The following is a 57,671-nucleotide window of genomic DNA, read 5'->3' on the forward strand; positions in this document are numbered from 1 at the left end:
CTCCTTTGTTAGGGAATGGTCAAATATTGGTACCTGGAACCTATTCAATTCCGAGCGTGGCTTCCTTAGACAATGTTTTAAATCTAGACGCAAAAGGAAATTCTGATGCCGTTTTTATCTTTCAAATTAATGGTGCATTCGCAACAACTTCTAATTCTGAAGTAAAATTATTGAACGGTGCAAAAGCTTGTAATGTTTTTTGGAAAATAGAAGGATTGGTAAACATGGCAACCGGCACCATCATGAAAGGAACTGTTATTGCTAATAATGCTGCGATAATTATGAACACAGGGGTTTCGTTAGAAGGAAGAGCGCTTTCTACCACAGGATCCATTGATGTTGATGGTGTTTTATCCTTCACTCCTATTGGATGTGGAAGCCCAACTCTTTACGGACCTATTGCTCCCAATTTAAAATCAACTGAATGTTATGCCATCTTTTCTGCTGGAGGTTCTGTTTCAAACGCTGGTGTGACCACAGTTACTGGTGATGTAGGTACAAATGTAGGTTTAACAACTGGTTTTGATGCTTTATATGTTAAAGGAGCCATTCATCCAATTCCAGATACGTCTACAGCACAAACTGCCGCAGATTTAATTGGTGTTTATAATTATTTGAACCTACTTCCTTTTGATATCCAATTATTATATCCTGCACAATTTGGTAATGACCTTGTTCTAACACCACATACCTACTTGATGAATGCTGCAACTGTGTTAACAAATACGGTTTACTTAAATGCGCAAGGCAATGATCAAGCTGTTTTTGTTATCCAAATTAATGGTGCGCTTTCTACCAGCACTTACGCTAAGGTAATGTTGATTAACGGAGCTCAAGCTAAAAACGTCTATTGGAAAGTTGATGGTGCCGTATTAATTAGCGACTATTCAGAAATTAAAGGTACAATTGTGGCTAACAATGGCGCTGTTGATTTAACAAGTGGAACGGTTGTTAACGGTAGAGTTTTTACAACAACCGGTGCATTAAGTACCTCTTCAGTATCTGTAGTTATGCCTGTTGGATGTCCTGCTTTGGGAACAGACTCATTCAATGAGATTCAAAAAGTAACGGTTTATCCAAACCCTTTTCATTCTATCCTTACAATTGAGATTAAAGATGCGTTTGAAATGAACAATGCACAAATCATATTGTATGATGTATCTGGTAGACAAGTGAAAAAAGCTGCGGTTAACGAAAAAATAACCACTTTAGAAACGGGCGATCTTACTTCTGGTTTCTATTTGTATAAAATAATGAGCAATGATAAAATCATTCAATCTGGAAAATTGATGGCAAAATAACTGTCAATGTCTAGAGGTTAAAAAACCCATTCCGTCTAGAACGGAATGGGTTTTTTTAGAAAAATACTGCTCCTAATTTCCCTATACCCTTCCTTTTAAAGAACTAAATACCCAGGCATTTGCCAGAAAACCAATTCCCACTGCGGCAAAACCCCAACCTGAAACATCTCTATATCTAAAAGCTCCGAGTCCTATTAAAAGTAAACCCATTACTATCATTAGCAAAGTGGCCCATCCTAGAATGGTGTTTTTATTCATTCCCATATTTTGTGGTGTTTTATGTTTTATCCCGATTACGAAGTATCGGAACGGGAGTACAAATATCGTTAATTTTTAAGTAAAAATACAAACTAACTTTTCTAATCCTGATACAAAATAACTGCACTTCTTGCTGGAATAGTAATTAATTTTGATGTAATGGATTCAATTCCGTTTTCATTGATTTTTTCCCCGTTACAAATCAAAGTCCAAGTTCCTTCTAATTTTTGAGTTATTGGTTTCGAATCTCCATTAAAATACACGCTGATGTTTTTCCAAGAATCGCCATTGGCATGATTCCTTAAAGTGAATCCAACCAATAAAGGAGATTCTAAATCTAGAAACTCCAAATGCTCTTGTATCATTTTCTCAGTAGGCATCTTGAAAGCAGGATGATTTTTCCTCAATCGTATTAAATTTTTATAATAATCGAATAATGCCACGTTATCATGTTTCCAATTCCAATTGATTTTATTAATGCTATCGGGTGCGTTATACGAATTCTCCACACCATTTTTAGTCCGTTTCATTTCTTCGCCCATGTGCAAAAACGGAATGCTTTGAGCCGTAAAAACAATAGTATTTGCCAATCGATCCATTGCTAATAATTCTTGTTCCGAAGCAAGTGGATTTGCAATTTTGAGCTTATCATACAAGGTATTGTTATCATGACAAGAAACATAACCAATGACTTTAGTTGGTGCATCTGAATATGGAAATTGGCCATAATTTCGTTTTTTATCATACTTCATTTGTGTATGATTGGTTGAGGCTACAATCCCGAAATGAATGACTTCTTTCAAATTAGGATTGCCACTTACAAATCCTTTTTCGGTAACTTTAGACCAATGCCCTTTTGCTCCGTCCCTAATATCATCAGAGAAAACAGCTATTTGGTTTAATTGTTTAACATTGTTCTTTAAAGCTCTTTTTTCAATAGGTAACGGAGAATCGCCAGCAGTCCAACCTTCTCCATAAAGAAAAATAGTTGAATCTAATTGATGCAATTCTTTTGAAATTAAGTTCATGGTTTCTATATCATGAACCGCCATTAAATCGAAACGAAATCCATCTACATGGTATTCGGTTGCCCAATATTTAACGGATTCTAGCATAAATTGGCGCCCCATTATGCGGTCTGAGGCAAATTCGTTTCCACAAGCAGTGGCATCCGATCGTTTTCCATTGGGCCAAGTTCGGTAATAATAGCCAGGAACCAATTCATCAAAAATAGCGGTAGAACTCGTGTGATTGTAAACCACATCCATAATTAGACGAATGCCATTTTGATGAAGCGATTGCACCATTTGTTTGAATTCCTGAATTCGTACCAAACCATCATGAGCGTTTGTTGCATAAGAACCTTCTAGTGCATTGTAATTTTGAGGATCATATCCCCAATTGTATTGTTTTTGGTTTTCAATAGATTCGTCAACCGATTTGTAATCAAAAAAAGGAAGCAAATGAAAATGTGTAATTCCCATTTCTTTAAGATGATCTAAACCTGTCGATTCTCCAAAATCATTTGTAGTATTGGTCTCTGTCAAGCCTAAAAACTTTCCTTTATTTTTTATACCAGATGAATTGTCAATAGAAATGTCTCGCACATGGGCTTCATATAAAACAACGTCCGAAAAAGATTTCAATTCTGGTTTTACATCGCTATTCCATTGTGAAGGATTAGTTTGTTTTGCATCAAAAATCAACCCTCTATTGCCATTAACCCCTACCCCTTTGGCATAAGGATCTGGCATTTCCTTACTCCACTTTCCGTTGTTTTTAACCTGTAACGTATAATAGGTATTGTGATAATCCCCGTTCAGTATAGTTTGCCAAACTCCTGTTTTGGCATCGTATAAAAGATTCGTATTTGCAGTTGCATTACCACCATCGCCTTGTTGATAAAGATTGATTTTGGCTTCCTCCACATTTGGACTCCAAAGTTTTACAATCGTTTTTTCAGGAGTATAAGTCACTCCCAAATCCCCTCGTAAATAAACGGGATACTCCTCAAATGATTTGTATTTTAAGGAATTAGTTTTCGGTTGTTGCGCTAAAACAGCATGGGTTACTAGAAGAAAACTAATCATAACTATTTTTTTTAAAGCTAAATAAGACATTTTTACCCTATTAAATTACTAATCCCGTTACTTGAAATACTTTGACCTCAACTTGTTTCTTTAAAACACAATTTTCAAAAATACGCTATTTACTTCATTCTAAATATAGTTTGCTTTTTTTAACTACTTTTAAAGTATCGTATTTGAAATCAAGTTTTTTACATTCAATAATCGATGTTATGATAAAAAAGCCATTCTGTTAGAAAACAAGACCGCTATTACTTCAAAACAGCAACCACCAGTCTTAAAATCAGAAGCCTAAATATTTGGCGATGCATCCTGAAAGCTTCGAGGTTTGCCCTGAGAGAAATCTCTAATTATACAATAAGCGTGAAAAACTCTCGTATTTACTGGAAAGCGCTACTGATTTGGGCTACATTCAAGAATTATTAAGACACAATAGCAGTTAGACCACTGAAATATACACCCCCGTAAGCACAAAAAGTTTACAACAAATAAAAAGTCCTTTTGATGATTTGTAAGAAAAAATAAATACATTTGGTTTTAAGGAAAAGCGAAACAAATCTTCGCCTATCTACCTAAATTAGGGTGTGTATACGAAGGTTTGTTTCGAATGTATACAAGTTATCTACAACTTTTCATTCAACCCTCCCATTTGCACTTAAAGTATTGTATTCATTGACTTTATAAAAATTAACAATGCAATTTTAAGCAACAAAAAGCAACGAAATACTTGTTTTGTTGTACCCAATGTTGTACCTTCGTATCACGATGCACCCAATTGAAAACCCTTTATTTACAACACTTTCACTCGTTTGCATTACTTTACAAAAGTAGTATAACATTTCTAAATTCCTATTATTATGGCATCAGTAAAACTAATTTTAAGAACACATCAGGTAGACCAAACAGGACACAGCCCTTTGTATATCAGAATTATAAAAGATAGAAAAACGAAATTTATCACTGCCGGAGTGAAGCTAAAAGAGAATGAGTGGGATGAAGCAAAGCAGAAAGTAAAAAAGAACCATTCCAATAGTGCCAGAATGAATGCTGCATTATCTCAAAAGATTGCAGATGCCGAAGGTCAGGTTGCCGATATGGAACGTAAAATCAAAACGGTATCGGTTAAAAAACTAAAAGAAGCCATAAAGGGAAAAGAAGTGCCAAACTTTTTTGAATATGCCAGAAAGAGATTAGAGAAAATCAAAAGCACTGTTTCTTATTCCACTTACAGAGCATACAACTCCCAGGTTGATAAATTTGAAAAATATATGGGAACAAAGGATGTGTATTTTGATGAAATTACCGTAGCATTATTAAACGACTATAAATTTCATTTAGGAGATACTTTAGGCAACGGAGATACAACGCAACGCCTTTCCATAATTGTGCTCGGAACCATATTCAGGGATGCAATTCGTGAAGAAGTAATTCCTGAAACTATGTTTCCTTTTAGCAAAATAACCCTCAAAATCAGCTCTTCTAAAAGATTATTTCTTAATAAAGTACAGATTGATGCTTTAACCAATTTAAAACTAACTGAGGGCAAAAAAGCGATGATGTGGAGAGATTTATTCCTTTTCTCTATTTATGCCGGAGGATTGCGTTTTAGTGATGTTATCGAAATGCAATATTCTAATTACAATGAAGCTGAACATAAAATCAACAAACACATTCGTAAAACTGGAAGAGTACACCAGTTCAAAATTGGAAAAGTAGCTATCGATATTTTAGAAAAATACAAAAAAGTAAATGCCAATCACGATGATTTTATCTTTCCTATTATTATGGATAAAGAAGGCTATTTGAACAGCGAAGCAAAACGTTATTTTCAAACAGCAGCTTTCAATAAATTGGCAAACTGGCATCTTAAAAAAATGGGGCTAAAAATAAAATTACCTTTCGACCTTTCTTTTCATTTATCAAGACACAGCTTTGCAACAAATGCTTTAAATAATGGAATGAGAATTGAGCACGTTTCTAAATTAATGGACCACCGAGACATCAGTACAACTCAAGTATATGCTAAAATTATCAGTGAAGAATTGGATAAAGCGGTTGATAATTATATTTTTTAAAACACAACGAGGGAAGAAATTACCCTCGTTTTTTTTTCGAAGGTAAATTTTATTGTTTTTTACTCTCGTATTCAAAAACACCAGTAAAATAAGGAAATATCAAAGTTGTTAATAACTCATTTGAAATACTTTAACAAGGATTTTTTTTAATTTATAATTTTACAAAAGAGAAATCAAGTAATTTTTAGAGCATTCTAGACGAGTGATAAATGAGCCCTTGTTGAAAACACTAGGACTTCCAAAAAGCGACCAATTTAAAACCGCTTTTAATTACCTTTCAATACTAAATGAATACCAAAAAAAACATACTAAAATTTGAATTCAAAGGATCAAAATATGCAAACAGCTCCGTTTGTAGAATTATTGGCAGTGCCTTCGGCTCTAGCCAAAAATCCTTTATTTGATATAATTGTTGAAAACAAAATCACTATTCAAAACTATTGCAATGCTTTAATTGCAAAAATTTTAGAGCTGCGTCAGTCACAATTTCCTGCATTTATAGATTATCAATTCAACCAGGTGAAGAACCCGGAAATATGGATATGCAAACTCGAAAAATTATTAGCCAATAACGAAGCCTTTTTCAGCTCCAAAACAGCAATGAGTAGATACAATAAATTGTATTTTTTAATCGAGAAAAAACGAACAGAGCTGCAATCTTTGAGAGTAATTGATACCAAACTAAAAGCTACTAAAAGACAAATTAACGCAGATACTGACGATAGGTATTTTTCTTTTTTTGAAGCAAAAAGCTATATAAATTCATTAGATAATTTTAACGACAAGATTATTTATTTAATGGATGAAATCTTTGAATATAACCAAGCGGATATCGTTTCTCTTAATAATAAGTTGCAACCTTATGACAAACAATGCAATCAATTAATTGAGCAATTACAAATAATGCGTAAAGTTAAAAACGATTTTGAAAAAGAAAATCAAGAAAAAAAAGCTACTGAAAACAGTTCAAATATTCCATTTCAAAAAATCAAATTAAATGGTCCAACTAACATAATTACTAATGCTTTTAAACAAATGATGGTTGATGTGAAACCAAATGGCAAACCTTATATTCAAGGAAAAATCAAAGATATTAGTCAAATTATATGCCTAATATTTGATGATGAAAAAGGCGAACCGCTTTCACAAGCCACTGTTCAAACCTATCTTTCACCAAATCGCACCGACAAAGACCCCAACAATGACATCAAAGTTAGATTTTAGTCCGATTTTGTAAAAACACACTATTTGTAATACATAACATAATCAACACCTTACAAACTATTTAGTCTTATCGGACTAAAAAGTACTTATCGGACTTTTTTTTATTTCTTCCATTTGCACCATAACAATTTAAAACTTTTAAAAATGGATGCAATTATCTTCACAAAAGACCAGTTCACAGATCTAATGAGCAAATTAGACACAATTCAAAGCCAAATCTCTATCAAGGCTGACCCTAAGAAAGAAACCTTTCTGGACAATCAAGAATTTCTATTATTGATGAAAATTTCAAAACGTACAGCGCAAACCTGGAGAGACGAAGGCAAAATTTCCTTTAGTCAAGTTGGAAACAAAATCTACTACAAACTTTCTGATGTTGAAAAACTCCTTACGGAGCATTACAACAAATCTTTCAAAGGAAGATAAAATGAAAGAGTGTAACGGAACTTGCGAGAGTTGTGATTGCAAGCCAATCACAAAAGGGAAACTTCTAATCTTGAAAATAAATTTTAAAACCTAAAAAATGGTAACAGTCTTTAAAAACTTCAACGAAGTTGTAGAACACAAAACAATTGCAACAATTTTAGAAGAAATCAAAACAGGAAAGTACAAACCAGGTATCATTTACCTGCGTAAATCACTTGCCGAAAACAAAACAGAAGCCTACAATAAAGCCAAAAAATCACTTCCAGCATTCACACCTTCGGGAAAGTTTGTTGGAGGTCGAAAATTGGAATTTCTAGCGAATTATTCAAGTTGTATCATTCTGGACATCGACAAATTAAGTGCAAATGATTTGCAAAATGCTAAGCATTTGGCCAATCAAAATGAGTTCACTTATGCCAGTTTCATTAGTCCATCAGGCAATGGATTAAAAATTCTAGTAAAAATTAATACAGATAAAGCCAATCACAAAGAAGCTTTTCTATTGGTTCAAGCACATTATGAAAGTATTCTAAAACTGGAAATTGACAAATCAGGCAAAGACTTAACCAGACTATGCTTTTATTCTTATGATGAAAACCTTTATTACAATGAAAACGCAAAAATATTTAGTGTTACAGAACAAGAAAAAGAACCTAAAGCTAACATCGAGAGGGAGTTTAAAAGAACAGAGCCAACAATTGTTATTAATAGCGATGCAATCTACAACCATTGCGTAAATTTTACTGAAAAAAAAGTGCAATTCGTGAATGGTAGTCGTAACGTATTCGTTCATCAACTAGCGTGTAACCTAAACCGTAAAGGTGTATTGCTCCAAGAAGCTCTAGGATATATTTTAACTGATTTTGGGTATGACGAAAAAGAAGTAACCCAAGCAGTAAATAGTGCTTATGGTAATAGTCACGAGTTTGGTAAAAATGAGAAATATGAAGCTCCTAAAAACCCAACACCAAAAACACAAAAACCAACAACTATTATAGAGGATGAAGACGACGAAGACAAACCAAAACCAACCCAAATTGACCGTTTAGAGTTGTTTTTATCAAACAAATATGTATTTCGGCACAATATGGTTTCTGGAAAATTAGAGTTCCAATATTTCGGTAAAAAGAAGTGGAATGTAATGAATGATTTTATTGAAAATTCAATGCTTCGAGAATGTTTAAAAGGTCGGATTAAAACAAACTTATCTTCATTACGAAACTTGCTTTATTCTGATTTTTGTGTGCTGTTCAATCCATTTGAAGATTACTTTTTCAATTTACCTTCTTATGATGAAAAGACCGATTATATTACTGAATTAGCCAACACTATCACAACCACAAAACAAGACCTTTGGCAGCAATGTTTCAAAAAATGGTTGGTTGCAATGGTTGGTTGTGTGTTGGATGATAAAGTAATCAATCACACGGTTATTGTCTTTAGCGGCAAACAAGGACTAGGAAAAACAACTTGGGTGGAGAAACTCGTTCCAAAACCTTTAAAAGAATATCTATTTTCTGGAACCATAAACCCAAACAACAAAGATACATTGGTGCAGCTTTCGGAATGTATGTTAATCAACTTGGACGAACTAGAAAACTTAAACCGTTCTGAAATTGGATCACTAAAAGAAATCATCACAAAAACCCAAATCAGAATGAGAAAAGCCTACGGACACAATAACGAAACAATGCCCAGACGGGCATCGTTTGCCGGAAGTGTTAATACAGCCCAATTCTTAAACGATAGTACAGGAAGCAGACGGTTTCTATGTTTTGAGTTGGAAGGCATAAAATACCAACACGATGTAGATATTAATCTTGCATTTTCACAAGCTTTATTTCTTTTCAAAAGTGGTTTTAGGCATTGGTTTGACCAGGAAGAAATAAAATTAATAACCGAGAATAATGAACAATATCAGCTACGAAGCCCAGAAGAAGAACTGCTTTTAACGTGGTTTGAACCTTGCGAAAGAGAAAAGGCTAACGCATTTCTAAACACTTCTCAAATAGCTTCCAAATTAGCTGAAAAGGCAAAAATAAATATTACTGACAGCACAATAAACAAACTTGGTAGAGCATTAAAAAAACATAATTTTCTAAAATTAAAAAAGAACGGAATATTTGTATATGCTTTAACTGAAAACAGTTGGGAAGAAGTTGATAATAGAAACAAAATAGCAGAGGATTAAACCAAAAATATAACCTCTAAAAGCAGCTCAAAAAAAAGAGTTTAAAAGTGGAAACGTACCGTTTCCACTTTTTTTGTTTAGTACTCATTAGTTTACTTCAAATTACTTTATTTTCATAGGGTAAGATTGGTATGTTTTTTTGAGCACAAACATTTTTTATTTTATTTTTTCTCCAACAATCGGGTAATATCAGTCTTTTTTGAAGTATTTTAGTAAAGTAGTCGTTCTAGTTTACACCCAAACAGCCATATAAATCTGTTTTAATTTAAATAAAAAAACGAAATATCTTTTATTCAAAAAAAAGGTACCAATCCTACCCTAATCTTATTTTCTTCCTTTTACATTCCGTTGCTTTTTCGTACTATTGTAAACGATTTCAAAATGTGATGAAAACATAGCACAAAGACAATCCAATTTACTGCACTTTCTCAATTGTGCCGACACTGTCGACACAATTCAAATACAGCTAAAAAAAGTTATAATTGTCTAGTAAAACAGAATGAAATAAATAAAATTTACACCAATAACAAAAATTACAATACCTAATAAATGGCAATCAAAAAATCAGAATTATATAGCTCTCTTTGGGAAAGTTGCAACCAGTTAAGATCTAAAGGCGGAATGGATGCTTCCCAATATAAAGACTATGTATTAACAATGCTTTTTGTAAAATATGTATCTGATAAATATGCAAACAAAACCAATAGCTTAATCGAAATACCACAAGGAGCAACTTTTGAAGATTTAGTAACCCTAAAGGGGAAAACCGATATAGGAGAACAAATAAATAAAAAAATATTAATACCACTTTTTGCTGCCAACGGATTAGAGGGTTCAATGGAATTAGTCGATTTTGATGATGATGATAAACTGGGAAGTGGAAAGGATAAAATTGAATTGCTTTCAGGTCTAATTGCAATTTTTGAAAACCCATCCCTAAATTTCAAAAACAACCGAGCTGAAGACGATGATATTCTTGGCGATGCCTACGAATTTTTGATGCGCCACTTCGCAACAGAAAGCGGAAAAAGCAAAGGACAATTTTATACACCATCGGAGGTATCTCGAATAATGGCTAAAATTATCGATGTACATAAAGCCGATAAACCTTCATTTACAGTATATGATCCAACTTGTGGTTCGGGTTCTTTATTGCTAAAAGTCGTGGACGAAGCACCAAACGGATTAACTATTTATGGTCAAGAAAAAGACAATGCAACCAAAGGTTTAGCAATTATGAATATGTGGCTTCACGGAAACCCAGAAGCCAATATTCAAAGTAAAAATACTATAACAACACCACAATTTAAAGAACAAGATAAATCATTAAGAAGATTTGATTTTGTAGTGGCAAATCCGCCATTTTCAGTAAAAAACTGGAATAGTGGTATTTCTGCAATGAACGACGAGTACAACCGTTTTCGTGGTTTTGGTATTCCACCAGAAAAGAATGGTGATTATGCTTTTTTACTACACATTATAGCATCTTTAAAAAGCACAGGTAAAGGAGCAATTATTTTGCCGCACGGTGTATTGTTTAGAGGAAATGCCGAAGCCGAAATTCGTAAAAATATCATAGAAAGAAAATACATAAAAGGCATTGTTGGCTTGCCTGCCAACTTGTTTTATGGTACCGGAATTCCTGCTTGTCTAATCGTGATTGACAAAGAAAATACCGACAGTCGAAAAGGTATTTTTATGATTGATGCTTCAAAAGGATATATCAAAGACGGCAACAAAAACCGTCTACGAGAGCAAGACATTCACAAAATTGTAGATGTGTTCAATTTCCAAAAAGAAACCGATAAGTTTGCAAGGTTCGTGACTTTTGAGGAAATAGAAAAAAACGAATATAATCTGAACATTCCAAGATACATAGATACACAGGAAACCGAAGATATTCAAGACCTTTTTGCACACTTAAATGGTGGTATTCCAAACCAAGATATTGCAGAGTTACAACCATTTTGGGATGTTTATCCTAATTTACAAAAAGCATTATTCAAAAAATATTCCGATAATTATTTGCAACTAACTATCGACCAATCCAAAATAAAAGAAACTATTTTTTCACACCCAGAATTCAAAGCATACAGCGAATTACTCGAAAAAACCTATGATATTTGGAAAAACAAAATCTATACTTCTTTAACGGGTATAACTACTGAAACTGCACCCAAAAAATTCATACACCAGCTTTCAGAAGCGTTGTTAAACGAATACAAAGGCAAAGCATTAGTAGACAATTATACCATTTATCAGCATCTTTTAGACTACTGGAACGAAACAATGAAAGATGATGTGTATATGGTGGTTGAAGACGGTTGGAATGCAAAAGTGCGTAGAATTATAGAAAAAAATGCCAAAGGAAAAGAAGTGGACAAAGGTTGGACTTGCGATTTAATCCCAAAAGATTTTGTTATTGACAGATACTTTACTAGAGAACAACTTGCAATTCAAATCAAACAAACCGAATTAGAACTAATACAAATTGAAGTCACGGAAATCACAGAAGAACATACTGGTGAAGAAGGATTGCTTGTTGATGCTACTAACGACAGTAATAAAATAACAAAAGCCACAGCAACCAAACTGCTCAAAGAAATCAAGAAAGATCCAACCGAAAAAGAAACCCTTGTCTTACTTGAAAAAGTGCTATTGCTTTTAGAAAAAGAAACCCTTTTGAAAAAAGAAGTAAAAGTATTGGAAATCAAATTAGACGAACAAACGCTATTGAAATACCATAAACTTACTGAAACAGAAGTAAAAACTTTGGTTGTTGATGACAAATGGCTAACGGCTATAAAAGCAAACATACAATCAGAAATAGATGCTATTTCACAACGTTTATCAGGCAGAGTAAAAGAACTGGCTGAACGCTATGAAAATACGTTAGACGAGCTAAACAAAAGCACGCAAGAGCAAGAACTGAAAGTAGCGGCACATTTACAAAAAATGGGATTGGTATGGAATTAAAAAACAAAACCCGGAAACTTGAATTGCTTCAGCGGAAACCGGGAATAATAATATTGAGGATGTTTAAGATAAAAACAAAAAACGGTACTTTATAAAAAAACAGAACCCGGAGGTTTGAATTGCTTCAGGGACAACCGGGAATAAGATGACGCAAATATACGACGCTTTTATATAAAAAACAAATATTTTTTAAAATGAGATATTCAGAGTTCGAAAAAGTAATCACTCCTGCACGATTAGGAAGATATAAAACCGCTTGTGGTGGAGATACTCGCAAGGCTATGACACTCTATAGAAAAAACCTAAAACTATCACAAGAAATGTTTACGGTATTAAGTTGTTTTGAAGTGGCATTACGCAATAAAATAGACATACATTATACCACAAATTTTGGTATCAATTGGTTACGCAATGCAGCAGCAGCGGGAGGTTTTTTTGACAACAAAAAAACAAGAGTAACTCAAAATCTAATTAATACTGCTGTTTCAGACCTTAATCATTCCTATACTCATTTTAAATTAATTGCGGAATTGGGCTTTGGGTTTTGGAGATATATGTTTTCTAGAAATCAATACAGGGTTGCAGGCAAAACATTATTAAGGGTTTTTCCTTCTCGTCCTAGTAGCGTTCCAGGAATTAGTTACAATAGCAATGACTTTTTTAATATTTTAGCAGACATCAACGACCTCCGAAACCGCATTGCACACCACGAACCTATATGTTTTCAACCTGGCGCATCTGTAAAAGACACAACCTATGCACGCCAACATTACAACCTTATTTTGCAATTGTTTCAGTGGATGCAAATTGACGAAGCAGCACTACTCTATGGCATAGACCATATAAACACCATTTGCAACGAAATTGACGCTTTATAAATATGGAACTAGTTCAAGAAAAATTTATTGAAACTGAAATTGGTTTAATTCCAAGTGATTGGGAAGTTATGAAATTAGGAAATATGACAAAACTAATGACAAATGGTTTTGTTGGAATTGCTAAAACTCATTACACAGAAAATAGAGACGGAGTTTTATATATACAAGGATATAATGTTGAGGAAAATTCATTTAAATTCAAGGGAATTAAAAAAGTCACATTAGAATTCCATTTGAATAATTCTAAATCTTGTCTTAAAAAAGATGATTTATTAACTGTTCAAACTGGAGATGTTGGATTAACTACAATAGTTCCAAAATATTTAGAAGGATCAAATTGCCACGCATTAATTATAACAAGATTTAAAAAAAATAGGTACAATGCTTTGTTTTATTGCTACTATCTTAACTCAAAAACTGGAAGAGGTAGATTAAAGGAAATAGAAACAGGCACAACAATGAAACATATTAATGTTGGCGAGTTAATCCATTTTGAAGTTCCAGTTCCAACTACAGTAGAACAAACTCTAATAGCATCAGCACTTTCAAACACCGATAGCTGGATAACTAATCTCGAAAACCTATTAACCAAAAAACGCCAAATAAAACAAGGTGCTTTACAAGAATTACTAAAACCAAAAAAAGGTTGGGAAGTGAAGAAGTTAGGGGATGTTGGAGAATGTATTATTGGTTTAACATATAGTCCAGATAATGTTACTAGTGAAGGTAAATTGGTTTTAAGATCATCAAATGTAAAAGATAATAAACTGGTTTTTAGTGATACCGTTTTTGTAAATGTAGAAGTGTCGGAAAAATTAATCACTCGAAAAGGCGATATTCTAATTTGCGTAAGAAATGGCAGTCGTAACCTAATAGGAAAATGTGCTTATATTGATGGTCGAGGTGTTGGCGAAACATTCGGAGCTTTTATGTCTGTTTTTCGTTCTAATTATAACGCCTATATTTTTCAAGTTTTTCAATCCAATATTATCAAAAAACAGATAGAAGAACATTTGGGAGCAACCATAAATCAAATCACAAATAAGAGTTTAAATTCCTTTCAAATTCCTTTTCCAACAATCAAAGAGCAAGAATATATTGTTGATATTTTGAGTGATATGGATGCAGAAATAGAACAGCTTGAAACGAAACTAGAAAAAGCAAAAAAAGTAAAGCAAGGAATGATGCAGGAGTTATTAACTGGTAAAACACGATTGGTATGAACGAAAATAAATTAGTTTTAAAATCGATAAACGATTTACTGGGAAGTAAGTTTTATATCCCATCCTACCAACGCGGTTACAGATGGAAAAACCAGCAAGTAGAAGATTTACTCAAAGACCTTTGGGAATTCAAAACCAATCCGCCAAAGCAAGACGATGGCAAAGAAAAACCGTTCTATTGTTTGCAACCTGTAGTAATAAAACCTACTGAAAATGACAATTGGGAAGTTATTGATGGGCAGCAACGATTAACAACTATTCTAATTATCCTAAACTATTTCAATCAAACAGAATTTAAAACGCCAAAGCAAGTATTCGATATTAAATTTGAAACTAGAACCGACAGCAAAGAGTTTTTAGACAACATTAATGATGAAGCACTAGCATCAAAAAATATAGATTATTTCCATATAAACAATGCTTACAAAGTAATTTCCAATTGGTTCGATGAAAAAGAAAAAACCAATTCCGCAGCCAAAAATGAATTTTATCCTGTTTTAGTAAACGATACTAAAATAATTTGGTACGAAGTCAATGATGGATCAGATACTATAGATATTTTTACGCGTATCAATATGGGTAAAATCCCATTGACAAATGCCGAACTTATCAAAGCTTTGTTCCTAAAAAACACCAATTTCAAGAAAGTAAGCCCTGATAAAATAAGACTTAAACAGTTGCAAATTGCATCCGAATGGGACAAGATTGAATACACTCTTCAAGAAAATTCATTTTGGTATTTTATTTCTAACAACTCCAGAAACTTTGCAACACGAATAGAATACATATTCGATTTAATGAAAGGCAAAAAGAAAGAAGATGAAGAGTATTTTACTTTTTATAAATTCTATGAAGATTTCGAAAAAAGCAAAGACACCAATGAAAACCCTGATATAGATGCAATTTGGCTAAAAATAAAAAAGTATTTCTTAACTTTTGAAGAATGGTATAAAGACCGTGAGCTATACCATCTTATTGGTTTTTTGCTAACGGTTAACACTGATATTATTTACTTGTTAGAGAAATCAGAAAACAAAACTAAAACCGAGTTTAAAGCATTTTTAATAGAGGAAATAAAAACTAAAGTACAATTTCAAATAGAGGAATTAGACTTTTATAAATCGAAAGCCAAAGCGAGAATAAAAACTATTCTATTACTTTTCAACATACAAACTATTGTGTTGAATGAGAATTCTAACATTCGTTTCCCATTTGATAGTTACAAAACAGAAAATTGGGATATAGAACACATACGTTCTCAAACTGATAGAAAAATTACGGGTAATGCTCGTAAAGATTGGTCCAAAGATATTCTAGAGTATTTTACCGGTAATAAGTATGTTGAAAATAAAAAAGTGGATTTAGATGTTCTTGAAGACGAAGAAAAAAAATTGTGTACCAGTTTACTGAAAACTATTACTTCAGATAAAATTATTGATGATGATTTTGATAAATTATACAGTACCATTATTGAAAAATTTAAGGAAGACAAAGAACCCGAAAAGATTAATTCAATTTCAAATTTAGCACTATTAGACGCTTCAACCAATAGAAGTTATGGGAATGCTGTATTTCCAGTTAAAAGAAAAATTATTATCGAAAATGATATGCAAGGAACCTTTGTGCCAATTTGTACAAAAAATGTATTTCTTAAATCCTATAGTAAAAAATTAGGCGAAATAATGTATTGGAAAAATGAAGATGCGAATGATTATTTAAAAGCTATAAAGCAAACATTATCTATTTATTTACCAACACAAAAAGTTAAAGATGGAAAACAATAATACTTTAGAAACTCAATCAGGCGAAAGGTTAACCTTTTTTCAGCTATTTGATGAAAAGGAGTATCACATTGAAATTCCTATTATCCAAAGAGATTACGCACAGGGAAGAAAAGCATCTTTTGAAGTGAGAGATTTGTTTCTCGATGCTTTGTACAATTATTTAGAAGAAAATAAAAAACACAGGGATTTAGATTTTGTATACGGTAGTCTTATAGATAATGACAATAAGAATGATATAAAATTCATTCCTTTAGATGGTCAGCAAAGGTTAACCACTTTATTCCTTTTACATTGGTATTTGGCTAATAAAGACGGTCAACTTGACTTATTTAAAGATAAACTTCAAAAGGGAAATAAATCAAAATTCACTTATGAAACAAGAACAAGTTCAAGAGAGTTTTGTGATGCTTTGTTGTTAAATGACATAGAATTAGAGGAACTTTTACCACCAGACAAAAACCAAAAAAATAGTCTATCAAAAACAATAAAAGACAGTTCGTGGTATTTTTTATCCTGGGGAAATGATCCAACAATAAAATCAATGTTGGTAATGCTTGATGCTATTCATAATAAATTCAATAATGCTGATAATTTCTTCGACAGGCTAATTAGTCCAGACAATCCCGTAATTACATTTCAATTCTTAAACTTAAAAGAATTTAAGCTTACAGATGATTTGTATATAAAGATGAATGCAAGAGGAAAGTCACTAACAGACTTCGAGAATTTCAAAGCTAAATTTGAGCAACATATAAAGGATTTAGAATTTAAAACGGCACCAAAATTCAAACTACTTTTCAATGACATAGAAAAAAAAGTTACTGTTCAAGAGTATTTTTCACATAAAATAGATACCGATTGGGCTAATCTATTTTGGAATTATAGAGACCCAATTAAAAATATATACGACGACCAATTAATGAACTTCATTAGAGCTTTTGCGATTAATCACTTAGCTGCTAAACCAAATGAGGATTTTGATTTAACAAATTTAAAATATTTACTAGACAGGCAAAATGACAACATTTCGTTCCAAAAATATATTGAATTAAAGTGCTTTGATGAAAAATTTATTCTTGAGCTGATTAAAATTCTTGACTATTTAAAAAACGAGGACAACACGATTAGACTGTATTTAAAAAGTTCACAATATTATGACGAAACAGATACATTCATCAATATTGTAAATAATTCTTTTAAGGATGCAGCATATTCATATCGTATAAAATTTTATGCATTTTGCCAGTACCTAAACAAATTTGAAACTACAGTTGGGCTGGAAGAATGGTTAAGAGTAATATCAAATTTAACAGAAAACACAGCTCCTTACAATAATGAAACGGAGTTTAGAAGGTCAATTAGAGCTGTTGAATATCTATTACAAATTGCAAATACGATAATAACAAATTTATCACTAGATACTTTAAAAGTAGATGGCTTTAATGAATACCAAGTTAAAGAAGAGGTAATAAAAGCAAAACTGATTTTGAAAGATGATAACTGGGCAAAATTAATCTACAATACAGAATATGAATTAAAATATTTTAGTTGTCAGCTTACGTTTATTTTATATTTTTCTGGAATTGAAGATGTAATTAGCAATATAAATAATTGGACTACCAAAGAAAATGATGAACTATTCAATTCATTTAAAAAATATGTAACCATAGCAAAAGGAGTATTTAGTAGTGGTGGATTAAGGAAATTTAATAACCACTTGTGGCAAAGAGCTTTATTGTCTAAAGGTAATTATTTAATTTCTGAAGGTTCAAATTCAAGTTTTCTAATAAATAACGACAGGGATATTAGTTGGAAAAGATTATTACTTGCAGATAAAGATGGCGGTAAACCAAAAAGAATATTTGTTAAGCAAGTTTTTGATGATATTGATTTTAATATTCTGGATGTTGAAAAAGGATTGAAAGCAATAGTTGCTAATTCATTAAAAACGGTTACAGGTTGGAGAAATAAGTTTATAAAAACACCAAGCTTATTTAATTTTTTAGGAGCAAAACAATACATAAGATATAAGTCAGATAATGAAATATATTTACTGGCAGGAGAAAGAATGAGTGGCAGTCATACCGAGCTTTTTACCTATAGTTATTTTCTCGAAAATTTAGAGAATAAATCTTTTCCACCATTCAATAAATGCGCGTATTATGCTATTAGCGGCGAAGCTGACGAACCTTGTATTTATTTAAAAGATTGGCTTTTTAAAAAATCAAACTATGAGTTAGATATAACTTATGACACTGTAAACAAGAAATACAATCTTTCGTTTTTTTACGTAAAAAGCAAAACATTCGATACAGAAATAGTAGAAATATTAAGTTCAAATGATTTTATAAAATCATCCGATTATGAAGCTTACGATTTGTTGTTGTCTGAAAAAGATTTACAAAAATCGCTGATAAAATTATGCAATGAGTTTCAACTTTTAAATGATAGTACTAATGAATAATATAGGCAAATCAGAACGAGAAAGTCAAAACCGAATTATTCAACTTTTCAAAAACGAGTTGAAATACACCTATTTAGGAAACTGGGAAGAACAAACACGAGCACAACCTGTTGAAGAAAAATTGTTGTTAGATTTTTTAATCAATACTCAAGGATATTCAACTATTGTGGCTAATAAAGCAGTTCAAGAGTTAGTAAAAGTAGCAACTAATATTTCTATTGGATTATATGATGCCAACAAAGAAGTCTATAAATTACTTCGTTATGGCGTTTCGGTTCGTGAAGAATTAGGAGAACAAAAGGAACGAGCTTGGTTTATCAATTGGAAAGAACCACAGAAAAATAATTTTGCAATAGCCGAAGAAGTAACTGTTTCAGGACAATACTCTAAAAGACCGGATATAGTAATTTATGTAAACGGAATTGCTTTAGGAATTATAGAACTTAAAAACAGTCGCAAAGGAGTAGAATGGGGTATTCGTCAGAACTTGGACAATCAAAAACCAATGTTCATACAAAAGTTCTTTACCACAATGCAGTATGTTTTAGCAGGAAACGACACACAAGGTTTGCGTTACGGAACTATTGAAACTACTGAAAAATATTATTTGCAGTGGAAAGAAGAAGCCGACAAGAAATTTGATTATGCAATAGACAAACATTTGTATTTAATGTGTCAAAAAGAGCGTTTCCTTGAATTGATACACGACTTTGTAGTGTTCGACAAAGGCACAAAAAAATTATGCCGTCCCAATCAATTTTTTGGTATCAAAGCCGCACACAATAACGTGCATACCAAACAAGGAGGTATTATTTGGCATACACAAGGAAGCGGAAAAAGTCTAACAATGGTGTGGCTTACAAAATGGATTAGAGAAAATATAGACAACAGCCGAATACTTATCATTACGGATCGTGAAGAACTTGACGACCAAATAGAAAAGCTTTTTTTAGGTGTTGAAGAGAATATTTATAGAACTAAAAGCGGTAAAGATTTAATTAGTAAACTAAACAATACAAGTCCTTGGTTAATGGCTAGTTTAGTGCACAAATTTGGTAGAAATTCTGAAGAAGGAGATTTTGAAGGCTACATCGAAGAATTAAAAAAGAGTTTAAGTTCTGATTTCAGAGCCAAAGGAAATATTTATGTTTTTGTAGATGAATGCCACAGAACACAATCCGGCAAACTACACGATGCAATGAAATTATTATTGCCAGATGCATTATTCATTGGTTTTACAGGAACACCATTACTCAAAAAGGATAAACAAAAAAGTATAGAAGTTTTTGGCCCATACATTGGTGAGCCGTATAAGTTTGATGAAGCTGTTGCCGATGGTGTGGTATTGGATTTATTATACGAGGCGCGTGATGTAGAACAATTTGTAACTGACCAACAAAGTATTGATGATTGGTTTGATGCAGAAACCAAAGGATTAACAGATAGTGCCAAGGTTGATCTAAAAAGAAAATGGGGAACAATGCAAAAAGTATTGGGTTCTAAATCCAGGTTAGAAAAGATAGTTTTTGATATTGTAAAAGATTTCAAAATAAAACCTAGATTATCTACAGGAGAAGGAAATGCAATGTTAGTTTCCAGCAGTGTTTACAATGCTTGCAAATATTATGAACTTTTTCAAAATGCAGGCTTCAAGGAATGTGCAATAATTACTTCTTATAATCCACATCACGGGGACACTAAAGGCGAAGAAACAGGCGAAAGTACTCCAACAGAAAAACTATTGAAATACGAGGTTTATCAAAGAATGTTAAATGGTAAAACCACAGAGGATTTTGAACAACTAGCAAAAACCCAGTTTATAAAAGAACCAGCTAAAATGAAATTGTTGATTGTTGTAGATAAGCTTTTAACAGGTTTTGATGCACCTTCGGCAACTTATCTCTACATTGATAAATCAATGCAAGACCACGGCTTATTTCAAGCTATTTGCCGTGTTAATCGTGTGGATAATGAAGACAAAGAATACGGGTATATTGTAGATTATAAAGATTTATTCAAAAGTTTGCAAAGGTCAATCACAGATTACACTTCTGGAGCTTTTGATGAATATGATTTAGATGATGTAAAAGGATTATTGTCAGACAGATATGAAGTAAGCAAAGACCGATTAGAAAGTGCTTTAGAAACAGTTATTGCTTTGTGCGAACCAGTACATCCGCAAGACGAACCTAGTTTCATTAGATACTTTTGTGGTAATACTGAAAATCCAGACGATATAAGAGAGACCGAAGAAAGAAGAGTTACTTTATATAAATCGGTAGTTGCATTAATTAGGGCTTATGCAAATATTGCTAATGAAATGCACAAAATTGGTTATACAGAACAAGAAGCAGAGAAAATAAAAAAACAAGTTCAGTTCTACTCTGACCTTAGAGAAACCATAAAACAAGCAAGTGGCGATTATGTAGATTTGAAAAGATTTGAACCAGGAATGCGTCAATTAATGGATATGTATTTAGATGCCAAAAGCAGCAAGAAAATATCCGATTTTGAAAACAAATCTCTGGTAGATTTGATAGTACACGTTAGTGAACCAACAGAACCTTATGGCAATAAAAGAAGTCAAGAAGCAGTTGCAGAAACCATTGAAAATAATGTTAGAAAGGTAATTATTGAGGAAAGTCAAACCAATCCAAAGTATTATGAAAAAATGTCAATATTATTGTATGAACTCATAAAACAAAGGAAGGAAGAAACAATTGCGTACCAAGAATATTTGGAAAAAATCAAACAATTAGCGGGAAATGTTTCTAATCCAATGGGAACAACAGAATATCCAACTACATTAAATTCTCCTGCAAAAAGAGCATTATTTGATAATTTAGATGAAGATGAAATACTGGCACTAGCTCTAGATAACGTAATTAAAAGTAACAAATTAGACGGTTGGAGAGACGGAGGATTAAAAGAAAAAAAACTGCGAATTGCAATCAATGAAATTATCAAAGACGATAATAGAACTGAAGAATTGATGCATATTGTAAAAGCTCAAAATGAATATTAGTATGGAAACTATTTCAATAGCTAATCTTACTATTGATATTGTTCGTAAGGACATAAAAAATATGCATTTGGCTGTATATCCTCCTAATGGCAGAATACGTTTGTCCGCACCTGAAAAAACGGATAGCGAAATGATGAGATTGTTTGCTATTTCAAAAATAGGATGGATAAAAAAACATATTAAAAATTTTAATGCACAACCACGAGAAACACCACGAGAATTTATTTCTGGTGAAAGCCATTATTTATTTGGTAAAAGATATTTATTGAATGTTGTAGAACACAAAGGATTTAATAAAGTAGAAATAAAAGGCACAAAGACAATCAACCTATTCATAAAACCAAACACTTCAAAAGAAGATAAAGGGCGAATTATGAGAGAATGGCATCGTAATCAGCTAAAAAAGCAAATCCCAGAACTTATTACAAAATGGGAAAGTGTAATTGGTGTCAAAGCAAACGATTGGGGTGTAAAACAAATGAGAACCAAATGGGGAACTTGTAACATAGATGAAAAGAGAATTTGGATTAATTTAGAACTATCAAAAAAACCAATCATTTGTTTAGAATACATTATCGTTCACGAATTAATCCATCTATTAGAAAGAAATCACAACGATAAATTTATTGCTTATATGAACCAATTTTTACCAAAATGGAGATTGTACAAAGAAGAATTAAACAATTTACCAGTATCTCATAACGATTGGGGATATTAATAGTAGTGTAATTTTATAAATAATTTATCAAATTCAAGAAACAATGATTTTATTATAGCCATTATCTCATTCATCTGCACAAAACTTTCGCTTAGTCCAAGTATTCCTAAACTCAAGTCTTTGTTTGCTTCATTTCGCTAATAACTATAGTAATTAAATTGCGTAATATATTTACAAAAACAATAATGTGACGAATGATTACTAAAATGAAACAAAGTTTACTTTGGGAATATTTTTTTACAAACGTTGACAAAATAATAAATGTTAAAGTATAGAAATCAAATATTAATAATGATATTTGATAATTGTGTTTAATTATAACAAATTAATAATTATTAACTTAAAGATAAAAAGATGCCGAAAATTAAATTAACTCAAGTTACAATTGATAAATATAAAAGTATTCAAAACCAACAAATTGTTGATATAGATAAAGATATAACTACCATAGTCGGGATGAATGAAGCAGGCAAAACTTCGTTTTTAACAGCAATTGCAAAAACAAACTATTTTACATCAGATAGTGATTTTGAATTTGATATTACTCAAGACTTTCCAAGAAATGAGCTTATTGATTTTCAACATAGTGAAGAAGATTGTAACATAATAAAATGTAAATATGAAATTTCAAATGAGTTTATAAACGAAATAGAAGCTGAATTCGGTAAAGATGTTTATGTAAATAAAGAGTTTAGCTATACTTGTCACTATAAAGCCAAATCGAATACTTTCGAAGGAATTTCAACTAATTTAAAAAAATATTTAGAATTAAAGGTTGACGGATATTCTTTGTCATTAGAAACAAAAAACTTAATTAGAAAAACCATTTCTTTAAAAGAGATTGAAAATATTGTAGGTTTAGCTGACGATGAAGATTTACTTGTATTTAAAAAAGATATTAAAAAAATAGTTGATGGTGCATACCCTACTTGGGAGAATGAACTCTCTGGTTATATAGCACAGAAATGGATAAAACCTAATATGCCTAAATTTTGGTATTTTGATGACTATTATCCTTTAAGTGGCAAAATAAACATAAATAAACTTATCAATCAACCGCCTACAAATGAAAGGGATAAAACTTCAAAGGCACTTTTTGAACTAGCTAGAATTAAACCAGAAGAAATATTAAATGCAACTGAACAGGAATATGAAAAATATATTGCACTATTAGAAGCTTCATCGAATAAGATAACAAACGAGATATTTAAATATTGGTCAACAAATCAAAATCTTGATATAGAATTCAGAATAGAAAATACAACTGTTAATGGTACACCAGAAAAAATTCTTGATATCAGGGTAAAAAGCCAACGCCATAAAATTACATTGCCGTTAGATAGGAGAAGTAAAGGGTTTAATTGGTTCTTTTCATTTATTATTTGGTTCAGTAAAATTCAGGCTGACAAAAATTCAGATTATATTTTACTACTAGACGAACCAGGTTTAAATCTTCACGCTTCAGCCCAAGCTGATTTACTTCGTTTCTTTGACGACCTTTCTAAAAAGTATCAAATTATTTATACAACACATTCACCATTTATGGTTGAGACAGAACATTTAAATAGAGTTAGAACTTGTTTTGAAACTGACGGAGGAACAGTTATTTCAGACACAATTCAAGAAAAAGATCCAAATACTTTATTTCCATTACAAGCAGCTTTAGGTTATGATATTGCACAAAACCTTTTTGTATCAAAGAACAATTTACTTGTTGAAGGACCTGCGGATTTAATATATTTAACTGTGCTTTCCACTATTCTTGAAACGGAAAAAAGAACTTGTTTGAAAGACAACATTACAATTGTTCCAGTTGGGGGATTAGACAAAGTTTCGACATTCATATCTCTGTTAAGAGGATCAAAACTAAATGTTGCTTGTCTTCTAGATACATTTACTGACCAAAAAGGAAAACAAAAAGTTGATGATTTAATTAGACATAAAATAATAAAGGAAAAGCATATTCGCTTTTTTAATGAGTTTGCAGATAATGGAAAGGCAACTGCTGATATAGAGGATTTATTTGATAAAAAGGAATATATAAAATTATTTAATTCTGCTTTCGAAAATGAGTATGCAGAAATTAAATTAACAGAACTTGATGCTAATTTAGACACAATTCTTAAACAAATTAATAAGATAATTGGTAAAGATAGATTTAATCATTATCGTCCAGCTAATAAACTAAATCAATTGGGAGTTGATAAAAAGTATTTTTCGCCGAAAACATTGGATAAATTTGAAAAAATGTTTTTAGAAATAAATAAGTTATTCTAAAATGATAATTTGATAAGATGCCTTCCTTTCTAATTTTAATATATGATTACTGATTTTATACTTATTTATAAAATCAGTAATCAATTTTTAAATTAAACTACCAAAAATTCGGTTGTAAAAGAACGTTTTACAATTCAAAGGGCACTCCTTTGCCAACGCTCCAAAAAAAATTACTGTCACAGTTTTTGAAACAAAAACACGTACGCTTCGCAACTTGTGCCAGTAATTTTTTTCCCCAAGCTGTGTTACATAATTGAGTATTATAGTTCATTGCAAAGCTTTTATATTGTTTTTTTGGTTTTTGCAATGAAGCTATAATATCATTTATGTAAAACAGCCGCCACACCCACCGCGCTTGCCAGTGGCTCCAGGACAACTTTTTTCATTGCTCCCTCGCTCCTGCCGGCAATAAAAAAAACCGTCCTTCGCCACTGTCTTCAAGAACCTTCACTATTTCATTGGAAATTTTACTGTTGTACTTACTTTCAAGAACGTTTACGGTAAATATTTTTAGCAACTTTGTGTTTAAAGCGGTAAGTATTTCCATTGCTTTTGTGAGTGCTACATTTCCAAAACAACCATATTCATAAATCATAATTTTCAATTCATAATTACGTTTTGGCACCCACAAAATCAAAAGAAGCCAGCAAGAGTATCGTTTTTTTATTTGCCAGAAAAACCAAAGTAATTGCTTCAGCGGAAAAGCCGATGCCATACCGTTCCTAATAATAAGTAGTACAAGCTTGAAGCATTATCTTTCTTTCAAGTCTATGGCATCGACTTTTCCACAAAAGCAATCAGAAACATCCCAGTCAGCAAATAAAAAAATGATACACTTGCTCTGAGCTGCTGCCAACGCACTACGAAAGTTTTTTCATTGTTTTTTGAAGATGCTTTATTTTTCCATAACCACACTCCGACTGAATACTAAAACCGGTTTACTGAACACTATTCAAGCATCCTCAAAAATCAAATAATAGAAGGAAGAGTATCAATTTTTCAGAGGGATAAAGCACACTCTCTTTTTTATCAAATTCAGCCATCCATCTACAAAAAATTGATACACTTCCAAGACGCTATATCTTCCAAATCAACTCCCACTCCATCAGATTCAATCCGATTAAACAAGAATATTTGATTTGGATATTCAAAATAAAAAATAAAAAAAAAGAGAGCAAAGGTAAGTTCCAGGTTTACAAAAAAGCAAGTTCAAGCCTTTCAGGTTTTTGAAAAAATCTCCACCCATAACGGTTCGCAACAACACTCATCTCCGACATCACGCCCACTCTCCCGCTGATGTATCGGGTAGTATTTTTTCAAAAAAACTTGCTTTTTTGAAACCTTACACTTGAAAGAACGGCTTTCTTTTTTTCTTTTTTTTCTTTTGAAAAATTTAATGGGCGGAGCGTAGCGAGGCGCATTGGTCTTTCAAATGAAATCCTGCGGAAAATTGAAAATCTAACCCATTTTTAAAGCCGAATGTTATGCTGAATTTTATCATTAAGACCCACCGAGTTGGAACAATTTACACAAAACCCCATTTATTTGTACTTAACAAGGGGATGAACAGCGGGAAGCCACAAAAAACGCCATTTACGAACAGTTTTGTTATCATTTTTCAAAACGAGGATGATTGCGAAAGCCTTTTTTTTATTGCTTATAGTTTATGGCAAACAAAATTCTGGCATCAGTTTTTAGTAGGTTCGGTTATTCCGTTTTTGCGCCTTCCAGATTTCAAAAAGGAATTCAATCCACAAGCCAGTTTGTTGATGGTGGAACACGAGCAGCACCAAAAAAATGTTGCAGCTCTCAAACTTCTGGAGAAAAAAGAAAAACAATACAAAGAGGATATGCTACTCATAAATGACCTCCGCAGAGCCATTTTATACCGCTATTGCAGAAAATAATACAATCCTGGTCCAACTGGACTAGGATTGTTTGCGCCTCATTCCCAAGCAAACCAACGCATAAAAGCAATATGATTGCCCCACTTAAATAAATCGAAGTAAAGCAAAGCAATTGCCTTTTATTAACTGCTAAAAATCAAAAAAGCCCCGTATTACGGAGCTTATGTTGCTATTTTGAAAAGTATTTATTTAACTGGTTCCGGCTCTTCTTCGGATTTTACAGCGGTTTGAGAAACCACCGAAATAATACTACCGCCCAGAACCAAGTAACCCGCTGCACTTACTAATCCAACAGGCAAGGCAACAGGAGAAGCGATGATTGTTCCGCCAACAGTTGCCAAAGCAATTCCAACAGTACGAAGAATTCTAAACCATTTTGGAGTTGGTGCCAAGGCTCTTTCCACGACATTCATATTTCTATTTTTCATAATCTTGATTTTTATAAATTGATAGTTCTAAATTGTGTACTCTTTTTTCGATGTATTCTACTTTCTGGTTGAGTAAATCATTACCACTTTTGAACTCGGTTTTGATGATTAAAGCCATTGTTTTAACTTCAATTAAGTCTTTTTCCATACTCTTGAAATCGGTGTGTAATTGCTTGATAAAATAAGCCACAACCGATAGTAACAAGGTGATAAGTGTTCCAAAAAGTGTAGCGATGATGTTGATATTTTCCATTTTTTGGGCTTTTTAGAATTGAAAATTATTTTCAATAGTTATTTTGTTGTTTTCAACTTTTGCTAGTGCTGCCAATTTTGGATAAACCATTTTGTAAGCTGCAACACTTTGAGTAACTTGAAAATTGCCATCAACAAACTGGAAACCAAAACCACAAAGCGGACACCCAGCAGTTTCTTTGATGGTGTTTCCGGTATGGATATACACAAAACTGAAGTTGGGTAAACCGGTAATCTCAATCATTCCTTCGTGCAGCTTTCCAAATGCTTTTTTGTAATCCACATTTTTAGCTCCCCAAGTGTTCAACTTCAAACTAAAATCACCTTTTGGAATGGCAGTTTGAGAAGCTATTTTCACTTCTCTAATTTTATCCTCCAACAAATAACATTGAAATATGCCATTAATGTACAACTGGCTCAATGTGCTTTCTTTGCCCTGTGCTACTCTTATTATTTTACTTTCCATTATTGTGATAGATTTGAGTTAAAATGAAAAATCCCTCGTTTGTGGCGAGGGATTTTTTGGATTTTTTTCTAAAAAGCATCCTCGATTTTCAAGCAGTTCCCACTGGAGAACAAGTAATAGTTCCCTCCAACTTGTTGGTAAAACTCAATTCCAATACACTGCAAAACCGTTGTGCTTATCGTTGGTAGCACTCCACCTGGTAAAGTGACAGTAATTGTAGTGGCAGGAAGTATATCAAACAAATCCAAGTAGTTACTATATTGAATATCGCTTACCTCATTCAATTCAGCATCCATAGGATCATAACTGTTTGTGGTTCCGTTGTATTCAAAATCACTCACAACTGAAAGGGAACAAATCAAACGGAAATGTGTTGCCCCAGATGGGGGATTAACCAAATTCGCTGGATTAAATGAATCAAGTACAAACTCACCACTTTCTCTGTCAACTGTATGAGTCAAGGTGTAAGGAGCGTTGAAAACCCCATTGAAAGAAACGTTTTTGTCAAACTCAAAGCCTTTCAAGTGACTACGTTGAGTAGAGATTTCTATTTTACGATACCCCCTAGCTTCGGATTGGTCTTCAAGGTTGATTTTCTTCATAATTGAAGTTAATCTTCCAGTTACTTGGCTGTCGGCCATTTGTTTCATTACTTGAGACAAACCAGTTCGAACAGATTTCCCGGCTTTGGCACAAGCGCCAAATTCGTTCATATTCTCACGAGTTCTCTCAAATTCAGGAGCAGTCAACACTTGGTCGCCAGTTGGTCCACCAATCATTCCAGCGAAGTAGCCTTCCTGTCCTTTAATTTTGAAGTGTCGGATATCTCCAAGAGTTCCAACATACTTAATAACACCTTTTTGTCTTGCCATTTTTTTAAGATTTAAAAAGTTAATAATTAGATTAAATTCATAAGACAAATTTCAATGATTATCTTTGATTATCAATAACTTAAATAACTGTAAATCAATGCAATACAACGCAAAAGCACCGTACATAGTGGAAACCCATTGGCAAATTGAAGAAGTCCTTGACGGCGATAGCATCATCATTAGCCATCGTTTCACTAATTTGAAAAAAGAAATCCGTCTTTATGGTTTGGATGCACCAGAAGTAAAGATTAACAGAAAGATGAAAGAGGACGAAGAGAAAAGCAGTTTACCTGCTCAATTATTACTCCAATTTGGTTTGCAATCCTTGCTCTACGTTTTGTCGGTTGCACCGCCAAAAACGGTTGTAACTATCATCACTGAACAGGAGAATTATTACGACTACTGGAACAGACAATTAGGATATGTAATTTTGCCTGGTGGATTATGCTTAAATGAATTACTTTTACAAAATGGGTATGCTAAAGCAACCCAACACTATTATTGTGGCAAGCTAGCAGAGTATCAAGCGATGAACCGCCAAGCGCAGCTTAATAATATTGGGATCTATAGTCAAGTAAAAGTATTCTGATTTGTTGTACTTATGTTGTACTATAGGGTTTTAAAAATTAGAGAGTATCAATAAATACAACTCCTTACAGGCGTTAAGAAGATATATACAAGTTAGCCGTCAGTTTGGCGGAACGAAAAAGAGAAATTTAAATAAAAAAATTATGGAAATAGAAAAAAAGAATTTATTTAAAAAAGCATTTGCAATTGCATTTTTTTTCTCAATAATTGGAGCCTTATTGAAAATTAATCACACGGAAAACTCATCTGTTTTTCTAATTATTGGAATAATTTCAACTTTAATCTATATTATTATTGGAATTTACGAAGTGAATAATTCAACAAGAATAAAAAGTTCTGAAAAAGTAATGTGGACAATCGGATTTATAACGTTTAGTTTTTTTGTTGGTGTATATTATTTTATGAGCGGAAGAAAAAACATAGTTTAGAAAAAACAACAGAACTTTGAAATTATAAGTTGTGAAAATTAAAATTTATGATAAATATATTTAGTGGAATATTTAGCGAAACGATGAATGTCAAAAACTTATTAGAAAACATAAATATCGAGGTATTTACGCAAAATGAGAATATGGCAAATATTGAACCTTGGGCTATAAGTTCTGGAGGATTTAATCCAGTAATATTAAAAGTGAAAGATGAAGATTTTGAGAAAGCAAAAAAATTAATTGAGGATTACCAAAGCGGAAATCTAAACATTGAAATTGAAGAAACTGATAATAAATAAAAAACCGAACGGCTAACAGCAGTTTGGCAATATGTCGGGTTTTTGGCTTAATTTGAAGTTGGTTTTGTACTTGCAAAGTCAGTGTTTAACCGAAAGTCTAGGCTTCCTTAATCCGCCACATCGCCAAGCTGCGGGACGTTATGCGACATGTTACTTGAAAATCGGAATAAACAACATGAAAAACTTACCATCTATAATTCTTATTATCTCGATTGTTTTGACATCGTGTGAAGATTCAATGCCTGTTATCAACAAAGAATATAAACTTCAATATGATAGAAATAGTGACATTTATTTGATTAAAATTAAGAATGAAGAGACACTTATACAAGGACATATCATGTTTTATGGTTACAACAAAAATTTCATCATTGCTCAACAAAAATTTCAACAAAATATTACAGAAGCAAATCTAGCAAATAACTATAATGATCGTCGAAAAGCTGTTTTTGAAAGTAATTTATCTGCATACTATATTTTTAAAATTGATACTGACAGTGTTTTTGGACCTTTTGATAAACAGGAATATTTAAGTGTACGAGAAAGGCTTAATATACCATCCATTTTAAAATTTAATCATTCCACTCTTTCACATTATACAAATGGACAACGTAAAGATGTTGGTTATAAAATCATGGATGAAGATGTGATTGACATTAAAAATTTGAAAGGTAACGAAAGTGTAAATTCTATTTTTAACGAATAGAAAAACACGATCGCATAACAGCCACTACAACGGATTTGGGCAATTGGCTTAATGGAAAGTTGGTTTTGTATTTGGAATGATTTGGCAAATCCGAAAATAGGACTTAATTTAGTCCCAAACCCGCTGTAGCGCGAAAACGATGAGCAAAATGCCCGAAGGCACTTTGCTCAATAGGCGGGCACTTCGCTCAACTAGCCGTTTAAAGAAAGTGAAACACCTTCGTGAAGCGCCCGTCTATTAGCGGTAATGTTACGAAAAACCACTAAAATTGTAGGATGTAACAAACAATCAACTAAACTGAATTTAATATTCACTAAAATGCTTGACAAATTAATAACTGAAATAAATACTATTGCGAGTTTTTCTAAAGAAGACACTAATCTTTTTATTGAATCATTGGAAGAAAATACTATTCTAAAAGGAGAACACTTTTTAAAAGAAGGCCAAATAAGCAACAGATTCGGATATTTATCGAGCGGATTAATGATGTATTATAAAATTATTGATGGTAATGAAATACCATCTGATTTTGCATTAGAACAGGATTGGGTAGTTTCCCTGAAAAGTTTCACAACAGGTGCTGCTTCAGATATGAATATAAAGGCACTAGAAGACACCCGTGTGTTTACTTTGTCAAGTTCAAAAATGGAAGTACTATTGACTATCCAACCCAAATTTATGGCGTTGAGAAGTTACTATACAGAACTTTCATTTATACGCATTTCAAGACAGACTTATAATTTGACTACGCTGGATGCCAAACAACGCTATTATAAGTTTATGACTGATTATCCCGAGTTAATCAAAAGAGTTCCTCAATACCATATTGCAGCCTATTTGGGAATTAAACCTCAATCGTTAAGTCGAATACGTAAGTGAAAAATCATTTATTAACAAATGTGAATGAATAGCACTTTTTACTGAGCGAATTTTGCACCATCATTTTAAAACAAATAAAATCATGAAAACAAAAATTAAAAACTCAGTAAAATTAGCGTTAATCATTATGTTAACTTTAAACATGCTTAATTTACAAGCGCAAGAATGGAAAACAGACAAAAAAATAAATGTGCTGTTTGGATTAACGCAACCTATAGTAGCTAGAGGCTTCAATATCGAAGGCAACTTGATCTACAATCGATTCATTTTTGATTACTCCCATGGTGTTTCTTTAGATTATTCCGGAAATACCGTAACAACCGACTTAAAAAGACAAGGTGTGGCAGTCCATATTCCTTGGACAACAGGATTCGGAATAGGCTATCGTGTAAAAGAATGGATAAATATTAGAGTAGAACCAAAATGGCATCGTTTTGAATATTATTATGAAGGCGAATCAAAAAATATTGGCAATCAAATCATTTCGTACAATACCATGAGTTTAGGTATCGGTGTATATGGCAACTATCAACCCTTTAAAAACAAATCATCATCTCTACGTGGTATTACGATTGCACCTAGTATTAGATTTTGGCCAACTATCGCTTCTTCTTTAGAAGGAAATAAATATAGTTACTACAATAAGAAAACGATGATGACGGAAGAAATCAAAACGCAAGACCCTGGTTTCAACGCAACACCATGGGTGTTTAACGTGAGTATCGGGTATTCTTTTGATATTAAAAAGAAAAAATAAGGATGGCGATTTAAGACAAAGTACTCATACAAAGAAAAAATAGAATTTAATTACAACTAATTTAAAATACTCCAAAATGGCAATAGAAATAAAAACAGAAATACTAATAAATGCACAACCAGAAAAAGTCTGGGCAATTCTTACTGACTTCAAAAGTTATCCGAATTGGAATCCGTTTATAAAATCAATTATAGGTGATGTAAAAGTTGGAAATAAAATAACTGTAAGAATTGAACCTCCAAATACAAAAGGAATGACATTTAAACCAAAAGTTTTGACCTTTGAAACTAATAAGGAGTTAAAATGGCTTGGAAATTTATTGTTTGCGGGCCTTTTTGATGGAGAACATAAATTTGAACTTATTGACAACAGAAATGGAATAACAACTTTTAAGCAAAGTGAAAAATTTGCAGGAATACTTGTTCCGCTTTTCAAAAAACAACTTGACAATAACACGAAAAAAGGATTTGAAGAAATGAACAGTAAATTGAAAGGATTGGTAGAACAAAAATAAACACTACCGCTAACAGCCGTCACGACTCATTGCTCGATTTCGTTAGCCGCAACATTTTCTTCACGAAAAAATTCTATCTTAGTGGAAAAAATCGCGGTTCGCTTATCCGCAACAAGACGTGGCGGCGAACCGTTAGAGGTAATTCTACAAATAACAGGAGAATTCAAGAACCTAACGCAGCATAGATAGAAATTATGGATAATGAGAAATTAAAAAAAGAAATAGGGGTCGGTGCGCTAAGTCTTGCCATAATAAACATGACTATTGGAACAGGGATTTTTGTAATTCCTGCAATTATAGCAGAAAATCTTGGAGCAGCTGCAATTGTGGCTTACTTAGTTTGTGGCGCTCTTATGTTTTTAATTGCGCTATGTTTTGCTGAAGTTGGGAGTAAAGTAACCACAAGCGGTGGAACTTATGCCTACATTGAAACCGCATTTGGTCCTTATGCTGGATTTATAGCCAATAACCTGTTTTTGTATGGGTCGTCAATACTATCTGATGCCGCTGTTGCAAATGGACTTGCAGATACTCTGAAATATTTTTTCCCTTCTCTTGGAACTGAACGCTACAGGATTTTATTTTTTATATTTCTATTTGGTATCCTTGCATTAATTAACATCCGAAGCGTTAAAAATGGTTTGAGGTTTATAGAACTGGCAACTTTTGTTAAACTAATTCCTTTACTTTTTCTAATTGTTGTCGGAACTCAATATATTGCATCAGAAAACTTAGAATGGACTATTATTCCAAATGTCAGTAACATTGGGTCCGCTTCTTTGCTTTTAATGTTTGCCTTTTTGGGAATAGAAGTTCCAATGAGTAATAGTGGCGAAATAAAGAATGCAAAGCGTACCATTCCGCTTGGTATATTTTTTGGCATTGCTGCGGTACTCATAATATATATAGCTATTCAAGTGGTATCTCAAGGTATTTTAGGTACTACACTTGCCACACATAAAGATGCTCCATTAGGAGCCGTTGCAGAAATTATTATGGGAAAATCGGGAATTATTTTAATGATAATAGCTATAGCTGTATCCATGATTGGTTGTTTAAGTGGTGCCATATTTTCAAACCCACGAGTACTTTATGCTGGAGCAAATGATGGTATAATGCCAAAACTATTTGGGAAAGTTCATACTAAATTTTATACCCCTCATATAGCTATTCTATTTTATGCAACTATGGGTTTATTGTTTGCGTCCTTAGGAGGATTTAAACAACTGGCTATTATTTCTGGAGCTGCTACTTTACTGATTTATCTTGGTGTGGTATTAGCAACTCTAAAATTAAGAAAAAGGAATTCGTTAACTTCTGAAAAAACGTTTCGCATACCTGGCGGTATTATAGTTCCGCTTCTTGCAATTGTTGTAATTCTGTGGCTTCTTTCCAATTTGTCAAAACAGGAATTTATAGGTATATCCATTTTCATTGTCCTATTTTCTCTAATTTACCTTGCAATAAAAGTGATTAAGAAAAACCATTAATTTATAAGTGGTATTTGGTTAGGTGCTAAGTTAAAAATGCAGTGCATTTAACAATCAATATCACGAACCGCTATTCGAGTAGACGGCTCCGACAGAAACTGACAGAGGGCGCCTCTCCCAACACCGAACAAAAGGTTACTCATGTGTTTTATTTGATATAGAAATTCGTGATAACGCTTTCGAAAAATTCTAAGCCAGCCATCATGATAAAATACTTTTGACAACCTAAAAGACAACTGTCAACAGTACTAAGTCAAGAAGAACACAAAGCTAAGAAAATGCAATTTTGAATTTTTTTAAAGACACAACTAATATGAACAATTAAATAAAGCAAACCGCAAACAATTGCCAAACGCAATCGCTAGAATTGAGTTTTAGGACGCTTTTTCTTCCTATATTTTTCTCCTATTAGAGAAAACTGGGTTCCTTAGCCTTGACTGCGTCTTTCAGAGGAACGCTATAGCCAATTTTACAGACTCACATTACAGACAGAAATGGAATTTAATCCTCCATTTGTTGATGAAATCCGAAGTGTACGCTGTTTTTATCACTTTATCAGCTTCAATTTATCATTTCAAAAGGGTGTATAATTAAATTTCTGTACATCTTTTATTTAACTTATGTACATCTTTTTATAAATTTCTATACATCTTTTATATGATTACTGTATATCTTTTTGTAAATTTGTAAGGTCGCTTTCCTTTTTATAAACGAACAAACAAAAAAGTATGTCAGTATCATTCAAATTAGTTCCCAAACAAAACAATTTAGTATCTCCGCCCGAAATAAAATATTATCCGTGTGCCGTTAGCAAAGGTGAGGCTGATTTAGACAGTCTGGCTGATGTTGTTTCTTCTCGTTCCTCTATGAGCAAAGCCGACTGTTATGGGGTGATGATAGGCTTAACTGAGGCCATAGGGGAAGCATTAGCTGATGGCAAAATTGTGAGAATTGATGCTTTAGGCACTTTTAAAATCACGATTCAGGGAACGGCTTCAGAAACCCAAACCGAACTGGGTAAAGCCACCATCAAGGGAACAAAGATTGTTTACAGCCCTTCTAAGAAAATGAAAAAACGGTTAGAAAACATTAATTTTAAGAGGTTGAGATAAATGTTAACTAAAAATTCCTAACAACATTTCTTTATACAAATCATGAAGCGGTAATGCATTTGCACCAACGCCTTTACTTTTGACATCAACATTGCGCAGGGACGCTACAATTTGACTTACTTTTTTCATTGGATAATTTTTAAGTGCTACGTCATAATCTTTTAAAAAGAAAGGATTTACGCCAAGAACTTTAGCTACATTATTAGGATTTTTATCTTTTAATCCGTGATACTTTAATAGCTGAACATAAAAACTAAAAACCAGTCCAACTACCATTACTATATTATTTTCTTTAGGGTTTTCAGCAAAATAGTTTACAATTTTATAACTTTTCAGTTGATTGCGTTCGCCAAGCGATTTTCTCAATTCAAAAACATTAAAGTCTTTACTAAAACCAATATTTTCCTCAATATGCATGGCTGTAATCATACTACCCTTAGGCAATATAATTTGTAACTTTTCTAATTCGTTATTTATTTTACTCAAATCGGTTCCTAAGAATTCTACCAACATCGCTGATGCCTTAGGTTCGATAGTGTAATTTTTACCTTGTAATACCCGTTTTATCCACTCGCCTACTTGGTTTTCATACAATTTTTTACTTTCGTATATCAAACCCGATTTAGCCAACTCCTTTGTTACTTTTTTACGTTTGTCTAGTGTTTTATATTTATAACAAATGACCAAAACCGTTGAAAGCATTGGATTTTCGGCATAACTTTCTAATTTGTCGATTGTTTTGGTTAAATCTTGTGCTTCTTTAATAATTACAACCTGACGTTCAGCCATCATAGGATATCGTTTTGCTGTAGAAATAATATCTTCTACAGTCACATCACGTCCGTACAAAACCGTTTGATTAAAACTTTTCTCCTCTTCGGTTAGTACATGCTCTTCAATATAATCAGACAACTTATCAATATAATAGGGTTCTTCTCCCATCAAAAAATAGATAGGTTTTATGTTTCCGGCCTTGATATCGTTTACAATTTTTACAACCTCATCCATAAAAATGTTGATTTGATTATTCGTTTATTCGAAATTTGGGATTTAAAATATTATTTTTGCGGCATGCAACCACTCAATTTTTCATCCTATAACTTTCGTTTCAAAAATAGTGAAAATAAAGTCGCTATCTTTGATGAAATCAGGAAAAAATTTATCATTCTCACACCAGAGGAATGGGTGCGTCAGCATGTTGTTCAGTTCTTGTTACAGGAAAAAAAATATCCAAAGTCACACATTAATGTCGAGAAACTACTTAAAATTAATGATGTAAAAAAGCGATACGATGTCGTGGTTTTTAATGCCGATGGTAGCATACGCATATTAATAGAATGTAAAGCACCCGAAATTAAAATTGCTCAAAATACTTTTGATCAAATAGCGAGATACAATCTAACTTTAAGGGCTGAATTTTTAATGGTAACCAACGGACATAATCATTACTTTTGCCAAATGGATTTTGATAATGAAAAGTATCATTTTATGAAGGAGCTTCCTCATTTCGAAACTAATACCACTAAATTGTAAATTTGAAAATAGCTGTCGTTATACTGAATTGGAACGGATCTAAACTATTAGAACGGTTTTTGCCATCACTATTAAAATATTCTCCTGAAGCGACAATTTATGTTGCCGATAATGCATCGACCGACAATTCTATTTCCGTTTTAAAAGCTAATTTTCCGACAGTACAAATTATAGAAAACAAAGAAAATTTCGGTTTTGCTGGCGGCTATAATGAGGCTTTAAAATACATCGAAGCCGATATTTACGCTTTAGTCAATTCGGATATTGAAGTGACTGAAAACTGGTTGCAACCAATACTGGAAACGTTTAGTAACGAACCTACAACAGCTATCATTCAGCCTAAAATTTTAGATTATAAAAACAAAGACTATTTTGAATATGCAGGCGCAGCTGGCGGATTTATTGATAAATATGGCTATCCCTTTTGCCGAGGTCGCATTTTTGAAACCCTAGAAAAAGATACCCAACAATACAATGACGATTGTGACATTTTTTGGGCATCTGGGGCGTGTTTTTTTATTAGAAGTTCCGTTTACAAATTACTAAAGGGTTTTGATGCCGATTTTTTTGCACATCAGGAAGAAATTGATTTGTGTTGGCGAGCTTATAATAAAGGCTATACCATTACATACAATTCCAAATCAGTAGTATATCATGTAGGTGGAGCTACTTTGCAAAAAGGGAACCCTAAAAAAACTTTTTTGAATTTTAGAAATTCCTTATTAATGCTTGTTAAAAATTTACCCAAATCCTCTTTATACAGCACCCTTTTCATACGAATGGTTTTAGACGGTATTGCCGCAATAAAATTTATCAGTCAAGGTAATTTTTCGCATGGGTTTGCAGTTTTAAAAGCGCACTATTCTTTTTATTGTCTTTTTTCTGAAAACTATAAAAAAAGAGATGTTGTTCAAAAACAAACATACTATAAAACAAAAAGTATCGTTTTTACCTATTATGTTAAAAGTGGCACTGTTTTTGAAAAACTATTTTAACATTTCTTTAAATCCTATTAGAATTGGTAGAAATTTATTTTAACAGTAACTTTGCACAATAATTAAAACCCTTTTTATGAAAAGAATCATTTTAGCTCTATCATTAGTTGCCTTGCTAACAACTTCATGTGGAACAAAAAAGAAAATTGCAGCCTTAGAGAGCAAAAACAAAGAGATTCAGGATTTGTTGAATTCTTGTACTGTAAAATTAAATACGTGTTTGACGGAGAAAGAATCCATGTCAAGCCAAATGGAGTTTTTAAAGAAAAACAATTCCGATTTGATTAACAACATGGGGAACATGACCACTCTATCTACTAAAGGTGCTCAAAACATTGAGAAAGCTTTAGAAACCATTAAAGAAAAAGACTTGAAAATTTCAAGAATGCAGGATGCTCTTACTAAAAAAGATAGTGTAACATTAGCTTTAGTAACAAGCATAAAAAGTTCTGTAGGCGTTTCTGATCCAGATATTGAAGTAAACGTAGAAAAAGGCGTTGTATTTATTTCTATTGCTGATAAACTATTGTTTAAAAGTGGTAGTTATAATGTAAGCGATAAAGCAAAAGGCGTATTAGCTAAAGTAGCTAAAATCATCAATGACAAACCTACTTTTGAATGTATGGTAGAAGGTCACACTGACAATGTTCCTTATATAGGAAATGGTGTTTTAATTGACAACTGGGATTTAAGCGTAAAGCGTTCTACAGCTATTGTAAGAGTGCTTACTAAAGATTTAGGAGTAAAACCATCTCAATTAATTGCAGCGGGAAGAAGCGAATTTATTCCTTTAGTTCAGAACAATACTGCTGAAAACAGAGGCATAAATAGAAGAACTCGAATTGTAATTCTTCCTAAAATTGATGAGTTTTATGAAATGATTGAAAAAGAAATGAAGAAACAACAATAGTTTCAGATTTTAAAAATATCCAAAACGTCCTGAGAAATCAGGACGTTTTTTTTGGTAAAAACAAAAAAACTATCTAAAAATTAGTGTTTTACATATAAATTATTTATTTTTAATATACTCATAAACTACACTTTATAAGTAGCGAAAACGTTTATTTCTTCTTCTCAAATACTAAAGCAATGATTAATCTTCGGAAAATATCAGCAACTAGCTTAATAGTATACAGTTTTTTTATTTTTAGCTGTAAAGTCTCCGCACAACAAGTTCCATCAGATTCATTTTATTTTGAATTTCATACAGCAATACAAAACAGTTTTGGTCCTTCTGAAAATCAAGCAGAAATAGTTGGTGGTTATAATCCTAATTCTTATGATGAAAAAGAACATCTTATCACGGGTTTTAAGGAATGTTTTGTTCCCGAAATAGTTTTAGGATATCAAAAAAAAAATATAAAACTGCAAAGTTCAATAGGTTATTATAAACAAGATATCGGGCTCATTCAAAATTTTGAAAAAGTAGAATATCCTTTTCTATTGTCCAATATGCTTTTCGTCAAAGTCTCTGCATTATATCAGCTGAGTAATTCAGAAAAAAAAGGATTTTACGGACTTTACACTGGAGTTTTTATTGGTACGGCCATCCCAACTTCCAATGCACTTAATGCACAAACAAAAGCTGAATTTGGCATTGATGATTTTCGTCCTGCTACACAATTTAACTGGGGAATAGATGTAAAATACAATTTACAATTAGGCAAAAAAGGTTTATACGTTTTGGGAGGAACTTCATTAACTTTTCCAGGAATAATTGGTTCATTAGGTTATATTGAACTCCTTCCTTCATCGTCTTATACTATCGTTAGAGATGAAATCAAGATGCATTCAATCAACCTCTTTTGTGGATTTGGATTCCAACTGGAAAAAAATAGTAAAAAATTGAATCCCAATTAGTTCTACAAAAGGCTGCATTCTTATAATCTGAATACTAAAGAATATCCAAACTTCCTTTGCCTTCTCTTACTACAATAGGCTCATGACCTGACAAATCAATAATGGTTGAACCCATATTGTCACCATAGCCCCCATCAACAACCATATCGACACGATTTTGCCATTTTTCAAAAATGAGTTCTGGATCTGTAGAATATTCCAATACTTCATCATCGTCTCGAATAGAAGTTGAAACTATTGGATTACCCAACATTTTTACAATCTCTAAGGCAATCGCATTATCTGGAATACGAATTCCGACCGTTGTTTTCTTTTTGAATTCCTTTGGTAAGTTGTTATTGCCCGGTAAAATAAAAGTATATGGTCCGGGCAAAGCTCTTTTTAATAACTTAAAAGTAGCCGTATCAATTTGCTTAACATAATCAGATAAATTACTTAAATCATTACAGATGAACGAAAAATTCGCTTTTTCTAACTTGACTCCTTTAATTTTTGCAATACGTTCTAAGGCTTTGGTATTCGTAATATCGCAACCCAAACCATAAACGGTATCCGTAGGGTAAATTACCAAGCCTCCATTCTTTAGTACCTCAACTACTTTTTTAATGGCAGCCTCATTGGGTTTGTCTTCGTATATTTTTATGAATTGTGACATGATTAATTTAAGATTTAAGAATTGTGATTTAGGAATTACCCAATCACATCCAATTTGGCAAATCGCAACAATAACTTTTTAATTCCACCCACTTCAAACTTAATTTCGGCTTTTTTGTCGGCTCCCACGCCTTCAAGGTTGATGACTTCGCCTTTTCCGAAACGTTCGTGCATGACTACATTGCCAACGGTGAGTTTATTATCAAATAAATTGGCACTTCCTGAAGGTGCATTGCTGGAAACGGGTTTCAATTTCCGAATATTGATGTCTGATTTTGGTTCGTTATCCGTAATATATTTTGGTGGCGTTCCTCCTATTGGTTTTGCCAATCGCAATTTTGATTTATCGACATCTCCAAAGATATCACTGTCAATCATAGGTTTGTATCTGTAATTTGTTTCCTCTGCTGTGAGGTATTCCAGATATTCACCATTAATTTCTTCAATAAAACGCGAAGGTTCACTATCGGTCAATTTTCCCCAACGGTAACGCGATTGCGCATACGTCAAATAGGCTTGTTTTTCGGCACGAGTTAAAGCCACATAAAACAATCGACGTTCTTCTTCCAGTTCGCTTCGTGTACTCATACTCATGGCACTTGGAAACAAATCTTCTTCCATTCCTACCACAAAAACATAGGGAAATTCTAACCCTTTTGCCAAATGTATGGTCATCAAAGCTACACGGTCTTCATCGGAAGTGTCTTTGTCTAAATCGGTTGCCAAGGCGACATCTTCCATAAATTCAGACAAGGCTCCACGGGCACCATCAATTTCTTTTTGCCCTTCGGTAAAGTCTTTAATACCGTTTAAAAGTTCTTCTATATTCTGAATTTTGGCAATTCCTTCGGGTGTGGCATCTTTCTTTAATTCCTGAACCAATCCTGTTTTTTTAGAAACATGATCGGCTAAATAAAAAGCATCTTGGTTCTCATTTATGACTTGAAAACTCTGAATCATCGTTACAAAATCCTGTAACTTTTGCTTGGTTCCAGAGTTGAGTTTTAAATCTATTTTATCGATGTTTTGCATCACTTCAAAAATAGAACGTCTGTAATGATTAGCAGCTATCGTGAGTTTTTCGACAGTGGTATCACCAATTCCACGCGCGGGATAATTAATGACACGAATTAATGCTTCTTCGTCTTTTGGATTAATGACCAATCGCAAATAGCACAAAACATCTTTAATTTCCTTGCGTTGATAAAACGACAACCCTCCATAAATTCGATACGGAATATCTCGCTTTCTCAGCGCATCTTCCATAGCACGCGATTGCGCATTGGTACGGTACAAAATGGCAAATTGACCGTTTATCATTTGATTTTGCATTTTTTGTTCCCAAATGGTACTGGCTACAAATCGACCTTCTTCACTATCGGTTATACTGCGATGGACTTTTATTTTGTTTCCAAAATCGTTTGCCGTCCAAACCACTTTGTCTAATTTGGTTTTATTTTTATCGATAATCGAATTAGCGGCTTCTACAATATTTTTGGTAGAACGGTAATTTTGTTCCAATCGATAGGTTTTTACGCCTTCATAATCTTTCTGAAAATTTAAGATGTTATTGATATTCGCGCCACGAAAAGCATAAATACTTTGTGCATCGTCACCAACGACACAAATATTCTGAAATCTATCGGATAAAGCACGAACAATTAAATATTGTGAATGATTGGTATCTTGGTACTCATCGACTAAAATGTATCTGAAACGGTCTTGGTATTTGGCTAAAACATCAGGAAAACGATTCAATAACTCATTGGTTTTTAATAACAAATCATCAAAATCCATTGCGCCAGATTTGAAACAACGCTCAACATAATTTTGATAAATTTCACCCAGTCGAGGCTTTTTAGACATAGCATCTTGCTCTTGCAATTCGGGGTTATTGAAATAGGCTTTTACCGTAATTAAGGAGTTTTTATAAGAGGATATTCTACTTAAAATTTGTTTGGGTTTGTAAATATCTTTGTCCAATTGCATTTCTTTTATGACTGCCGAAATCAATCGAACGGAATCCTGCGTATCATAAATAGTGAAATTAGAAGGATAACCCAATTTATCTGCTTCTGAACGAAGAATTCGAGCAAAAACCGAGTGAAACGTTCCCATCCATAGGTTTTTAGCTTCGCTGGCACCTACTATTTGCGAGATACGATTTTTCATTTCTCGTGCCGCCTTATTCGTAAAAGTCAATGCTAAAATACTGAATGCATCTACACCAAGGCTCATCAAATAGGCTATTCGAATAGTTAAAACACGTGTTTTTCCTGAGCCAGCTCCTGCAATAATAATCATAGGACCGTCTTTTTGGAGAACAGGTTCTTGTTGGGCTTCGTTGAGTTGGCTAATGTATTGCTGCATTTCTAAAATGGAATTGTTGTATGCAAAAATAGCGATTTAGAATGAAGAATTTAGAGCATCGAGGCATTTCCTTTTAGAATTTATGAGTGTTTTTATTTTTTCAGAAAGACATCATATGCAAATCGGATTAATGTTCCTACAACAACAATCAAAAAGAAAATTCGAATGAATGTATTGCCTTTATTAATAGCTAATTTAGCGCCTATAAATCCGCCAATCGCATTACAAATCGCCATTGGAATAGCTATCATCCAAATGATTTTTCCTTTGATGATAAACAAGCAGATTGAGCCGAAATTTGTGGCTAAGTTGACCATTTTAGCATTGGCGGAAGCCTGAAGAAAATCAAAACCAAGTAGAACTATAAATGCCAAAACCAAAAAACTTCCAGTTCCTGGACCTATAAAACCATCGTAGAAACCTATAAAAAAACTGATTAACACCGCATATAAAATTTGTTGTTTTGAGGAATGGAACTTTTCAGCATGAAGTCCGAAATTTTTCTTTACATAGGTGTAAATTACTAACAACGAAAGCACCACAAGTAACAAAGGTTTCATGAAATCATTGCTTACATAGGTCAATACTGTCGAACCTATAAAAGCGGATGGTACTGCTAAAACCATCATAATGAGTAGCAACTTCCAATTCATTTTAACTTTTTTGAGGTATTGGAAAGCTGCAAAAAAGGTTCCACTGAAAGAAGGGATTTTTAAAGTTCCAATAACAGTTGCAACTGGCAAATTGGGCAGAAGAATTAATCCTAGTGGTGTTTGAATTAAGCCTCCACCGCCTACAATAGCGTCGACAAATCCTGCTACAAAAGCAGCTAGGCACAATACAATAAGAATTGCAGACTCAGTCATTCATTAAATTTATCAAAAGTAAGATTTAATTCGAAAAAAAATCCATTTCCGTTTTGGTTCTACTAGTTATATCCTATTTTTGTTCTCGTAAATAAATATAAAATGGATACCACAAAAATAATAGAATTACTTGCTTACACTTTGCCCGCTTTAATTACTGGAGTTGTGGCTTATTACTTTTTTGATTTACACACCAAAAATGAAGAAGGAAGACGTCGTTATTTATTGAATAAAGATGCTCAAAAAGATGCTTTACCACTTCGATTACAAGCTTTTGAACGTATGGTTTTGTTTTTGGAACGTATCAATCCTACAAAACTATTAATACGTATTACACCTATCTCTTCTAACAAAAACGATTATGAAAATTATGTAATTGCCCAAATAGAACAGGAATTTGAGCACAATTTAACACAGCAAATTTACATGTCTGATGCATGTTGGACGATTATTATTACTGCAAAAAATGCTACCATACAAATGATTCGGAAAGCGAGTATGAGTGAGCGTGTAGATAGTGCAGATAAGTTACGCGAGGTGATTTTGAGTGACCTGATGGATAAACAAACTCCTAGCAGTGCAGCTTTAAGCTTTTTGAAAAACGAAATCAACGAGTTTCTATAGCTCTTTTATTTCACTTATGTTTTGACTTTTATTTTTGGCATATTTATACCCTTGATTCCACCATCTTTTCATGTTCCTTTTATTAAAAATTAGGGCATTGTTAGTTAGCTTGGTAGGTGTGTAATATAAATTAAGCTTTACATTTTTAGTGTTTGCAGTTAGTTTTCCAATTATTACATCATGTTTTTCTACCTGATCTAATAAAGTTCCGAACAAATTTACCATTAATGAAAACGGGTTTTTGCCAATCACTCTTACTTTGTTGTTTTTTTCAATTTCTAAAATAACAACATCTATTTCAGTTGCTCCACGAATAATGGCTTCATGAATTGGAACCAAACTTGTAAATCCTCCATCTCCATAATCACATCCTTTTTTATTTGTTATACTCATAAACGGAATGTAATTGCATGAAATCCAAATCCAATCACAAAACTCGGAGTAACTAAAATCTTTTATACTTTTATATTCTACTTCATTTCTAGAAAGATTCGTAACGGTAACAACAACATCTTTTTTAGAGGCTTTTAGTGAATCAAATTCTGATTCTGTGAAACTCGTTGCAATGTATTTTCTAAGTCTATGACTCTCTCCAAAAGTCCTTCTGCCTCTTAAAAATTGCAAAATTACATTAAAATGATTGATAGAAACTGTATCCATACCATCATTCTTTTTTACAATGAACGGATTGACATCAAAAACTTTATCCATGGTCACATTTGTGTAGATACTTTTAATTTTATCAATATTTCCTAATGCCAAATGCGGAATTAATAAACTGCCAGTGGAGGTTCCCAGAAATAAACTGTATCTATTTTTATTTTCTAGCAAATATTGTGCAACACCTCCAGCAAATGCCCCTTTACTTCCGCCCCCAGAAATCACTAATGCTCTCATAATTACATTATTTTTTCATCTAATAATCGTTTCAATTGTGTTTTTTCTCTAACAGGCAATTGAGGTAGAATCTCATTAAAGATAGCCCTGTTTTTTTCTTCTTTTATTAATTTACGAATGGTATCTCTCGAGAATTTTACAAACTGCCAACGGTGATTTCCAGTACCGTATGCTAAACTTATAAATATTTCTTTTGTATTAATTTTTAAATTCAATAACTTTTGCAAAGCATTTTGTTGTATACCTGAATCATAATTAGTTCCAGTATAACTTAACAATTCCTGATAAACTTTAATTTTTTTACTATCATTTTTATAGGTTAAATACGCCAATGAAAGATGCTGTAATTTTAAATTTTTATCTTCAAAACCAATCCAATTCTTAGATAGTTCTATATATTCTTCCCTAAATTTAGGGAAATTTTTCCATAAATTGACTAAAGCAATTTCTTTAGTTTCGTATGATTCATCAAATAATAATGTTTCATACTGCAATCGGAAATTTTCCGGAATTGAAGCCAGACTTGACGCTACTGCTTGACGAACATGCAATTCATTTGTTTTTAAGGCAGCTAATAGTAAATATTCTTTCGGTTCAAATGCCATTGATTCAGATTGGTATATCAATAACTCTTTTATAGGAAAATAAACATCGCTATTTATTAGTTTTAAAATTGATTCTTTATCTGTAACTATATCTAAAGGTGTTTCAAATAATTGCATGTATTGCTTTACAAAATCATTTTTTTGAAGCAAGATATTCACCTCTTCCTTAGGAAAATTTGTAGCTTCTAACCATCTTTTTCGAAAAGCTTTTGTATCATAATTAGAAATCAAATCAATTTCCGACAAAAAATCATCGGTTGTAACATTTTGATAAGCACATTTCTCTAAATAGTTTTTTACTGCCAAATTGAATTTGTCTTTACCTAAAGCTTCTCGCAAGACATGTAATGCCCAAGCTCCTTTTTGATAAAAAGTTAATGAACTCGCTTTTTCGTTTAAAACTGGAATGGTATCTGTTTTTGAAGCTTGTGCAATTTGCCTGGATGTTTTGTATAATTCGTTGTAAAAATAATCCTCTCCAAAAACTTCTCGTTCTGCCAATAAGGAATAATAAGTTGCAAAACCTTCTTGAAGCCAATGTTCTTTTCCCGACTTAGCTGTAACCAAATTTCCAAACCATTGGTGCGCTAGTTCATGAGCATTGATATTGAGATATCTCCTGTCATGATAACCAATACTATCAACTACAAAATCTCTAGAAAAAAGGGTTGTTGTGGTATTTTCCATTCCTGCATAAAGAAAATCACGAACCGGTACTTGACGATACACTTCCCAAGGATAAGGAAAACTTATTTCTTTTTCCAAAAAATCGAACACTTGTTTACTGTATCTGTAGGTTGGTTCTATTTTGTTACTATCGCCTTTCTCAAAATAAAACTCTAATGGTGTTTGTGAAGTTGCCCTTTGCTCTTGTTTTTGAAAATGACCAATTGCCAGCATCAACAAGTAACTACTCATAGGCTTTTGCATTTGATAGTGCCATGAAATACTATCGCCATTTTCAGTTTTATTTACTAAAATTCCGTTAGAAATAACTTCAAAACTTTTCTGAAAAGCAATAGTCAAACCAAAAACCACTTTCTCATTTACATCATCAAAACTGGGCAACCAATTGCTGGTATATCTGCCTTGTCCTTGTGTCCAAATTTGTCCTTGTACTTTTTCAGGAGTATTCATTTCCTTTGAAAAATCCCAATTTACAAAATACATGGCCTGAGTAGGAAAAGCTTCATAGTTGAAAGTTAAAGTGTTTGTCCCGTTTTTAAAACCTTCAAAGAGTAAAAACTGCTTTTTATTGGCTTTAAATTTTACATCAAACCCATTAATCTTCACACTCGAAAACTCCATTTTTTGAGCATCAATCCTGATGGTATCAATTTTTTGATTTACTTCAAAAGTATACTCGCATTTACCAACTACATTCCGTTTGATTGGGTTTATATCTAAAATTGCGTTAATAGTTTTAAAATCAACTACTTTCGTTTGCTGTGCAAAGCTAAAAACCGAAACTAAGAGGAGGAGAAACTTCATAGTTTGTGTCAATCTAATTTTGGTAAACTAAAGGCATCCAAAACACTTTTTTGCTTCATTAATGCTTCTATTTCATCTGATTTTCTCGGAGCTTCTGCCGATAAATTTATGGGGCCTTTTGTAGTGACAAGGATATCATCTTCAATTCGTACGGCAATTCCCCACCATTTTTTATCACAATTGCTCCCTATGGGAATGTAGATACCAGGTTCCACCGTAAGCACCATATTTTCTTCAAAGGCATTGTAAGCACCCGGGTCGTGAACATCTAAGCCAATGTGATGCGAAGTCCCATGCGGGAAATAAATTCTAGCATCTTCCAGCCTATTGATGATTCCCAGTTTTAGCAAACCATTACTGATAATTCTGCGTGCTACTTGGTCAGGGGCACCAAAACTGTTTCCAATTTTTACCTCTGCTATTCCCGCATCTTGAGCCTCATAGACCAAATCATAAATCAATTTTTGTTCTACAGAAAAAGTACCATTAGCAGGAATGGTTCTAGTAACATCGGCAGTATAGCCATGATATTCGGCTCCCAAATCCATTAATACCAATTCATTATCGACTTTGGTTTTACTGTTTTCTACATAGTGCAACACACAACCGTTGTTACCTCCACCCACAATAGAAGGATAGCCTTCATATTCGCTTCCGTATTTTTTGTAGATAAACTCATGCACGCCCTGTATTTCTGCCTCCGACATGCCGGGATGCATGGCTTTCATCGTTTCGATTTGCCCTACTGCCGAAATACGAATCGCTTTGGTCAACAAAACCAGCTCTTCCTTAGACTTAATCTCTCGCAAACTTGCCATATAGCTTTCTAGTGCCGATACATTGATATTAGCCCTTTTTGATGAAATACTTTTTTGTTTGTTCTCATTCTGAAAATTAGAGTTATTCGCAGTTTCCAAAGCAATGTTATAGCCTATCTGACTTTTAAAAGAAGCGATCAATTTGTACAAATCGGCCTCTTCATTTTTGGCATTTCGAACATCCTCCTCAAAATCGGTAAAAAGGACATTATCGAAACTGTAAAAATCGATTCCTGATTTTAGAAACGCTGCCCCGTTCAAGGAATTCTCAAACCCCAACTTGCTTTTAGCGCCTTCAGTCCCAAGGCGAATGCCCGTCCAGAGTTCTCTTTTAGGATTTTTTTCTTGTACATACAGCAGTTCGTTATAGGTCTTGCCTTCCATGTTGGTTTGATTGTCAGAAAAAACAAGCAATACACTATTAGGTTCTGAATATCCCGTTAGGTAATAAAAATTAGGGTCTTGGTGGTACACATAATCAACGTCATTGGCTCTATTGCGTATGGGGTTGGCAAAAAATACTGCGACACTGTTCTTAGGCATCTTTTTGCGCAAGGCTTCTCTTCGTTCTTTATGAAATTGATTGGTGAGGTAATCTGTTGGCGTTCCGCTTTGTGCCCAAGTAAGGGTAACGAAGAAGAGGGCGATTATAAAAGTAAGTTTCGATTTCATCTTAAAAGTGTTCTGTTTGTTCAAGTAAATTTATGATTTTTAAAATACTAGCGTTGTATTTGATTCTAAATTAATAAATCTTTAGCATTTTTTGGTAGTTATAGTCCAATATCGTTAAGTCAACTAAACCACCATGACTATAAGTCCGTAGGTTTGGTTAGCAGACTAAAAGTCTGAATGGCTAAAACGATGTCAAAGAATCTAACCGCAGATTCACAGATTTTAATTAATCAAGCAAAAATTAATCTGCGAATCTGTGGTAAACATTTTTAGAACCTGAAAGGTAAATGCACTAAAGTGCATACTTGTCTGCCGAAAGGCAGTTTTTTAACTATTTTCGAGACCAATAAAAATTATTTCAACCTTGTCTATTCCGATGAAGGAGGAATCTCATATAGTATTCCTGTTTTGTGATTTCTCCCATTGGTCGAAATGATAATAAAATCTTATCTTAATTACGTTGAGTGCTGGCCTATTTCTCTTCGTAGAGTTTCAATAACTGCGTGACGGTATTCCAGTTGCGGATGGTGGCGGTAACATTCAATTTTTTCTCAATGTATTTTTGTTCCAATCGGGTTTTTCCTGCTCCCACAGCATATTTGATATAAATTCTACTGCCATCAATATGTGCTTCATCGGGTTTGACCTGACTCATCTTTAGGTCGCTGATGCTGTCGCTTCGCAAACTAGTCGAGATAAAAGCCACATACAATTTCTTAGTATCTGCATCAGTCGCTTTCAAAAAAGGATTGTTTTGGAAACAGGCCTCTAAATCTTGTTTGCCAATAACCACAACGGGAACTTCGTGCCCAAAAACCTTGAAGATTTCCTGCTTGATGAGAAAGCCCACTTTGGCAGGTTGCTCCTCTGGAGAATCTACAAAAACGTTGCCCGACTGGATGTAGGTGAGCACGTTTTGAAATCCTATGCCCTCAAGCGTGGCTTTGAGTGCCTCCATTTTGAGGGTGTTGTGACCAGAAACATTGATGCCGCGCAGCAGTGCAAGATGAGTTATCATAAAAAGATATTTAAGAGTATTCAAATATAAGGATTGCGGTATAGAATAAAATGCAACTTTTTGAAAAAAATAGTATCTTTGAAACTGATGTGCTAGCGAGTATCGCCAATCTCTACATAAATGGGATGATTGGCGATAGTTTGTATCGAGTATTCACAAGTTGTACCCAATTATACCGAAAATCGTAGAAAAAATGAATTATATTGAACCACAGTCATTCTTAAAATCTTTTACTTGTCCACAATGTGGAACTTTATCCAAACAAGAATGGAGAAAGTTTGATTGGGAAAGTCAAAGAGGACATCAATTTCAGGAAGAATATCCCATTAGAATTGGAACTTGTGACCATTGTGAAAAAAACACTCTTTGGGTTTTCGAAAAATTATTATATCCTGATAATGGAAATGCTCCATTTCCGAATACAGAAATGCCTGAAAATGTTCTAAAACTGTACAGAGAAGCTGCATCAATACACTCAAAATCACCACGTGGAGCAGCAGCTTTATTAAGACTAGCAATTCAAGTTCTGACTAAAGAATTGGGTGAAGACGGAAAAAATATAAATACCGACATTGGAAATTTAGTTAACAAAGGATTACCTAAAATTGTTCAACAATCATTAGACATCGTAAGAGTAACAGGTAACGATGCTGTTCATCCTGGCCAAATTGATACTGATAATCCAGAAACAGTCGGGCAACTTTTTAAGTTGGTTAATGTTATAGTGGAATATATGATTGACTTACCAAAAAGAGTTGGAGGAATATATGAAAGCCTACCGAATGAAAAAAAAGAAGGAATTGAACAACGCGATAAAAAATAACTGGGTACAACAACCCCAACTAGCACTCGTCTATCCAAATTTTCTGGTGCTCGATTGCATCTAGTACCTAAATAAATCAAAACAAAAAATCATAGTGTTTGCAACGCGGATAGTAAAAATCCCGCGCTCCTAAGCAAATCCTATCGTGTGCACAAACCAACAAAATCCAATTTAATCAGTACGACCATCCAATTCCATACGTATCCAATCAACTATTTGTCCTGAAGAAAATATAAAATGACCGCGGTGACTTTAGTATTTGACCGCGGTCAACTGCATAAGTCACCGCGGTCAATTAGTTGCCTCAAGCGGACAAGTTCTCATCTTTGTACTGATGAAACGTACAAATAAACCTGAAATTTCATTTTGTTTACTCGTTTGGTGCCGTTAGCTGTAAACTTTATTGCTTAAAGAATTGATCTTCCTGCAAAAACAAATCGCTTAGCCCATTTTTTAAATTGTTACTTTTTTTTAGTATTTTCGTTTAGAGTTAAAAAAAATATCAATAAACCAATAATAACCCATATACCATGAAAAAAGAAAAAATAGTATTTTGGACAGCGACCACGATCATCGCTTTATTTGAAGGACTTATGCCCGCCTTAACTTTTCAATCAGAAATGGCAAAAGAAGGAATAAAACACCTAGGCTACCCAGAGTATTTCGGCAATGCCTTGGTTGTGTTTAAAGTTTTAGGCGTTTTGGCATTGGTTATTCCACAAATCCCCAAACGTGTCAAAGAATGGGCCTACGCCGGTTTCGCTTTTGACTTTATTTTTGCCACCATCAGCCACGGTGCAGTAGATGGCATCAACGGGCAAACATTCTTCCCATTGGTAGTATTCGCAATATTAGCCGTTTCCTACATTTACTACCACAAATTGAACCCTGATAAAGTAAATTAACTCGTTAGGTTAAATTCAAATTAAATAAAAAAATGTACCACATAGATACATAGATTTACGATTAATCGTTAAAAAATGAATAGAAATAATATTATTTTTCACATAGATTGGCTATGTGAAAAGTAAAATACCTATTCGACTCTTTTAAATACAAACTAATTCTATGTGCCTATGTGGTTAAAAATTTATTTCACCTTACGGCTTAAATTAAACTGTTTTTAAACCTTTTGGTAAAAAAACTGTCCAATTAGCAAATGAAAAACCAAAAACCATGAGAAAGTCTTTTGCCCTTTTTATCCTGATATCCTTGTCTATTTCCAGTTGCAGCAACAGTGACGATACAGTCCAACCTAAACCTACCGAAGCGATGTATTTCCCTCCAACAACAAGTTCCACTTGGGAAACAAAATCACTCTCTAGTCTAGGTTGGAATGAAAGTGCTGTGCAACCCTTGAAAGATTTTCTCATAGACAAAAATACCAAATCGTTCATGATAGTGGTCAATGGAAGAATTGTCATGGAAGACTATTTTAACGGTCATACCGCAACAGACACTTGGCAATGGAACAGTGCAGGTAAAACATTGGTAGCCACAACCACAGGAATTGCGCAACAAGAGGGTCTATTGGCTATAAACAATAAAGCTTCCGATTATCTCGGAACATCATGGACCAACATGCCTTTGGCTAAAGAAAACCAAATTACCGTTAGAAACCTATTGACCATGACTTCTGGAATTGATGATAGCAAACAATTAATAGTAAAACCCAACCTTACCTATGTTGCTGATGCCGGAACGAGATGGGCCTACAGCAATGTTTTTCAGAAATTGACCGATGTAGTCGCCGATGCCAGTGGAAAACCTTTTGAGACCTATTTCAACGAAAAACTAAAGGACAAAATAGGCATGGATGGCTTTTGGAATTTCGGAACCATCTTTACCATTTATAACAGCACTACGAGGAGTATGTCACGATTTGGTCTTCTAGCGCTCAACAAAGGAAAATGGAATAATGAGCAAATTATCAATGAAACCTTTTTTAATGAAAGTACGGCAACTTCTCAAAATATCAATCCCTCCTACGGCTACTTGTGGTGGTTGAATGGGAAAACAAAATACATGATTCCGAGTGAGCAAACCGTTTATCCAGGTTCATTAATACCAAATGCACCTGCAGATATGTATGCGGCTATGGGAGCCAGTGATCAGCGCATCTATGTAGTGCCAAGCAAAAACATGGTTATTGTACGAATGGGTGACGCTTCTGACCCTGACAATCCAAATTTTGCCATATCTGGTTTTGATAATGCGCTTTGGGAGAAGATCAATGCTGTGATAAAGTAAGCCAATTCAAAAACTACCTACAACTATACAACCTCGTTTAACTCCTAATATTTAGGAATAAGCGAGTTTTATTTTTGTGATATTCTCCTTTTCTCCAACAAACAATCTCCTTCCTTCCATTTCGGAATTTCCAAACAAAAAACTATCTTCGCTAGATAATAATATACTTTCTAAGTAGTTCCAAAATATAAAATGTCAAACCTTCTTCAAACTCCTATCGAATACCTTAAAGGCGTTGGCCCCAATCGTGGTGAGCTGCTCCGAAAAGAATTAGGGATTCACAAGTATGAAGATTTGATACAGTTATACCCTAATCGATATATCGACAGGACACGCTATTACAAAATTAATGAATTGCAAAACAATCCCGCCGAAGTGCAACTCATTGGTAAAATCATAAACATTAAAACGGTAGAGCAAAAAAGAGGCAAACGATTAGTAGCTACATTTACTGACGAAACAGGGCAAATGGAATTGGTTTGGTTTCAAGGTCATAAATGGATACGTGAAAGTTTAAAATTGAATGTTCCTATTGTGATTTTTGGGAGATGCACTTCGTTTAATGGTTTCTTTAACATGGCACATCCTGAAATTGAACTCTTAAATGAACACGAACAAAGCTTGCGCTCTGCCATGCAACCTGTTTATCCATCTACAGAAACCTTAACCAATAGAGGCATTTCTAATCGAGTGGTTAATAAGCTTATGCAACAATTGTTTCAGGAAACCCAAGATTTATTTTCTGAAACTTTACCACACTATTTAATTGACGAACTGAAGTTAATTTCAAAAAAGGCAGCCCTTTTTAACATTCATTTTCCTAAAAGTCCTGATGCTTTGGCTAAAGCACAATTCAGATTAAAATTTGAAGAGCTATTTTTTATACAACTTCAACTCATTACAAAAAACCTCATCAGAAAGCAAAAAATAAAAGGACATCCTTTTACAATTGTGGGTGATTATTTCAATACTTTTTTCCAAAATCATTTGCCTTTCAAATTAACAAATGCACAGAAAAGAGTGCTGAAAGAAATCAGGAATGACATGGGCAATCCCGCGCAAATGAATCGATTGTTACAAGGTGATGTGGGATCAGGAAAAACCATAGTGGCATTTATGAGTATGTTATTAGCATTAGACAATGGCTTTCAATCCTGCTTGATGGCTCCAACAGAAATTCTAGCCAATCAGCATTTTTTAGGATTAAGCGAGTTAGCTAAATCATTAGATATCAATATTAAAATCCTAACCGGTTCAACCAAAACTTCGGAAAGAAAAATCATTCATGAGGGATTAGAAAACGGCAGCTTACACATTATCATTGGAACTCATGCCTTGCTAGAAGACAAAGTAAAATTTAAAAATTTAGGATTGGCTATTATCGATGAGCAGCATCGTTTTGGTGTAGAGCAACGTTCTAAATTGTGGAAAAAAAATGAGATTCCGCCACACGTTTTAGTCATGACCGCCACACCTATTCCGCGAACTTTGGCAATGAGTTTGTATGGCGATTTAGATATTTCAGTCATTGATGAATTGCCTCCTGGACGAAAACCCATACAAACGGTGCATCGTTTTGATTCAGACAGATTAAAGGTTTGGAAATTCATTCGGGATGAAATTGCCAAGGGCAGACAAATTTATATTGTTTATCCATTGATTCAGGAATCAGAAAAAATGGATTTTAAAGATTTGATGGACGGTTATGAAAGTATTTCTCGCGATTTTCCTTTACCTCAATATGCCATTTCTATACTGCATGGCAAAATGAAACCTGCCGATAAAGATGCCGAAATGAAACGTTTTGCAGAGGGAAAAACGAATATAATGGTTGCTACAACAGTTATTGAAGTTGGTGTAAATATCCCAAATGCAAGTGTTATGATTATAGAAAGTGCGGAGCGTTTTGGACTTTCGCAACTGCATCAATTGCGAGGTCGTGTGGGTCGTGGAGCCGAACAAAGTTATTGTATATTAATGACTTCTCACAAATTATCAAGCGACAGCAAAACCCGAATGGAAACGATGTGTAGAACCAATGATGGATTTGAAATTGCGGAGGTAGATTTGAAGTTAAGAGGTCCCGGAGATTTAATGGGAACCCAACAAAGTGGAGTACTCAATTTGCGAATTGCTGATATTGTTCGCGATAAAGATATTTTACTACTTGCAAGACATCATGCGGTCAAACTTTTAAAAGAAGATGCGCCTATGCAAAAACCCGAACATGCTGCTTTGAGATTGGCATTTATAGAATTGACAAAAAAGAAAAATATTTGGAATTATATTAGCTAAATGATAATTGATAATTATCTTTGACAACTTGAAAATAGAGTAACAATATCATGAAAATATCGTACAACTGGTTAAAACAATTCATTAAAATTGATTGGAAATCTGACGAAACTGCAGCTTTACTAACTGACTTAGGTCTTGAAGTAGAGATTGTTGAAAAATACCAATCGGTAAAAGGAGGTTTAGAAGGAATTGTTGTAGGCCATGTTTTGACTTGTGAACAACACCCTAACGCCGACCGATTAAAAGTTACCACAGTGGATTTAGGCGATGGAATTCCAGTACAAATAGTATGTGGTGCCAGTAATGTTGCTGCAGGACAAAAAGTACCAGTTGCTACCATAGGAACTACTTTATACGACAAAAACGGAGATCCTTTTGTTATAAAAAAAGGGAAAATTCGGGATCAAGAAAGTCACGGAATGATTTGTGCCGAAGATGAATTGGGTCTGGGAACGAGTCATGAAGGTATTATGATTTTAGATGCTGCATTAAAACCTGGAACATCGGTTGCTAAAGTATTCAAAATTGAAAATGATGAAATATTCGAAATTGGCTTAACACCAAACCGAGCTGATGCAATGAGCCATTTAGGAACGGCTAGAGATTTAAGAGCAGGTTTAATTCAGAGTGGTATGAATCTGGAATTGATTACGCCATCTGTCAGTAATTTTAGAGTAGATAAACGTACTTTAAAAATTGATGTTAGTATTAAAGATGCTAAACTTTCTCCAAGATATTGCGGAGTAACCATTTCGGGAATTACCATAAAAGCTTCTCCTGAATGGTTGCAAAATCGTTTAAAATCAATAGGATTAAATCCGAAAAATAATATTATAGATGTTACAAATTATGTATTACATGAATTAGGGCAGCCATTGCATGCATTTGATGCTTCAAAAATTAATGGCAAAATTGTTGTAAAAACGCTACCAACAGGAACCAAATTTACTACTCTTGACGATATAGAAAGAACCTTACACGAAGAAGACTTAATGATTTGTGATGATAAAGGTCCGCTTTGCATTGCTGGCGTTTTTGGCGGAAAAAATTCGGGAGTTACTGAAAACACTACTAATATCTTTTTAGAAAGCGCTTATTTTAATCCTGTAAGTATTAGAAAAACGGCCAAAAGGCATACTTTAAGTACCGATGCTTCGTTTCGATTTGAAAGAGGTGTTGATCCTACAATTACCGAATATGCTTTAAAACGTGCCGCTTTATTAATACAAGAAGTAGCTGGAGGCGAAATTACATCGGATATTATTGATATTTATCCCAAAAAGATAGCTGATTTTCCTGTGTTTTTAAATTTTGCTAAAACATCTAAATTAATAGGTCAAGAATTGCCTAAAGAAATCATCAAAAAGATTTTGGCATCGCTCGACATTAAAGTAAATAGTGTTACCGATGCTGGCTTAGGACTTACAGTTCCTGCCTATAGAGTTGATGTACAAAGAGAGGTTGATGTTATTGAAGAAATCCTTCGAGTGTACGGATACAACAACATCAATTTTACCAAAAAACTAAATGCTACTGTTTCCAACTCTGCCAGAACCGAAGATTATAAAGTTCAAAATATTATTGGAACACAACTGAATTCTTTGGGATTTCATGAAATGATGGCCAATTCATTGACTTCTCCTGAGTATGTTGAACTATCTGAGCTATTGCAAAAAGAGCATAATGTAATGATGTTAAATCCTTTAAGTAGCGATTTATCTGCTATGAGGCAATCATTATTGTTTTCAGGATTAGAAGCCGTTTCCTATAATATAAATCGCAAAAATTCCGATTTAAAATTATTCGAATTCGGAAAATCGTATCATAATTTCTCTACAGGATATGAAGAACAAAAACATCTAACGCTTTTTGTTACCGGAAATCGAACGTCAGAAAGTTGGACAAGTCCAGAAAAAGCTACTGATTTCTTTTTATTCAAAGGCTATATTGAAGCAACACTTTCTAGATTAGGGATTTGTAAAACCAAAAATGAACCTGTTAAATCTGATGTCTTTGCCGAAGGAATTGCTATTGCTGTAGGTGATGAAATAGTAGTAGAATTTGGAACTATTAAAAAAACAATTTTAAAACATTTTGATGTAAAGCAAGAAGTGTTTTTTGCCGATTTTAATTGGTCGTTGGTTTTAAAACTACTTTCCAACAAAATTAAATTTACAGATATTCCTAAATATCCTGAAGTAAGAAGGGATTTAGCTTTATTGCTAGATGAAAACATCGCATTTGATTCAATATATAAAATTGCGAGACAATCTGAAAAGTCATTATTAAAAA

At 33.3% G+C, this 57,671-nt stretch carries 48 protein-coding genes (2 of these 48 cut by a window edge); 33 read left to right on the top strand and 15 right to left on the bottom strand.

Going from position 1 to position 57,671, the window contains the following annotated elements:
- Positions 1 to 1,301 carry the 3' portion of an ice-binding family protein gene (locus F6464_RS12075; protein ID WP_191963381.1) on the top strand. The gene continues 307 nt to the left of window position 1, outside the view, so the window shows 1,301 of its 1,608 coding nt (coding positions 308–1,608); its start codon lies off the left edge, out of view; the stop codon is at positions 1,299 to 1,301.
- Between the two features lie 81 nt (positions 1,302 to 1,382).
- Here the strand turns inward: F6464_RS12075 and F6464_RS12080 are convergent, their stop codons facing one another.
- Positions 1,383 to 1,565, bottom strand: coding sequence for a CAL67264 family membrane protein (locus tag F6464_RS12080; RefSeq protein WP_151108179.1), 183 nt, complete (start codon positions 1,563 to 1,565; stop codon positions 1,383 to 1,385).
- Positions 1,566 to 1,660: 95 nt separating this feature from the next.
- Positions 1,661 to 3,649 (bottom strand): type I pullulanase, encoded by a 1,989-nt coding sequence (gene pulA / locus F6464_RS12085; protein ID WP_151108181.1) that lies wholly within the window; start codon positions 3,647 to 3,649, stop codon positions 1,661 to 1,663.
- Between the two features lie 854 nt (positions 3,650 to 4,503).
- On the opposite strand from pulA, the gene F6464_RS12095 reads away from it, so the two are divergent.
- The 12 genes from F6464_RS12095 to F6464_RS12150 all read left to right on the top strand — a co-directional run bounded on the left by F6464_RS12095 (position 4,504) and on the right by F6464_RS12150 (position 24,907).
- Complete coding sequence (locus F6464_RS12095) at positions 4,504 to 5,721, top strand: site-specific integrase (RefSeq protein WP_151108183.1); 1,218 nt, start codon at positions 4,504 to 4,506, stop codon at positions 5,719 to 5,721.
- A gap of 336 nt (positions 5,722 to 6,057) precedes the next feature.
- Positions 6,058 to 6,945 (top strand): hypothetical protein, encoded by an 888-nt coding sequence (locus tag F6464_RS12100; protein ID WP_151108184.1) that lies wholly within the window; start codon positions 6,058 to 6,060, stop codon positions 6,943 to 6,945.
- A gap of 144 nt (positions 6,946 to 7,089) precedes the next feature.
- Positions 7,090 to 7,371: a helix-turn-helix domain-containing protein gene (locus F6464_RS12105; RefSeq protein ID WP_011964270.1), complete on the top strand. Its 282-nt coding sequence runs from the start codon at positions 7,090 to 7,092 to the stop codon at positions 7,369 to 7,371.
- Between the two features lie 97 nt (positions 7,372 to 7,468).
- The gene (locus F6464_RS12110) at positions 7,469 to 9,562 is read left to right on the top strand and encodes a VapE domain-containing protein (RefSeq protein ID WP_151108186.1); all 2,094 of its coding nucleotides are present in this window, start codon (positions 7,469 to 7,471) and stop codon (positions 9,560 to 9,562) included.
- Between the two features lie 549 nt (positions 9,563 to 10,111).
- Positions 10,112 to 12,538, top strand: a complete 2,427-nt coding sequence (locus tag F6464_RS12115) for a type I restriction-modification system subunit M (RefSeq protein ID WP_151108188.1) — start codon at positions 10,112 to 10,114, stop codon at positions 12,536 to 12,538.
- A 194-nt stretch (positions 12,539 to 12,732) separates the two neighbouring features.
- A complete protein-coding gene (locus tag F6464_RS12120) occupies positions 12,733 to 13,416 on the top strand; it encodes an Abi family protein (RefSeq protein ID WP_151108190.1) in 684 nt (227 codons plus the stop codon).
- 2 nt (positions 13,417 to 13,418) lie between these two features.
- Complete coding sequence (locus F6464_RS12125) at positions 13,419 to 14,639, top strand: restriction endonuclease subunit S (RefSeq protein ID WP_151108192.1); 1,221 nt, start codon at positions 13,419 to 13,421, stop codon at positions 14,637 to 14,639.
- On the top strand, positions 14,636 to 16,423 hold the full coding sequence (locus F6464_RS12130; RefSeq protein ID WP_151108193.1) for a DUF262 domain-containing protein: 1,788 nt from the start codon (positions 14,636 to 14,638) through the stop codon (positions 16,421 to 16,423). Before F6464_RS12125 ends, F6464_RS12130 begins: the two co-directional genes overlap by 4 nt.
- Positions 16,410 to 18,887 (top strand): DUF262 domain-containing protein, encoded by a 2,478-nt coding sequence (locus F6464_RS12135; protein ID WP_151108195.1) that lies wholly within the window; start codon positions 16,410 to 16,412, stop codon positions 18,885 to 18,887. Before F6464_RS12130 ends, F6464_RS12135 begins: the two co-directional genes overlap by 14 nt.
- Positions 18,880 to 21,912, top strand: a complete 3,033-nt coding sequence (locus F6464_RS12140) for a type I restriction endonuclease subunit R (protein WP_151108197.1) — start codon at positions 18,880 to 18,882, stop codon at positions 21,910 to 21,912. Before F6464_RS12135 ends, F6464_RS12140 begins: the two co-directional genes overlap by 8 nt.
- A gap of 1 nt (position 21,913) precedes the next feature.
- Positions 21,914 to 22,630, top strand: coding sequence for a M48 family metallopeptidase (locus F6464_RS12145; RefSeq protein WP_191963382.1), 717 nt, complete (start codon positions 21,914 to 21,916; stop codon positions 22,628 to 22,630).
- Between the two features lie 354 nt (positions 22,631 to 22,984).
- The gene (locus F6464_RS12150; RefSeq protein WP_151108201.1) at positions 22,985 to 24,907 is read left to right on the top strand and encodes an AAA family ATPase; all 1,923 of its coding nucleotides are present in this window, start codon (positions 22,985 to 22,987) and stop codon (positions 24,905 to 24,907) included.
- A 382-nt stretch (positions 24,908 to 25,289) separates the two neighbouring features.
- Here the strand turns inward: F6464_RS12150 and F6464_RS12155 are convergent, their stop codons facing one another.
- On the bottom strand, positions 25,290 to 25,502 hold the full coding sequence (locus tag F6464_RS12155) for a hypothetical protein (protein WP_151108203.1): 213 nt from the start codon (positions 25,500 to 25,502) through the stop codon (positions 25,290 to 25,292).
- 889 nt (positions 25,503 to 26,391) lie between these two features.
- Here F6464_RS12155 and F6464_RS12160 point away from each other — a divergent pair.
- On the top strand, positions 26,392 to 26,814 hold the full coding sequence (locus tag F6464_RS12160; RefSeq protein ID WP_151108205.1) for a DUF6943 family protein: 423 nt from the start codon (positions 26,392 to 26,394) through the stop codon (positions 26,812 to 26,814).
- Positions 26,815 to 26,999: 185 nt separating this feature from the next.
- Here the strand turns inward: F6464_RS12160 and F6464_RS12165 are convergent, their stop codons facing one another.
- The 4 genes from F6464_RS12165 to F6464_RS12180 form a co-directional block, all read right to left on the bottom strand.
- Entirely contained in the window at positions 27,000 to 27,242 is a 243-nt protein-coding gene (locus tag F6464_RS12165; RefSeq protein WP_225318076.1) for a hypothetical protein, read from the bottom strand.
- Positions 27,232 to 27,495 (bottom strand): hypothetical protein, encoded by a 264-nt coding sequence (locus tag F6464_RS12170; RefSeq protein WP_151108207.1) that lies wholly within the window; start codon positions 27,493 to 27,495, stop codon positions 27,232 to 27,234. The genes F6464_RS12165 and F6464_RS12170 overlap by 11 nt, the downstream gene beginning before the upstream one ends.
- 12 nt (positions 27,496 to 27,507) lie before the next feature.
- Entirely contained in the window at positions 27,508 to 27,960 is a 453-nt protein-coding gene (locus F6464_RS12175) for a DUF5675 family protein (protein ID WP_151108208.1), read from the bottom strand.
- Positions 27,961 to 28,028: 68 nt separating this feature from the next.
- Positions 28,029 to 28,832 carry a hypothetical protein gene (locus F6464_RS12180; protein ID WP_151108210.1) on the bottom strand — a complete coding sequence of 268 codons (804 nt, stop codon included), beginning with the start codon at positions 28,830 to 28,832 and terminating at the stop codon, positions 28,029 to 28,031.
- Positions 28,833 to 28,929: 97 nt separating this feature from the next.
- Here F6464_RS12180 and F6464_RS12185 point away from each other — a divergent pair, with 97 nt between their 5' ends.
- The 9 genes from F6464_RS12185 to F6464_RS12225 all read left to right on the top strand — a co-directional run bounded on the left by F6464_RS12185 (position 28,930) and on the right by F6464_RS12225 (position 35,605).
- Entirely contained in the window at positions 28,930 to 29,421 is a 492-nt protein-coding gene (locus tag F6464_RS12185) for a thermonuclease family protein (RefSeq protein ID WP_151108212.1), read from the top strand.
- A 142-nt stretch (positions 29,422 to 29,563) separates the two neighbouring features.
- Positions 29,564 to 29,848, top strand: a complete 285-nt coding sequence (locus F6464_RS12190; RefSeq protein ID WP_151108214.1) for a GldL-related protein — start codon at positions 29,564 to 29,566, stop codon at positions 29,846 to 29,848.
- Positions 29,849 to 29,895: 47 nt separating this feature from the next.
- Positions 29,896 to 30,147 carry a putative signal transducing protein gene (locus F6464_RS12195; protein ID WP_151108216.1) on the top strand — a complete coding sequence of 84 codons (252 nt, stop codon included), beginning with the start codon at positions 29,896 to 29,898 and terminating at the stop codon, positions 30,145 to 30,147.
- Between the two features lie 175 nt (positions 30,148 to 30,322).
- Entirely contained in the window at positions 30,323 to 30,853 is a 531-nt protein-coding gene (locus F6464_RS12200; RefSeq protein ID WP_191963383.1) for a DUF3997 domain-containing protein, read from the top strand.
- A 318-nt stretch (positions 30,854 to 31,171) separates the two neighbouring features.
- Positions 31,172 to 31,732, top strand: a complete 561-nt coding sequence (locus tag F6464_RS12205) for a Crp/Fnr family transcriptional regulator (RefSeq protein WP_151108220.1) — start codon at positions 31,172 to 31,174, stop codon at positions 31,730 to 31,732.
- A gap of 82 nt (positions 31,733 to 31,814) precedes the next feature.
- Positions 31,815 to 32,489 (top strand): hypothetical protein, encoded by a 675-nt coding sequence (locus F6464_RS12210; protein ID WP_151108221.1) that lies wholly within the window; start codon positions 31,815 to 31,817, stop codon positions 32,487 to 32,489.
- 76 nt (positions 32,490 to 32,565) lie between these two features.
- The gene (locus F6464_RS12215) at positions 32,566 to 33,003 is read left to right on the top strand and encodes an SRPBCC domain-containing protein (RefSeq protein WP_151108223.1); all 438 of its coding nucleotides are present in this window, start codon (positions 32,566 to 32,568) and stop codon (positions 33,001 to 33,003) included.
- Between the two features lie 194 nt (positions 33,004 to 33,197).
- Positions 33,198 to 34,493, top strand: a complete 1,296-nt coding sequence (locus tag F6464_RS12220) for an APC family permease (RefSeq protein ID WP_151108225.1) — start codon at positions 33,198 to 33,200, stop codon at positions 34,491 to 34,493.
- A 728-nt stretch (positions 34,494 to 35,221) separates the two neighbouring features.
- On the top strand, positions 35,222 to 35,605 hold the full coding sequence (locus F6464_RS12225) for an HU family DNA-binding protein (RefSeq protein WP_151108227.1): 384 nt from the start codon (positions 35,222 to 35,224) through the stop codon (positions 35,603 to 35,605).
- A 3-nt stretch (positions 35,606 to 35,608) separates the two neighbouring features.
- Here F6464_RS12225 and holA read toward each other — a convergent pair whose 3' ends face one another.
- Positions 35,609 to 36,613, bottom strand: a complete 1,005-nt coding sequence (holA, locus tag F6464_RS12230; protein WP_151108228.1) for a DNA polymerase III subunit delta — start codon at positions 36,611 to 36,613, stop codon at positions 35,609 to 35,611.
- Positions 36,614 to 36,676: 63 nt separating this feature from the next.
- Between holA and F6464_RS12235 the strand changes: the two genes are divergently transcribed.
- The 4 genes from F6464_RS12235 (at position 36,677) to F6464_RS12250 (ending at position 39,993) form a co-directional block, all read left to right on the top strand.
- Positions 36,677 to 37,138 carry a type I restriction enzyme HsdR N-terminal domain-containing protein gene (locus tag F6464_RS12235; protein ID WP_151108286.1) on the top strand — a complete coding sequence of 154 codons (462 nt, stop codon included), beginning with the start codon at positions 36,677 to 36,679 and terminating at the stop codon, positions 37,136 to 37,138.
- 2 nt (positions 37,139 to 37,140) lie between these two features.
- Entirely contained in the window at positions 37,141 to 38,133 is a 993-nt protein-coding gene (locus F6464_RS12240) for a glycosyltransferase family 2 protein (protein WP_151108229.1), read from the top strand.
- A gap of 76 nt (positions 38,134 to 38,209) precedes the next feature.
- A complete protein-coding gene (locus F6464_RS12245) occupies positions 38,210 to 39,043 on the top strand; it encodes an OmpA/MotB family protein (RefSeq protein ID WP_151108230.1) in 834 nt (277 codons plus the stop codon).
- Between the two features lie 179 nt (positions 39,044 to 39,222).
- The gene (locus F6464_RS12250) at positions 39,223 to 39,993 is read left to right on the top strand and encodes a hypothetical protein (RefSeq protein WP_151108231.1); all 771 of its coding nucleotides are present in this window, start codon (positions 39,223 to 39,225) and stop codon (positions 39,991 to 39,993) included.
- Between the two features lie 34 nt (positions 39,994 to 40,027).
- Here the strand turns inward: F6464_RS12250 and F6464_RS12255 are convergent, their stop codons facing one another.
- The 3 genes from F6464_RS12255 to F6464_RS12265 all read right to left on the bottom strand — a co-directional run bounded on the left by F6464_RS12255 (position 40,028) and on the right by F6464_RS12265 (position 43,883).
- Positions 40,028 to 40,648 (bottom strand): L-threonylcarbamoyladenylate synthase, encoded by a 621-nt coding sequence (locus tag F6464_RS12255; RefSeq protein WP_151108232.1) that lies wholly within the window; start codon positions 40,646 to 40,648, stop codon positions 40,028 to 40,030.
- 35 nt (positions 40,649 to 40,683) lie between these two features.
- Positions 40,684 to 43,017: an ATP-dependent helicase gene (locus F6464_RS12260; RefSeq protein ID WP_151108233.1), complete on the bottom strand. Its 2,334-nt coding sequence runs from the start codon at positions 43,015 to 43,017 to the stop codon at positions 40,684 to 40,686.
- A gap of 92 nt (positions 43,018 to 43,109) precedes the next feature.
- Positions 43,110 to 43,883 carry a sulfite exporter TauE/SafE family protein gene (locus F6464_RS12265; protein ID WP_151108234.1) on the bottom strand — a complete coding sequence of 258 codons (774 nt, stop codon included), beginning with the start codon at positions 43,881 to 43,883 and terminating at the stop codon, positions 43,110 to 43,112.
- 102 nt (positions 43,884 to 43,985) lie between these two features.
- On the opposite strand from F6464_RS12265, the gene F6464_RS12270 reads away from it, so the two are divergent.
- Entirely contained in the window at positions 43,986 to 44,507 is a 522-nt protein-coding gene (locus F6464_RS12270; RefSeq protein WP_151108235.1) for a DUF7935 family protein, read from the top strand.
- Here F6464_RS12270 and F6464_RS12275 read toward each other — a convergent pair.
- The 4 genes from F6464_RS12275 to F6464_RS12290 form a co-directional block, all read right to left on the bottom strand.
- On the bottom strand, positions 44,502 to 45,404 hold the full coding sequence (locus F6464_RS12275; protein ID WP_151108236.1) for a patatin-like phospholipase family protein: 903 nt from the start codon (positions 45,402 to 45,404) through the stop codon (positions 44,502 to 44,504). The two genes, F6464_RS12270 and F6464_RS12275, sit on opposite strands and share 6 nt — an antisense overlap.
- Before the next feature lie 2 nt (positions 45,405 to 45,406).
- Positions 45,407 to 47,500, bottom strand: a complete 2,094-nt coding sequence (locus F6464_RS12280) for a M1 family metallopeptidase (protein WP_151108237.1) — start codon at positions 47,498 to 47,500, stop codon at positions 45,407 to 45,409.
- Between the two features lie 8 nt (positions 47,501 to 47,508).
- Positions 47,509 to 48,990 carry an aminopeptidase P N-terminal domain-containing protein gene (locus F6464_RS12285; RefSeq protein ID WP_151108238.1) on the bottom strand — a complete coding sequence of 494 codons (1,482 nt, stop codon included), beginning with the start codon at positions 48,988 to 48,990 and terminating at the stop codon, positions 47,509 to 47,511.
- Positions 48,991 to 49,462: 472 nt separating this feature from the next.
- Positions 49,463 to 50,008, bottom strand: coding sequence for a DUF1697 domain-containing protein (locus F6464_RS12290; protein WP_151108239.1), 546 nt, complete (start codon positions 50,006 to 50,008; stop codon positions 49,463 to 49,465).
- 193 nt (positions 50,009 to 50,201) lie between these two features.
- On the opposite strand from F6464_RS12290, the gene F6464_RS12295 reads away from it, so the two are divergent.
- The 5 genes from F6464_RS12295 to pheT all read left to right on the top strand — a co-directional run.
- Complete coding sequence (locus tag F6464_RS12295) at positions 50,202 to 50,831, top strand: DUF4145 domain-containing protein (protein WP_151108240.1); 630 nt, start codon at positions 50,202 to 50,204, stop codon at positions 50,829 to 50,831.
- A 530-nt stretch (positions 50,832 to 51,361) separates the two neighbouring features.
- Positions 51,362 to 51,736, top strand: a complete 375-nt coding sequence (locus F6464_RS12300) for a DoxX family protein (protein ID WP_151108241.1) — start codon at positions 51,362 to 51,364, stop codon at positions 51,734 to 51,736.
- A 271-nt stretch (positions 51,737 to 52,007) separates the two neighbouring features.
- Complete coding sequence (locus F6464_RS12305) at positions 52,008 to 53,081, top strand: serine hydrolase domain-containing protein (protein WP_151108242.1); 1,074 nt, start codon at positions 52,008 to 52,010, stop codon at positions 53,079 to 53,081.
- Positions 53,082 to 53,273: 192 nt separating this feature from the next.
- Positions 53,274 to 55,376, top strand: a complete 2,103-nt coding sequence (gene recG / locus F6464_RS12310; protein WP_151108243.1) for an ATP-dependent DNA helicase RecG — start codon at positions 53,274 to 53,276, stop codon at positions 55,374 to 55,376.
- Between the two features lie 50 nt (positions 55,377 to 55,426).
- Positions 55,427 to 57,671, top strand: the 5' portion of a protein-coding gene (gene pheT / locus F6464_RS12315) for a phenylalanine--tRNA ligase subunit beta (RefSeq protein ID WP_151108244.1). 176 nt of this gene lie beyond the right edge of the window; the window shows 2,245 of its 2,421 coding nt (coding positions 1–2,245); its start codon is at positions 55,427 to 55,429; its stop codon lies beyond the right edge, outside the window.

This window comes from Flavobacterium luteum (assembly GCF_008806775.1).
In the GTDB taxonomy this organism is placed as follows: Bacteria; Bacteroidota; Bacteroidia; order Flavobacteriales; family Flavobacteriaceae; genus Flavobacterium; species Flavobacterium luteum.

Excerpts from the sequence above, each read along its gene's own strand:
- F6464_RS12080 (WP_151108179.1), bottom strand. The coding sequence starts at position 1,565 with ATGGGAATGAATAAAAACACCATTCTAGGATGGGCCACTTTGCTAATG.
- pulA (WP_151108181.1), bottom strand. The coding sequence starts at position 3,649 with ATGATTAGTTTTCTTCTAGTAACCCATGCTGTTTTAGCGCAACAACCG.
- F6464_RS12095 (WP_151108183.1), top strand. The coding sequence starts at position 4,504 with ATGGCATCAGTAAAACTAATTTTAAGAACACATCAGGTAGACCAAACA.
- F6464_RS12100 (WP_151108184.1), top strand. The coding sequence starts at position 6,058 with ATGCAAACAGCTCCGTTTGTAGAATTATTGGCAGTGCCTTCGGCTCTA.
- F6464_RS12105 (WP_011964270.1), top strand. The coding sequence starts at position 7,090 with ATGGATGCAATTATCTTCACAAAAGACCAGTTCACAGATCTAATGAGC.
- F6464_RS12110 (WP_151108186.1), top strand. The coding sequence starts at position 7,469 with ATGGTAACAGTCTTTAAAAACTTCAACGAAGTTGTAGAACACAAAACA.
- F6464_RS12115 (WP_151108188.1), top strand. The coding sequence starts at position 10,112 with ATGGCAATCAAAAAATCAGAATTATATAGCTCTCTTTGGGAAAGTTGC.
- F6464_RS12120 (WP_151108190.1), top strand. The coding sequence starts at position 12,733 with ATGAGATATTCAGAGTTCGAAAAAGTAATCACTCCTGCACGATTAGGA.
- F6464_RS12125 (WP_151108192.1), top strand. The coding sequence starts at position 13,419 with ATGGAACTAGTTCAAGAAAAATTTATTGAAACTGAAATTGGTTTAATT.
- F6464_RS12130 (WP_151108193.1), top strand. The coding sequence starts at position 14,636 with ATGAACGAAAATAAATTAGTTTTAAAATCGATAAACGATTTACTGGGA.
- F6464_RS12135 (WP_151108195.1), top strand. The coding sequence starts at position 16,410 with ATGGAAAACAATAATACTTTAGAAACTCAATCAGGCGAAAGGTTAACC.
- F6464_RS12140 (WP_151108197.1), top strand. The coding sequence starts at position 18,880 with ATGAATAATATAGGCAAATCAGAACGAGAAAGTCAAAACCGAATTATT.
- F6464_RS12145 (WP_191963382.1), top strand. The coding sequence starts at position 21,914 with ATGGAAACTATTTCAATAGCTAATCTTACTATTGATATTGTTCGTAAG.
- F6464_RS12150 (WP_151108201.1), top strand. The coding sequence starts at position 22,985 with ATGCCGAAAATTAAATTAACTCAAGTTACAATTGATAAATATAAAAGT.
- F6464_RS12155 (WP_151108203.1), bottom strand. The coding sequence starts at position 25,502 with ATGATTTATGAATATGGTTGTTTTGGAAATGTAGCACTCACAAAAGCA.
- F6464_RS12160 (WP_151108205.1), top strand. The coding sequence starts at position 26,392 with ATGCTGAATTTTATCATTAAGACCCACCGAGTTGGAACAATTTACACA.
- F6464_RS12165 (WP_225318076.1), bottom strand. The coding sequence starts at position 27,242 with ATGAAAAATAGAAATATGAATGTCGTGGAAAGAGCCTTGGCACCAACT.
- F6464_RS12170 (WP_151108207.1), bottom strand. The coding sequence starts at position 27,495 with ATGGAAAATATCAACATCATCGCTACACTTTTTGGAACACTTATCACC.
- F6464_RS12175 (WP_151108208.1), bottom strand. The coding sequence starts at position 27,960 with ATGGAAAGTAAAATAATAAGAGTAGCACAGGGCAAAGAAAGCACATTG.
- F6464_RS12180 (WP_151108210.1), bottom strand. The coding sequence starts at position 28,832 with ATGGCAAGACAAAAAGGTGTTATTAAGTATGTTGGAACTCTTGGAGAT.
- F6464_RS12185 (WP_151108212.1), top strand. The coding sequence starts at position 28,930 with ATGCAATACAACGCAAAAGCACCGTACATAGTGGAAACCCATTGGCAA.
- F6464_RS12190 (WP_151108214.1), top strand. The coding sequence starts at position 29,564 with ATGGAAATAGAAAAAAAGAATTTATTTAAAAAAGCATTTGCAATTGCA.
- F6464_RS12195 (WP_151108216.1), top strand. The coding sequence starts at position 29,896 with ATGATAAATATATTTAGTGGAATATTTAGCGAAACGATGAATGTCAAA.
- F6464_RS12200 (WP_191963383.1), top strand. The coding sequence starts at position 30,323 with ATGAAAAACTTACCATCTATAATTCTTATTATCTCGATTGTTTTGACA.
- F6464_RS12205 (WP_151108220.1), top strand. The coding sequence starts at position 31,172 with ATGCTTGACAAATTAATAACTGAAATAAATACTATTGCGAGTTTTTCT.
- F6464_RS12210 (WP_151108221.1), top strand. The coding sequence starts at position 31,815 with ATGAAAACAAAAATTAAAAACTCAGTAAAATTAGCGTTAATCATTATG.
- F6464_RS12215 (WP_151108223.1), top strand. The coding sequence starts at position 32,566 with ATGGCAATAGAAATAAAAACAGAAATACTAATAAATGCACAACCAGAA.
- F6464_RS12220 (WP_151108225.1), top strand. The coding sequence starts at position 33,198 with ATGGATAATGAGAAATTAAAAAAAGAAATAGGGGTCGGTGCGCTAAGT.
- F6464_RS12225 (WP_151108227.1), top strand. The coding sequence starts at position 35,222 with ATGTCAGTATCATTCAAATTAGTTCCCAAACAAAACAATTTAGTATCT.
- holA (WP_151108228.1), bottom strand. The coding sequence starts at position 36,613 with ATGGATGAGGTTGTAAAAATTGTAAACGATATCAAGGCCGGAAACATA.
- F6464_RS12235 (WP_151108286.1), top strand. The coding sequence starts at position 36,677 with ATGCAACCACTCAATTTTTCATCCTATAACTTTCGTTTCAAAAATAGT.
- F6464_RS12245 (WP_151108230.1), top strand. The coding sequence starts at position 38,210 with ATGAAAAGAATCATTTTAGCTCTATCATTAGTTGCCTTGCTAACAACT.
- F6464_RS12250 (WP_151108231.1), top strand. The coding sequence starts at position 39,223 with ATGATTAATCTTCGGAAAATATCAGCAACTAGCTTAATAGTATACAGT.
- F6464_RS12255 (WP_151108232.1), bottom strand. The coding sequence starts at position 40,648 with ATGTCACAATTCATAAAAATATACGAAGACAAACCCAATGAGGCTGCC.
- F6464_RS12260 (WP_151108233.1), bottom strand. The coding sequence starts at position 43,017 with ATGCAGCAATACATTAGCCAACTCAACGAAGCCCAACAAGAACCTGTT.
- F6464_RS12265 (WP_151108234.1), bottom strand. The coding sequence starts at position 43,883 with ATGACTGAGTCTGCAATTCTTATTGTATTGTGCCTAGCTGCTTTTGTA.
- F6464_RS12270 (WP_151108235.1), top strand. The coding sequence starts at position 43,986 with ATGGATACCACAAAAATAATAGAATTACTTGCTTACACTTTGCCCGCT.
- F6464_RS12275 (WP_151108236.1), bottom strand. The coding sequence starts at position 45,404 with ATGAGAGCATTAGTGATTTCTGGGGGCGGAAGTAAAGGGGCATTTGCT.
- F6464_RS12280 (WP_151108237.1), bottom strand. The coding sequence starts at position 47,500 with ATGAAGTTTCTCCTCCTCTTAGTTTCGGTTTTTAGCTTTGCACAGCAA.
- F6464_RS12285 (WP_151108238.1), bottom strand. The coding sequence starts at position 48,990 with ATGAAATCGAAACTTACTTTTATAATCGCCCTCTTCTTCGTTACCCTT.
- F6464_RS12290 (WP_151108239.1), bottom strand. The coding sequence starts at position 50,008 with ATGATAACTCATCTTGCACTGCTGCGCGGCATCAATGTTTCTGGTCAC.
- F6464_RS12295 (WP_151108240.1), top strand. The coding sequence starts at position 50,202 with ATGAATTATATTGAACCACAGTCATTCTTAAAATCTTTTACTTGTCCA.
- F6464_RS12300 (WP_151108241.1), top strand. The coding sequence starts at position 51,362 with ATGAAAAAAGAAAAAATAGTATTTTGGACAGCGACCACGATCATCGCT.
- F6464_RS12305 (WP_151108242.1), top strand. The coding sequence starts at position 52,008 with ATGAGAAAGTCTTTTGCCCTTTTTATCCTGATATCCTTGTCTATTTCC.
- recG (WP_151108243.1), top strand. The coding sequence starts at position 53,274 with ATGTCAAACCTTCTTCAAACTCCTATCGAATACCTTAAAGGCGTTGGC.